This is a genomic window from Nitrospirillum amazonense (assembly GCF_007828035.1).
GTDB lineage: Bacteria > Pseudomonadota > Alphaproteobacteria > Azospirillales > Azospirillaceae > Nitrospirillum > Nitrospirillum amazonense.
On sequence record NZ_VITV01000005.1, the window covers coordinates 339,141 to 394,612 of the forward strand.

53 protein-coding genes (1 of these 53 only partly in view) are annotated in these 55,472 nt (G+C 67.7%); 22 read left to right on the plus strand and 31 right to left on the minus strand.

Annotated elements, in window-relative coordinates; translation table 11 throughout:
* Positions 1–765: the 3' portion of a CCA tRNA nucleotidyltransferase gene (locus FBZ87_RS30075; RefSeq protein WP_145611420.1), read on the plus strand. The gene continues 498 nt to the left of window position 1, outside the view; only the last 765 of its 1,263 coding nucleotides appear in the window; its start codon lies off the left edge, out of view; the stop codon is at positions 763–765.
* Between the two features lie 139 nt (positions 766–904).
* Here the strand turns inward: FBZ87_RS30075 and FBZ87_RS16645 are convergent, their stop codons facing one another.
* From FBZ87_RS16645 to FBZ87_RS16655, 3 genes are all read right to left on the minus strand, one after another.
* Complete coding sequence (locus FBZ87_RS16645; protein ID WP_145611422.1) at positions 905–1,345, minus strand: c-type cytochrome; 441 nt, start codon at positions 1,343–1,345, stop codon at positions 905–907.
* 25 nt (positions 1,346–1,370) lie between these two features.
* Complete coding sequence (locus FBZ87_RS16650) at positions 1,371–2,942, minus strand: NAD(P)/FAD-dependent oxidoreductase (RefSeq protein ID WP_145611424.1); 1,572 nt, start codon at positions 2,940–2,942, stop codon at positions 1,371–1,373.
* 352 nt (positions 2,943–3,294) lie between these two features.
* Entirely contained in the window at positions 3,295–4,281 is a 987-nt protein-coding gene (locus FBZ87_RS16655; protein WP_145611427.1) for a hypothetical protein, read from the minus strand.
* Between the two features lie 249 nt (positions 4,282–4,530).
* Between FBZ87_RS16655 and FBZ87_RS16660 the strand changes: the two genes are divergently transcribed.
* On the plus strand, positions 4,531–5,076 hold the full coding sequence (locus tag FBZ87_RS16660) for a CREC-EF hand family protein (RefSeq protein ID WP_145611428.1): 546 nt from the start codon (positions 4,531–4,533) through the stop codon (positions 5,074–5,076).
* A 342-nt stretch (positions 5,077–5,418) separates the two neighbouring features.
* Here the strand turns inward: FBZ87_RS16660 and hemF are convergent, their stop codons facing one another.
* Together hemF and FBZ87_RS16670 are read right to left on the minus strand one after the other, a co-directional pair.
* Complete coding sequence (gene hemF / locus FBZ87_RS16665) at positions 5,419–6,375, minus strand: oxygen-dependent coproporphyrinogen oxidase (protein WP_145611430.1); 957 nt, start codon at positions 6,373–6,375, stop codon at positions 5,419–5,421.
* A gap of 31 nt (positions 6,376–6,406) precedes the next feature.
* Positions 6,407–6,916 (minus strand): tRNA (cytidine(34)-2'-O)-methyltransferase, encoded by a 510-nt coding sequence (locus FBZ87_RS16670; RefSeq protein WP_145611432.1) that lies wholly within the window; start codon positions 6,914–6,916, stop codon positions 6,407–6,409.
* A gap of 290 nt (positions 6,917–7,206) precedes the next feature.
* On the opposite strand from FBZ87_RS16670, the gene petA reads away from it, so the two are divergent.
* Genes petA through FBZ87_RS16685 form a run of 3 tightly spaced genes read left to right on the plus strand, consistent with a single transcriptional unit; the run spans position 7,207 to position 9,916 of the window.
* Positions 7,207–7,779 carry a ubiquinol-cytochrome c reductase iron-sulfur subunit gene (petA, locus tag FBZ87_RS16675; RefSeq protein ID WP_040843154.1) on the plus strand — a complete coding sequence of 191 codons (573 nt, stop codon included), beginning with the start codon at positions 7,207–7,209 and terminating at the stop codon, positions 7,777–7,779.
* Positions 7,780–7,802: 23 nt separating this feature from the next.
* Positions 7,803–9,134, plus strand: coding sequence for a cytochrome b (locus FBZ87_RS16680; protein WP_145611435.1), 1,332 nt, complete (start codon positions 7,803–7,805; stop codon positions 9,132–9,134).
* Complete coding sequence (locus FBZ87_RS16685; protein WP_186291152.1) at positions 9,134–9,916, plus strand: cytochrome c1; 783 nt, start codon at positions 9,134–9,136, stop codon at positions 9,914–9,916. The genes FBZ87_RS16680 and FBZ87_RS16685 overlap by 1 nt, the downstream gene beginning before the upstream one ends.
* 77 nt (positions 9,917–9,993) lie before the next feature.
* Here the strand turns inward: FBZ87_RS16685 and FBZ87_RS16690 are convergent, their stop codons facing one another.
* Positions 9,994–11,046, minus strand: coding sequence for a M48 family metallopeptidase (locus FBZ87_RS16690; protein WP_145611437.1), 1,053 nt, complete (start codon positions 11,044–11,046; stop codon positions 9,994–9,996).
* Positions 11,043–12,128: a YjgN family protein gene (locus FBZ87_RS16695; RefSeq protein ID WP_186454801.1), complete on the minus strand. Its 1,086-nt coding sequence runs from the start codon at positions 12,126–12,128 to the stop codon at positions 11,043–11,045. The genes FBZ87_RS16690 and FBZ87_RS16695 overlap by 4 nt, the downstream gene beginning before the upstream one ends.
* Before the next feature lie 130 nt (positions 12,129–12,258).
* On the opposite strand from FBZ87_RS16695, the gene FBZ87_RS16700 reads away from it, so the two are divergent.
* Both FBZ87_RS16700 and FBZ87_RS16705 read left to right on the plus strand, forming a co-directional pair.
* Positions 12,259–12,810 (plus strand): DUF924 family protein, encoded by a 552-nt coding sequence (locus FBZ87_RS16700; RefSeq protein WP_246134439.1) that lies wholly within the window; start codon positions 12,259–12,261, stop codon positions 12,808–12,810.
* A gap of 141 nt (positions 12,811–12,951) precedes the next feature.
* The gene (locus FBZ87_RS16705) at positions 12,952–13,848 is read left to right on the plus strand and encodes a tetratricopeptide repeat protein (RefSeq protein ID WP_145611443.1); all 897 of its coding nucleotides are present in this window, start codon (positions 12,952–12,954) and stop codon (positions 13,846–13,848) included.
* A gap of 49 nt (positions 13,849–13,897) precedes the next feature.
* Here the strand turns inward: FBZ87_RS16705 and FBZ87_RS16710 are convergent, their stop codons facing one another.
* Positions 13,898–14,293, minus strand: coding sequence for a VOC family protein (locus FBZ87_RS16710; protein ID WP_145611446.1), 396 nt, complete (start codon positions 14,291–14,293; stop codon positions 13,898–13,900).
* Between the two features lie 119 nt (positions 14,294–14,412).
* On the opposite strand from FBZ87_RS16710, the gene FBZ87_RS16715 reads away from it, so the two are divergent.
* A complete protein-coding gene (locus FBZ87_RS16715; protein WP_145611447.1) occupies positions 14,413–15,174 on the plus strand; it encodes an AraC family transcriptional regulator in 762 nt (253 codons plus the stop codon).
* Here FBZ87_RS16715 and FBZ87_RS16720 read toward each other — a convergent pair.
* Complete coding sequence (locus tag FBZ87_RS16720) at positions 15,147–16,058, minus strand: LysR family transcriptional regulator (protein WP_145611449.1); 912 nt, start codon at positions 16,056–16,058, stop codon at positions 15,147–15,149. The genes FBZ87_RS16715 and FBZ87_RS16720 overlap by 28 nt on opposite strands.
* Before the next feature lie 136 nt (positions 16,059–16,194).
* Between FBZ87_RS16720 and FBZ87_RS16725 the strand changes: the two genes are divergently transcribed.
* Positions 16,195–17,205: an aldo/keto reductase gene (locus FBZ87_RS16725; protein ID WP_145611451.1), complete on the plus strand. Its 1,011-nt coding sequence runs from the start codon at positions 16,195–16,197 to the stop codon at positions 17,203–17,205.
* Between the two features lie 82 nt (positions 17,206–17,287).
* Here FBZ87_RS16725 and ychF read toward each other — a convergent pair whose 3' ends face one another.
* From ychF to gloB, 4 genes are all read right to left on the minus strand, one after another.
* Positions 17,288–18,385 carry a redox-regulated ATPase YchF gene (gene ychF, locus FBZ87_RS16730; protein ID WP_145611452.1) on the minus strand — a complete coding sequence of 366 codons (1,098 nt, stop codon included), beginning with the start codon at positions 18,383–18,385 and terminating at the stop codon, positions 17,288–17,290.
* Between the two features lie 89 nt (positions 18,386–18,474).
* Positions 18,475–18,927, minus strand: coding sequence for a cupin domain-containing protein (locus FBZ87_RS16735; protein WP_211106969.1), 453 nt, complete (start codon positions 18,925–18,927; stop codon positions 18,475–18,477).
* Between the two features lie 3 nt (positions 18,928–18,930).
* Positions 18,931–19,536 (minus strand): glutathione S-transferase N-terminal domain-containing protein, encoded by a 606-nt coding sequence (locus FBZ87_RS16740; RefSeq protein WP_145611454.1) that lies wholly within the window; start codon positions 19,534–19,536, stop codon positions 18,931–18,933.
* A gap of 42 nt (positions 19,537–19,578) precedes the next feature.
* Complete coding sequence (gloB, locus tag FBZ87_RS16745; protein WP_186454802.1) at positions 19,579–20,379, minus strand: hydroxyacylglutathione hydrolase; 801 nt, start codon at positions 20,377–20,379, stop codon at positions 19,579–19,581.
* Between the two features lie 131 nt (positions 20,380–20,510).
* Here gloB and FBZ87_RS16750 point away from each other — a divergent pair, with 131 nt between their 5' ends.
* From FBZ87_RS16750 to FBZ87_RS29260, 6 genes are all read left to right on the plus strand, one after another.
* Positions 20,511–21,146 carry a hypothetical protein gene (locus FBZ87_RS16750; RefSeq protein WP_145611456.1) on the plus strand — a complete coding sequence of 212 codons (636 nt, stop codon included), beginning with the start codon at positions 20,511–20,513 and terminating at the stop codon, positions 21,144–21,146.
* Positions 21,147–21,151: 5 nt separating this feature from the next.
* On the plus strand, positions 21,152–21,688 hold the full coding sequence (locus FBZ87_RS16755; RefSeq protein WP_088871889.1) for a hypothetical protein: 537 nt from the start codon (positions 21,152–21,154) through the stop codon (positions 21,686–21,688).
* A 231-nt stretch (positions 21,689–21,919) separates the two neighbouring features.
* A complete protein-coding gene (locus tag FBZ87_RS16760) occupies positions 21,920–22,426 on the plus strand; it encodes a hypothetical protein (protein WP_145611458.1) in 507 nt (168 codons plus the stop codon).
* Between the two features lie 197 nt (positions 22,427–22,623).
* Positions 22,624–22,998, plus strand: a complete 375-nt coding sequence (locus FBZ87_RS16765; RefSeq protein ID WP_145611460.1) for a c-type cytochrome — start codon at positions 22,624–22,626, stop codon at positions 22,996–22,998.
* 208 nt (positions 22,999–23,206) lie between these two features.
* Entirely contained in the window at positions 23,207–25,066 is a 1,860-nt protein-coding gene (locus tag FBZ87_RS16770; RefSeq protein WP_145611461.1) for an autotransporter domain-containing protein, read from the plus strand.
* Positions 25,067–25,172: 106 nt separating this feature from the next.
* Positions 25,173–25,682: a hypothetical protein gene (locus tag FBZ87_RS29260; RefSeq protein ID WP_186454803.1), complete on the plus strand. Its 510-nt coding sequence runs from the start codon at positions 25,173–25,175 to the stop codon at positions 25,680–25,682.
* A 71-nt stretch (positions 25,683–25,753) separates the two neighbouring features.
* Here the strand turns inward: FBZ87_RS29260 and FBZ87_RS16780 are convergent, their stop codons facing one another.
* The 10 genes from FBZ87_RS16780 to FBZ87_RS16825 form a co-directional block, all read right to left on the minus strand.
* Positions 25,754–28,132 (minus strand): efflux RND transporter permease subunit, encoded by a 2,379-nt coding sequence (locus tag FBZ87_RS16780; protein ID WP_145611463.1) that lies wholly within the window; start codon positions 28,130–28,132, stop codon positions 25,754–25,756.
* Between the two features lie 72 nt (positions 28,133–28,204).
* A complete protein-coding gene (locus tag FBZ87_RS16785; protein ID WP_145611465.1) occupies positions 28,205–29,293 on the minus strand; it encodes a WD40/YVTN/BNR-like repeat-containing protein in 1,089 nt (362 codons plus the stop codon).
* Positions 29,294–29,406: 113 nt separating this feature from the next.
* Entirely contained in the window at positions 29,407–31,656 is a 2,250-nt protein-coding gene (locus tag FBZ87_RS16790) for a DUF1302 domain-containing protein (RefSeq protein ID WP_145611467.1), read from the minus strand.
* A gap of 238 nt (positions 31,657–31,894) precedes the next feature.
* Positions 31,895–34,888, minus strand: a complete 2,994-nt coding sequence (locus tag FBZ87_RS16795) for an EAL domain-containing protein (protein ID WP_145611469.1) — start codon at positions 34,886–34,888, stop codon at positions 31,895–31,897.
* 120 nt (positions 34,889–35,008) lie between these two features.
* A complete protein-coding gene (locus FBZ87_RS16800) occupies positions 35,009–35,410 on the minus strand; it encodes a hypothetical protein (RefSeq protein WP_145611471.1) in 402 nt (133 codons plus the stop codon).
* Positions 35,411–35,479: 69 nt separating this feature from the next.
* Positions 35,480–35,899, minus strand: a complete 420-nt coding sequence (locus FBZ87_RS16805; RefSeq protein WP_145611472.1) for a VOC family protein — start codon at positions 35,897–35,899, stop codon at positions 35,480–35,482.
* A 144-nt stretch (positions 35,900–36,043) separates the two neighbouring features.
* Positions 36,044–36,856, minus strand: a complete 813-nt coding sequence (locus tag FBZ87_RS16810) for a GIN domain-containing protein (RefSeq protein WP_186454804.1) — start codon at positions 36,854–36,856, stop codon at positions 36,044–36,046.
* Positions 36,857–37,081: 225 nt separating this feature from the next.
* Positions 37,082–39,355 carry an NAD-dependent DNA ligase LigA gene (gene ligA / locus FBZ87_RS16815; protein WP_145611475.1) on the minus strand — a complete coding sequence of 758 codons (2,274 nt, stop codon included), beginning with the start codon at positions 39,353–39,355 and terminating at the stop codon, positions 37,082–37,084.
* Positions 39,356–39,395: 40 nt separating this feature from the next.
* Positions 39,396–41,081 carry a DNA repair protein RecN gene (gene recN, locus FBZ87_RS16820; protein WP_145611477.1) on the minus strand — a complete coding sequence of 562 codons (1,686 nt, stop codon included), beginning with the start codon at positions 41,079–41,081 and terminating at the stop codon, positions 39,396–39,398.
* 128 nt (positions 41,082–41,209) lie between these two features.
* Positions 41,210–42,259 carry an outer membrane protein assembly factor BamD gene (locus FBZ87_RS16825; RefSeq protein ID WP_425465732.1) on the minus strand — a complete coding sequence of 350 codons (1,050 nt, stop codon included), beginning with the start codon at positions 42,257–42,259 and terminating at the stop codon, positions 41,210–41,212.
* Between the two features lie 290 nt (positions 42,260–42,549).
* Here FBZ87_RS16825 and FBZ87_RS16830 point away from each other — a divergent pair, with 290 nt between their 5' ends.
* The 5 genes from FBZ87_RS16830 (at position 42,550) to FBZ87_RS29275 (ending at position 44,762) form a co-directional block, all read left to right on the plus strand.
* Complete coding sequence (locus tag FBZ87_RS16830; RefSeq protein ID WP_145611481.1) at positions 42,550–43,473, plus strand: hypothetical protein; 924 nt, start codon at positions 42,550–42,552, stop codon at positions 43,471–43,473.
* Between the two features lie 256 nt (positions 43,474–43,729).
* Positions 43,730–43,867 (plus strand): hypothetical protein, encoded by a 138-nt coding sequence (locus FBZ87_RS29265; RefSeq protein WP_157999494.1) that lies wholly within the window; start codon positions 43,730–43,732, stop codon positions 43,865–43,867.
* Positions 43,868–43,903: 36 nt separating this feature from the next.
* Positions 43,904–44,059 (plus strand): hypothetical protein, encoded by a 156-nt coding sequence (locus FBZ87_RS29270; RefSeq protein ID WP_186454805.1) that lies wholly within the window; start codon positions 43,904–43,906, stop codon positions 44,057–44,059.
* A 183-nt stretch (positions 44,060–44,242) separates the two neighbouring features.
* On the plus strand, positions 44,243–44,554 hold the full coding sequence (locus FBZ87_RS16835) for a hypothetical protein (RefSeq protein WP_145611483.1): 312 nt from the start codon (positions 44,243–44,245) through the stop codon (positions 44,552–44,554).
* A 64-nt stretch (positions 44,555–44,618) separates the two neighbouring features.
* Positions 44,619–44,762: a hypothetical protein gene (locus tag FBZ87_RS29275; protein ID WP_186454806.1), complete on the plus strand. Its 144-nt coding sequence runs from the start codon at positions 44,619–44,621 to the stop codon at positions 44,760–44,762.
* Positions 44,763–44,872: 110 nt separating this feature from the next.
* Here FBZ87_RS29275 and FBZ87_RS16840 read toward each other — a convergent pair whose 3' ends face one another.
* Positions 44,873–45,331 (minus strand): DUF4265 domain-containing protein, encoded by a 459-nt coding sequence (locus FBZ87_RS16840; protein WP_145611485.1) that lies wholly within the window; start codon positions 45,329–45,331, stop codon positions 44,873–44,875.
* 306 nt (positions 45,332–45,637) lie between these two features.
* Here FBZ87_RS16840 and FBZ87_RS29280 point away from each other — a divergent pair, with 306 nt between their 5' ends.
* Both FBZ87_RS29280 and FBZ87_RS30080 read left to right on the plus strand, forming a co-directional pair.
* Positions 45,638–45,775, plus strand: coding sequence for a hypothetical protein (locus tag FBZ87_RS29280; protein ID WP_186291146.1), 138 nt, complete (start codon positions 45,638–45,640; stop codon positions 45,773–45,775).
* A gap of 80 nt (positions 45,776–45,855) precedes the next feature.
* Entirely contained in the window at positions 45,856–45,987 is a 132-nt protein-coding gene (locus FBZ87_RS30080; RefSeq protein WP_276328575.1) for a hypothetical protein, read from the plus strand.
* Positions 45,988–46,174: 187 nt separating this feature from the next.
* Here FBZ87_RS30080 and lpxC read toward each other — a convergent pair whose 3' ends face one another.
* The 7 genes from lpxC to murC form a co-directional block, all read right to left on the minus strand.
* On the minus strand, positions 46,175–47,128 hold the full coding sequence (gene lpxC, locus FBZ87_RS16845) for a UDP-3-O-acyl-N-acetylglucosamine deacetylase (RefSeq protein ID WP_145611487.1): 954 nt from the start codon (positions 47,126–47,128) through the stop codon (positions 46,175–46,177).
* A 497-nt stretch (positions 47,129–47,625) separates the two neighbouring features.
* Positions 47,626–49,404, minus strand: a complete 1,779-nt coding sequence (gene ftsZ / locus FBZ87_RS16850) for a cell division protein FtsZ (RefSeq protein ID WP_145611489.1) — start codon at positions 49,402–49,404, stop codon at positions 47,626–47,628.
* A 130-nt stretch (positions 49,405–49,534) separates the two neighbouring features.
* Entirely contained in the window at positions 49,535–50,812 is a 1,278-nt protein-coding gene (gene ftsA / locus FBZ87_RS16855; RefSeq protein WP_145611491.1) for a cell division protein FtsA, read from the minus strand.
* A gap of 13 nt (positions 50,813–50,825) precedes the next feature.
* A complete protein-coding gene (locus tag FBZ87_RS16860; RefSeq protein ID WP_145611493.1) occupies positions 50,826–51,776 on the minus strand; it encodes a cell division protein FtsQ/DivIB in 951 nt (316 codons plus the stop codon).
* On the minus strand, positions 51,764–52,696 hold the full coding sequence (locus tag FBZ87_RS16865; RefSeq protein WP_145611495.1) for a D-alanine--D-alanine ligase: 933 nt from the start codon (positions 52,694–52,696) through the stop codon (positions 51,764–51,766). The genes FBZ87_RS16860 and FBZ87_RS16865 overlap by 13 nt, the downstream gene beginning before the upstream one ends.
* Positions 52,697–52,966: 270 nt before the next feature.
* Complete coding sequence (murB, locus tag FBZ87_RS16870; RefSeq protein ID WP_342780918.1) at positions 52,967–53,920, minus strand: UDP-N-acetylmuramate dehydrogenase; 954 nt, start codon at positions 53,918–53,920, stop codon at positions 52,967–52,969.
* Position 53,921: 1 nt separating this feature from the next.
* The gene (gene murC / locus FBZ87_RS16875; RefSeq protein WP_145611497.1) at positions 53,922–55,367 is read right to left on the minus strand and encodes a UDP-N-acetylmuramate--L-alanine ligase; all 1,446 of its coding nucleotides are present in this window, start codon (positions 55,365–55,367) and stop codon (positions 53,922–53,924) included.
* Between the last annotated feature and the right edge of the window lie 105 nt (positions 55,368–55,472).

The following is a 55,472-nucleotide window of genomic DNA, read 5'->3' on the forward strand; positions in this document are numbered from 1 at the left end:
GTGCTGCGCCTGCTGCGCTTCTTCCGCTTCTACGCCCGCCTGGGCAAGGGCCCGCCGGACGCGGCGGCGCTGGACGCTTGTACCCGCCTGGCCCCTCTGGTCGGCGGCCTGTCAGGGGAGCGCGTGCGGGAAGAGCTGCTGAAGCTGCTGGCCACGGACCGCGCCGCCGACGTCTGGCGCATCATGGTCGATCAGGGGATCATGGAGCATGTCCTGCCCCAGGCCGTGGCGGTGGACCGCCTGGCGGCGCTGGACCGCCTGGAATGGATGGTGGGGGAGACGGAGCCGCTGGCCCGCCTGGCGGCGCTGCTGCCGGCCGGCCCCCTGGCCCACAGCGCGGCGGAGGCGGTGGCCGACCGGCTGCGCTTCTCCAACTTCCAGCGCGACCGGCTGGCGGCCATCGCCGCCCCGGCGGTGGACGTGCATCCCGATCTGCCGTTCAAGTCGCGGCGCATCGCCCTGCACCGCCTGGGGCCGGAGATTTACCGCGCCGTGCTGCTGCTGTCGGCGGCCGCCATGGGCACGCCGGCCTTCGAGCTGTTCGAGCCCCTGGCCGAGGCGTCGGCCTGGCAGGAAATCCCCTTCCCCTTGCGCGGCCAGGACATCCTGGATAGGGGTCAGGCCCCGGGGCCGGAGGTTGGCCGCCTGATGGGCGAGCTGGAGCGCTGGTGGATCGCCCACGACTTCCAGCCCGACCGCGACGCCTGCCTGGCGGAGCTGGAGCGGCGGCTGTTTCAATCACCATCGTCGCCGAGCGGGAGTTGATGGCAGCGGCATGAGCCTTACCGCTCATGCCGCTGTAGGCCGCGACCGTGGCCGCCGGACCTTTCCGGGGAACGAAGTGGACCGGAAAGGGAGGATAGCCAAGCCAGCGAATGCTGGCGCCTGGCGATTGAGGGGATGCCTATCTGGCCGCCTTCACATCGGCCGCCGTGACCGCGTCGGTGTAGTGGTTGCCGAAGTGGGTACGGACGTAGTTCACCACCGCCGCCACCTGGTCGTCATCCAGGAACTCCCCGATGGGGGGCATGGCCTTCTGGCCGTGCACCACCATGGCGACGGGATAGCCCGCCGCCTCCAGGTTGGGGTTGCCGGCCAGGGCGGGGTAGGTGCCGGCGCCAGTGGCGCCTTTGGCGTCCGGCATGTGGCAGCCCTGGCAGATGGCCTGGTACAGCGCGGCGCCGTCCTTCTGGCCGAAGTGGCGGGGGCTGGCGAAAGCGGCGGAGCTGGCGTCCGACGCCTGGGCATGGGCCGGATGGGGCAGGGCCCCCGCCGCACCATAAAGGCCGGTCAGCAGCGCCGTCAGGCCGGCTGCCTTGATCGTGAAAGACTTGAAGATCGTCATGGATTGTCTCTCGGGATAGGGGGCGTCAAGCCGTCACGACCCGCTGGTGCAGGCGGGTGACGGCGTCGAGGGAGGACAGGACCGCCCCCTCCTGCCAGCCGGTGATGTAGCTGGCATGCTCGCCCGCCAGGGCGATTCGCCCGTCCACCTGGCACAGGTCCTGGTAATGCGCGGCCCGCGTCTCCTCGGTCCATGAGGCGTGGCAGCCCAGGGTCCAGGGCACGCGATGCCAGCCCACGGCCACGCCGGTGTCGAATTCCTTGGTGTATTGCGGATGGATCTGGGCGCCATAGGCAAGGGCGCGCTTGATACGCTCCTCCGGCGGCATGGCGGTGTATTCCATGGCATAGGCGCCGAAGACGTAGGTGCCCAGCAGCACGCCTTTGCCCGGGCTGCCATAGCCGCTGTTGGGGTAGCCGATCATGGCGATGGGCAGGTCGGTGAAGCTGATGCCGCCGTAGATGGCCTCGTCCTGTTCCCAGAAGCGGCGCTTGAACTGCAGGCCCACCTTGGCGGCGGCCTCATAGGGCACGGCGCTGATGGCGTTCGCCATCTTGGGCCCTACGTTCAGCTTGATCTGGCTCAGCACCGACAGGGGGATGGTGCACAGGCACCAGTCGGCCTTGGCCGTCTGCGGCGCGCCGCCCTTCACGGTGTCGGTATAGGTGACGGTGACGCCGTGGTCGTCCTGGTGGATTTGCGTCACCTTGGTGTTGAAGCGGATCAGGTCCTTCACCTGCCGCGCCAGGGCGGCGGGGAACTGGTCCATGCCGCCCACCGGCTGGAAGATGGTGGACTGGAACTCATCCCTCAGGCCCATGCCCAGGAAACGCCACAGGCCGCCCTGCATGACGTCGCTGAGGCTGGCGGGGGTGGAGGGCACCGGCGCGCCGTTCACGCCGCCGCCGGGCGCCTTCTCGTAGCCGCGCACGTTGCTGGAGTCCAGGCTGGCGGCATAGGCGTAATTCTTGTCCAGCCCGCCCCAGGCACGCAGCGATTCCAGCAGCTTTTCCTGGTCTTCCTTGGTGACCGTGCCGTCCAGGGCGTTCTGGTGGGTCAGCTTGGCCAGCAGCTCCGCCACATGGCCGTGATAGTCGGCCTGGATCTCCCGGAAGCGCTGCGGCTTGCCGCCGTAGGCCTTGGCGGAATGGAGATAGGCGTTGTAGTTGACCTGGTTGAACGGCTCCAGCGCGACGCCGTAGCGGTGGCAGTAATCCAGCACGGCGCGGTGGTGGTAGGGGATGCGCCAGGGGCCGGGGTTGATGTACAGCCCCGGGTCGAAGCCCACCGTCTGCTTGAAGCCGCCCAGCTCGGTGTAGGTATCGCCGCCGCGCAGGGACCAGCTGCGGCCGCCGGCCTTCTCCCGGTACTCCAGCACCTGGACCTTGTACCCCGCCTTGCGCAGCTCGATCGCCGCCACCAGGCCGGCCACGCCGGCGCCCAGGATCAGGATGGACGCGCCCTTCGCGTCACCGTCCAGCTTGATGGGGCCCTTGTAGGTGGTTTCCGCCGCCAGGCCCAGGCTGGTGGCCGCCTGATACATCACGGCGCTGCCCGCCACCGTGCCGATCAGGCTCAGCAGGTCGCGCCTTTTCATGTCCCTAAAACCCATGCCCGTTCCGCCTCCATTATTTTTGAAGGGCGGCGAGTCTCCCCGTTTTATCGCTCCGGCGGCCTTGGCGGCGCCGGTTCCCTGGTCTTGCGAAAATTGGCCCGAAAATGATTGGGACACCCGTTCCGTCCCGCGCGCGATGCGCAGGCACACTTCGGATTCCACAGCCAGATGATTGAATTTGTTGACGTAAGTGCCCGTTGTTTGATGCCCCGCCGGTCCGGTGAAACCGTGATCAACCGACGGCCAGTCAGCGTTGCATGGGCCGGCGGGGCTGTCAATCCGATGGGCGCCACTCCCCTGGGCGCCACTCCCTTGGGCGCCACTCAGCCGGGGCTCAGTCCGCCAGCGTGGCCACGTAGCTTTGCACGCCGCCGCTGGCGGGGTGGTAGATGCCGACCAGATTGTTGCGCAGGATGGAGTTGGCGGTGCTGATGCTGGTGCTGGCCGGGTTGGCGGCGGCCAGCCAGCGCGCCGGACCGAAGCCGCCATCGGCCAGGCGGTCGACATGGACGAACGCGCCGCCGGCGTCGGTGGTGGCCGCCAGGGCATAACCGCCGGGTACGCCGCTGATGCCCTCGAAATGGGTGACGACGCCGGGTTTGCCCTCATAGCTCAGCGCGGTGAGGCGGCTGAGTTCGCCGGTGGCGGGGTCGTAGTCTGCCAGCAGGCCGGTGTTCAGGTCGTGTCCCTGCTTATAGCCGCCGGCCAGCGTGTAGGGGGCCGGGTCCTTGGGGCCGTTCTGCCAGATGCCGTACAGGGTGGCCAGGGCACCGATGTACAGCACTTGAAAGGTGCCGGTCACCACGTTGTAGATGAAACCGTTGCCGGAACCGGGCTTGCCCGCCAGGTCGTAATTGCCCACCACCAGGTCGCCCATGGTGCTGTGCGCCAGGGTGTTGGCCACGGTGCCGCCGGCGACGTCGGCGGGCACGTCGATCTGGGTCCAGGTGCCTGACCCGTCCAGCGGCCCCTGGTAGATCATGCCATGGTCGCCCTTGCCGCCTTCCTCGTACTGGTAGCTGCCCACCGCCCGCACGTTGCCCTGACCCAGGCTTGGGTCGAACAGGGCGGTGTTGGGGCCATAGAAGGTCGAGGTGACGATGGTCTGCCCAGGGAAGGCGGGCAAGAACGGGAAGATGCCGTTGCTGTCCGTGGGATATAGCGGCCCGCGATACAGCATCGCCTGCGGCTTGCCGCCGCCGGTCGGCTGGTAATTGCCGGACAGGACGACCGGCTGTCCGTCGCCGCCATCCTGGCGGATGCCGGTCACGAAGGAGTTGGGCGGCAGGATGTCGTTGTAGGTGATGGTTGGGCTTGTCATGGATATCTCCCCCAAAGGTTGCTTTGCTATAGGGTGTATACACGAGCGCTTTGCCCTCAGATTTTCTCTTAAGAATAGCAGGCCGTTTTTGCGGAGGGGCGGCATGACCACCACGGCACCGCAAATTTTCTCCTTGCAAATGAGAATGACTATCATTACTGATAATGCGGACGCCGAGGGACGCGGCGTGGGGGCAGCGTGGGACGCCGACACCCGTTATCGATACCCATTTCCAAGGATTTCCCCATCATGGCCCCCAACCGCCGCGCTTTTGCCCGCAGCCCCGCACGTTTCGCCGCGACCACGCTGGTCGGCGCTGCGCTGCTGGCCACCGGTGTGGCCCCTGTTCGCGTCGCTTGGGCCGCGTCGCACGACATCGCCAGCTTCATCAAGGAGCATGACCGGAACGGCGACGGCGTGGTCACCGCCCAGGAATACCAGGCGGTGCGCGACCGGCAGTTCACGGCGCTGGACACCAACGGCGACGGCTGGGTGAGCGAGGCGGAATACACCGCCGAGTTCGAGGCGCGGCTGAACAAGGAGAACGGGACGCCGGAACGCAAGGCCCAGCAACTGAAGCAAACCCACATCCGCTTCGTCGCCATCGACCTGGATGGGGATCAGAAGATGTCGCGGGAGGAGTTCATGGCGTCCGGCTGGCGCATGTTCGGCTTCCACGACAAGAACGGCGACCAGAAGGTGGACCAGGCCGACGTGGCCCTGGCCGCCGCCTTCAAGCCCTTGCTGGACAAGGCCCAGTCCGACAAGACGGCCGAGGCTGGCAAGGCGCCCTGAGTTTCGAATTCCTATCGGTGCCTGGGGCCTGGGCGATGCGGAGCCCTCGCCCCCGTTCAGACAGGGCACCGTACAGCCGGTCGGCGGCGCGCTAGTCGTGTGGCGCGACGGGTGGAATGGCGGCCTCCTTTCCCCTTCCGCCGACCGGCTCTTTTTATCGGGCCCCGGGGTGATGTCCTCGGGGCCCTTGTTTTTCGCCCTCAGACGGCGGGCGGACGCATCCGCGTCCTTGCCTTGTCCTCGATTTCCAGTCCGCCTTGCTCCCCGGAAATCTTCGGCGCCCGCAGTCGCGGGCTACCAGCGGCCTTGCCGCTGGGGTGGTACGCTCAGGTCAGGTTGCGCTTACGGCCATTTAACTTCCGGCGGCAGGCTCATCAGGATGGCCTCGATGTTGCCGCCGGTTTTCAGGCCGAACAGGGTGCCGCGGTCGTGCAGCAGGTTGAACTCCACATACCGGCCCCGGCGCACCAGCTGGTGGTGGCGCTGCGCATCCGTCCAGGGCATCCCCAGGCGCCGGCGCACGATCAGGGGATAGACATCCAGGAAGGCCTGACCCACGGCCTTGGTGAAGGAGAAGTCGGCCTCCCAGTCGCCGGTGTCGTGCCGGTCGTAGAAGATGCCGCCCACGCCGCGCGGCTCGTTGCGGTGGGGCAGGAAGAAGTAGCGGTCGCACCACTCCTTGAAGCGGGTGTAGTAGTCGGCGCCATGCGCGTCGCAGGCGGCCTTCAGCGCCGCGTGGAAGGTGGCGGCGTCCTCCGCCGTCTCGGCACTGTCCAGAAACATGGGCGTCAGGTCGGCGCCGCCGCCGAACCAGGCCTGCTCCGTCACCAGGTGGCGGGTGTTCATGTGCACGGCGGGCACCAGGGGGCTGCGCATGTGCGCCACCAGACTGATGCCGCTGGCCCAGAAGCGGCCGGTGGTGGCCGCCCCCGGGATCTGGGCGCGGAATTCCTCGGAGAAGGTGCCGTGGACGGTGGAGATGTTGACGCCCACCTTCTCGAACACCCGGCCGCGCATCAGCGACATGACGCCGCCACCGCCGTGGTGCTCGCCCTCGGCATCCGGCCCCGTTTCTGTTGATCTGGCCCAGGCCTTGCGTTCGAACCGGCCCGGTGCGCCATCGCCATAGGCGGGCAGGGCGGCGGCCTCATCCTCGATGGCCTCGAAGGCGGCGCAGATGCGGTCGCGCAGATCCTGGAACCAGGCGGATGCCCGGGCCTTGCGCTCCTCCGCCAGAGGGGCGTCGCCGGCCAGCGCGTCGGCGGGCAGAAGGCTCGAGGACAGGGGAATGTCGGTCATCGATGGGTTCCAGGTAGGCAGGTTCCAGAGGTCAACGGGGCCAGGCGTCCAGCTGGCGGATGGCCTCGCCCACCACCATGGCGGCGGCCATGGCAACGTTGAGCGAGCGCAAGCCCGGGCGCAAGGGGATGGCGAGGCGGGCGTCGGCGGCGGCGTGCACCTCCTCCGGCACACCGGCTGATTCCCGGCCCAGCAGCAGGATGTCGTCCGGCTGGAAGACGAAATCGGTGTAGCACAGGGCTGCGCGGGTGGTCAGTAGCAGCAGACGGGGCACGGACCCGCCCCGCCCGGGGGAGGGCTGCCCTGCGTCGCCCTGGGATTGACCGTTCGCCCGCCGACGCGTCTCGAACGCAGTCCAGGAGGTATGGCGCACCAGATCCACACCCTCCAGGTAGTCCATGCCCGACCGGCGCAGGCGTTTATCGTCCAGAACGAATCCGCACGGCTCGATGATGTCGACGCCCACATTCAGGCAGGCGCCAAGGCGCATCAAGGTTCCGGCGTTCTGGGGGATGTCGGGTTGGTAAAGGGCGATCCGCACGGGAAAGTAGTCCGATAAGTTATTGGAAAGACTAGCTCTTAAGCCGCCAAACCTTTCGCTTGTGCAGCTAAGAATAGCGTTGAGGGCACATTCATACGCTTCCCAAGGCCGTAGGCGGCATGTATATGGATTTACCGCGACCGGACAAGACGCCGGCCGTCAACCTTATTCGCCGTGGGCCTGCGCAAGGCTGGTCCGCTTGGGTAAGGATATAAGAACATTGGGAAACCCTTGTGAGGCGGGCGCCGGGGCGTTTTCAGGTGCCCCCTGACTTCGAGGAGAAGCTTGGTATGGCGGACACGACCCAGACGGCCGGGCACGGGCCGGGGAGCGGCTCTCACAGCGGCGGGGATCCCTCGCGCCGCGATTTCATATACTTGGCTGCCGCCGCGACCGGTGTCGTGGGCGCCGCCGTCACCGTTTGGCCCTTCATCGACAGCCTGAACCCCGCGGCCGACACCCTGGCGCTGGCCAGCACCGACGTGGACCTGGCGCCGGTGCAGGTGGGTCAGTCCATCACCGTGACCTGGCGGGGCAAGCCGGTGTTCATCCGCCACCGGACGCCCGAGGAAATCAAGTCCGCCACGGACGTGAACGTCTCCGAACTGCGCGACCCGCAGAAGGACGCGGACCGCGCCAAGAAGCCCGAATGGCTGGTGGTCGTCGGCATCTGCACCCACCTGGGCTGCATCCCGCTGGGCCAGAAGAATTCCGATCCCCGCGGCGAGTACGGCGGCTGGTTCTGCCCCTGCCATGGTTCGGTCTACGACACATCCGGCCGCATCCGCAAGGGTCCCGCGCCGCGTAACCTGGAAGTGCCCAGCTACGCGTTCAAGACCGACACTTCGATCCGTATCGGCTAAGCCGGACCCCCAGGGAGCGAGAAATGGCTCACGGCCCTTCATCCTCTTTCAAGAATCCGGTGGTCAACTGGCTCGACCAGCGCCTGCCGATCTTCACGATGATCCAGAAGGAATACGGGGTGTTTCCCACCCCGCGCAACTTCAACTACTTCTGGAACTTCGGCGCCATCGCCATGATCATGCTGGTGACGATGATCGTCTCCGGCATCGTGCTGGCGATGCACTACACGCCCAATACCAACCTGGCCTTCAACTCCGTCGAGCGCATCATGCGCGACGTGAACTTCGGCTGGTTGATCCGCTACATCCACATGAACGGCGCGTCGTTCTTCTTCATCGCCGTTTACATCCACATCTTCCGCGGCCTCTACTACGGCTCCTACAAGAAGCCGCGTGAGCTGCTGTGGATGATCGGCGTGGTGATCTTCCTGCTGATGATGGCCACCGCCTTCATGGGCTACGTGCTGCCGTGGGGCCAGATGAGCTTCTGGGGCGCCACCGTCATCACCAACCTGTTCTCGGCCCTGCCGCTGGTGGGCCAGGACATCGTGACCCTGCTGTGGGGCGGCTTCTCCGTCGACAACCCGACGCTGAACCGCTTCTTCGCCCTGCACTACCTGCTGCCCTTCGTCATCGCCGCCGTCGTGTTCCTGCACGTGGCCGCGCTGCATGTCACCGGTTCCAACAACCCGCTGGGCGTCGAGCCCAAGGGCCCGCAGGACACGCTGCCCTTCCACCCCTACTACACGGTGAAGGACAGCTTCGGTACGGTGGTGTACCTGGCCATCTTCGCCGCCTTCGTCTTCTACGCCCCCAACTTCTTCGGTGAGCCGGACAACTACATCCAGGCGAACCCGATGGTGACCCCGCCGCACATCGTGCCGGAGTGGTACTTCCTGCCCTATTACGCGATCCTGCGCTCCATCACCTTCGACATCTCCATCCCCTTCACCGGGCTGAAGCTGATCGAGGCCAAGCTGGGTGGCGTCATCGCCATGTTCGGCTCCATCGCCATCCTGTTCATCCTGCCCTGGCTGGACACCTCGCCGGTGCGCAGCGCCCGCTTCCGTCCCATCTTCAAGAAGGGCATCCTGGCCTTCCTGGTCGCCTTCTTCCTGCTGATGTACGTGGGCGCCCAGACGGCCGACGCCGCCTGGCACCTGGGCGGCCTGGAAATCCCGCTGGTCTATGTCGGCCAGTTCGCCACCCTCGTTTATTTCGGCTTCTTCCTGTCGCTGCCGTTCGTCGGCCTGATCGAGAAGCCCCTGCCGCTGCCGGCCAGCATCGCCAAACCCGTTCTGGGCGGTGGGGCCTCGGCCGCCGGTGCTACCGCCAAGCCGATGGAGAAAGCCTGATGCGTCGTCTTCGGTCCCTGATCCTCGCCGGTCTCGTCGCCGTCGCTGCGGCCGCCCCCGCGGTCGCCAGCGAAGAGATGGAGTACCCGAAGAACGAATGGAGCCACGGCGGTGTAACCCGCGGTTTCAGCAACATCTTCGGCACCTTCGACCGCAAGGCGCTGCAGCGCGGCTTCCAAGTCTATAAGGAAGTCTGCTCCGCCTGCCATTCCATGAACCTGCTGTCGTACCGCAATCTCAGCGCGCTGGGGTACAACGAGGCGGAGATCACCGCCATCGCCGCCGGCTACGACATGACCGACGGGCCCAATGACGAGGGTGAGATGTTCACCCGCAAGGGCGTGCCGGCCGACCACTTCAAGGCCCCGTTCCCCAACGAGAAGGCCGCCGCCGCCGCCAACGGCGGCAAGGCCCCGCCAGACCTGTCGCTGATCGTGAAGGCGCGCAAGGGGGGTGAGGATTACATCGTCGCCCTGATGACGGGCTTCGAACCGGCCCCCGCCGGTTTCACCGTCCCGTCGGGCGGCAACTACAACAAGGCCTTCCCCGGCCATGTCATCGCCATGCCGCCGCCCCTGTCGGACGGTGGCGTGACCTTCGCCGACGGCACCAAGGCCACGGTGGAGCAGCAGGCCAAGGACGTGGCGACCTTCCTGGCCTGGGCGGCCGAGCCCAACCTGGAAGCCCGCCACCAGATGGGCCTTAAGGTCATGATCTTCCTGATCGTGCTGGCCGGCATCCTCTATGCCGCCAAGCGCGCCGTGTGGGCGGACCAGCACTAAGCGGGTCATCCCTTGCGGGATTGAAAAAGGGCGCTCCGGGATGACCGGGGCGCCCTTTCCATTTTGGGTGATGTCGATCAGATCTTGGCGGGGCAGGCGGCGTCGAAGGGGCGCAGCCGTTCCTCCGTCATGGGGTGGGTCGCCAGCCAGCTGGGAAGGTGGCCGGCGATGGCCGCTGCCTGCTTCACCTCCGGGCTGTCGACGATCTTGCGCAGGGCGCGGGCGAAGGCGCAGGGGCTGCGCGACGGATCGCGAGACAGCCACGCCAGGGCGTCAGCGTCGGCCTCCGCCTCGAATTCGCGGGTGAAGCGCAGGTTCAGCAACAGCACGGGCGCCCCCACCAGGAAATGGCCGGCGGTGCTGGCGTCGCCCACGGCCACGGCGGCCAGCACGGACAGGCCGCTGGCGCGTAGCGCCAGGCGCAGGCCGTGGCGGTGGCGCACGTGGCCCACCTCATGCGCCAGCACGGCCGCCACCTCCTCATCGTCCAGAATCTTCAGCAGCTGGTCGGTGACGATGATGTCGCCGCCGGGCAGGGCGAAGGCGTTGGGACCGATCAGGGGGCTGTTCAGGAAATGCAGGCGGTAGGCCTGGCCGTCCTGCGCTCCCACCATGTTGGCCAGGATGCCGGCCAACCGCTTCTGGCGGGCGGGGTCGACGGTCGTCCGCTCCTTCTCATCCCGGAAGATCAGGCTCAGCCCGGCGTCGGTCAGCTTGCGCTCCACCCAGGGCGGTGTGTGTACCGCCGCCAGGTCGGCGGCCCAGGGTACGCCCCAATACCAGGTGGCGGCCCCCAGGCCCAGCAGCGCGGGCACGCTGGCCAGCGCCAGGCGCCACGACCCCTCCAGCCGGGACAGCAGGCCGGGCTTGTGGCCTAGCGCCGCCGCCAGCGGGCCGCCGCCGATGACCTCCAGCGTGTCGCCGTTGGCGAAGTCGAACCGCCAATAGTTTCCGCCGACGGGCGGGACGATGGTCAGGGTGTGTCGGGGGACTGTGCGCGCCTCATCCCCGTCCATGCCGGACAGGACCAGCCCCTGGGGGCCTGCGCGCACGGTGACCGTTTCCGCCCGGGACAGCCCGGCGCGGTACAGTCGGCCCGTCCCGGTGGCGTGTGGGGCGTCGGCCGTCAAAAGCCGATCCCGACGTCGATGTCGAAGAAGGCCGCCGCCTGGTCGCCGAACGCGCCGGTCTCGCTCTGCGCGCCAGCGACGAAGCTGTCCAGGCCCGTCGGGGCGTGGACCGTCAGGTGTTCCAGCACATAGCGGGCAGTGCGGCAGCGGACCCAGGGGTAGGCGAAGCCCAGGGTGAAGACCAGCAGCAGGCCGTTACTGACGTACAGCCACAGCACCGGGCCCAGTTGCCAGCCGGCCGACAGGGTGACGTCCGCCAGGGACAGGCGCTGCACCACTGTCTTGGCCAGCCACAGGGCGACCGTGACCGATACCAGGAAAAGCCCTGCGTAAAGGACGGGAATAAGCAGGAAGGTGGCGTAATGCGCCGATGACAGGTCCCCATCGGTCTTGGCGGCCTGCACGATGGAGAAGAAGATGGCCGCGATGCCACCGCCGAACAGGAGTAAAGCGGCCACCAGTATCAGTGACAACAGATAGAAGCGCCCCACGGCAGGCGCCATGCGCAGCGGCGTGGCGCCGTAGCGGCTGTTGTCCACCATCCAACGGTACTGCTGGTGCAGGACGTAGGGATAGAGCAGGCCCAGGGTTATGCCGCCCAGGATGGGCAGGCCGAGGAAGTTGAGGTAGGCCCCGCTCATGACGCCGGCCTCATGCGAGAAGCTGAAGCGAACGCCCCGGTAAGAGGTGACGCGCAGGCGAAAGCGTAGCGCCTTGACGATGATCCAAGGGCCCGCCACCAGCAGGACGGGGACGTACACCAGTGCATAGGGCGACTGGATCTTGGCCAGGATGGCGTAGGGCACGAACAGGACCAGGACGATGATGCGCCCGATCAGGATGGACAGCGGGCGGGCGTGATAGCCGAATCGGGCACCCGCCAGCTCCGTCGCCTCATGGAAATAGCGCTGGCTGCGGACCTTGGCCCAGGGCGAGTAGATGCCCAGGGTGACGATGGTCAGCAGCAGGTTCACGATCCAGATAGAGAAATACTCGCGACCCGTGCCGTGGAAACGGAAGGCATGCGAACCACCATGCGCCGGGCTGTCCGCGGCGTTGGACACATCGACAGAGTCAGGCATTGTTCCCCCATGCGATAGCGCGGCCTGTTCCCCGGTGGGCCGCGTCATTACTGTAGCTGAAATTTTGGTAAACAACACACGCAATGGATGCGATGTTGCGGATTTGGCAATCCTGTCAAGGGTGGGCGGCATGGGCGTGGTGACGGCGGCGGAGGTTCTGGCCTTCTGGTTCGGGGAACTGACGCCGGACGATTGGTTCAGCGGCGGGGCGGACATCGACGCGCGCATCCGCGACCGGCTGGCCGACAGCTATCACGCCGCGGCCGAAGGGGCGCTGGACGCCTGGGCCGATACCTCGGACGGGGCGCTGGCCCTGCTGATCCTGCTGGACCAGGTGCCGCGCAACCTGTTCCGGGGCGACGCGCTGGCCTTCGCCACCGACGCGCGGGCGCAGGAATTGGCCACCCGGGCGGTGGCCCGCGCACAGGACCTGGAACAGCCGGTGGACCGGCGCCTGTTCTTCTACCTGCCGTTCGAGCACGCGGAGGAGATTGTGCTGCAGGACTGCTGCGTCGCCCTGGTGGCGGAGCGCATCGGCGCCGGCCAACACCTGGACTATGCCGAACGCCACCGCGAGGTCATCCGCCGCTTCGGCCGCTTCCCCCACCGCAACGGCATCCTGGGCCGCGCCTGCACGGCGGCGGAGCGGGACTACCTGGATCAGCCGGGGGCGGGCTTCTAACGGCAGGATTCTGGCGACGGGCTTTTGGCGGCGGGCCTGTCGCCCCGGCCGATGGCCGCACCCCGAAGAGGGTGCTATCGCCGCCGATGGATCGCCGCTACCATATTGAACGGTCTGGATATTCATCGCGGGGAGCGGGACATGACCACACACGCCAAGGCGGCCAATAAGGCTGGTTTACTGCTGGGATTGGCCATGGGGCTCATGCTGGCCGGGGTCACCCCGTCATGGGCAGCCCCGTCGCCGGAACAGGTGAAGAAGGCGGTGGACGCGGGGGACCTGCCGGCCGCCGAGCACATGCTGCGCGAGGTGGTGCGGGAGCATGGCGACAGCGCCCGCGCCCATTACGACCTGGGTGAGGTGCTGGGCCTGGAAGGCCGCCATCAGGACGCGGTGGGCGAGCTGGAGCTGGCGCGCAAGATCGACCCCAGCCTGCACTTCGCCCGCAGCCCGGAGACCTTCCAGCAGCACCTGGCGCGCGAGCAATCCTTCCTGAAGCCGGCCGTCCAGGCGGCCCCGGCCCAGCCCGCGCCGCCAACCCACACCGCCGTGCAGGCCGCACCGCCCCCGCGCGCGGAGGGAGACAGCGGCCTGACCGTCATCCTGGTCGTGGGCGGCCTGCTGTTGGCCGCCCTGGCCATCTACCTGGTCTTTCGGCGCGCCAGTCCCGCTTACGGTGGCGGCTATCGTCCCGCCCCCGCCGGTCCGGTGCCGCCGCCCTATCCGCCGGCCTATGGCCAGCCCGGCTACGCCCCGGTGGTGGTGCAGGAGCCGGGCCTGGGCACCGGCTTCCTTACCGGCGTGCTGGCAGGCGAACTGATGGCCGGTGGTGGCCATCGCGACACCGTGGTGCACGAGACGGTGATCAACAACGTCACCGAGAACCGGGTGTACGAGAACGACCGCCGCCCCGATCCGGACTACGATTCCGGCAACAGCTCATCGTCCAACGACGGCTGGGGCGGCTCATCCGACGGCGGGTCTTCGTCCAGCAGCTTCGACAGCGGCAGCTCCGGCGGCGACAACAGCAGCTGGTGATCTGGCGACCCTAGGCGTCCACAGGCTGCGGCCGTCCGCCGTTTGAGGGCTAAAAGAAAGCCGCCGCATAGGCCGGGTCGTACTGCATGGCGCCGACCCGGTTGCCTTCCGTGTCGTGCAGGTAGATCAGGCGGCCCACCCCGTCGATGGTGTAGGGCTGCATGACGATGGTGCCGCCGTTGGCGGTGACCTTGGCCATGATGGCGGCCAGATCGTCCACGCCCACGGTGCATTCGAAGCCCTTCATGCCCGTGCCGGTCACGGGTTCGTGGCGCTGCTGCAGTGCGCCGCCCACGTGTTTCTCGCCCTCGGTCCCGGTCTGGATCAGGTAGAAGCCCGGCGGCCCCCAGGGGGTGATGCGCCAGTCGAACACCGCCTCGTAGAACGTCTTGGCGCGCTCCACATCCTCGGCATGGATGGCGAAGAAGCGCAGGTGGTTGGCCATGATGACCTCCGTGGTAGGGGCGTGGTGGTGGGGGCGTGGTGGGGAATGGCCGGATGATGCCGTATCGGGCCGTGGCCGTCTTGCGCTAGGATGACGATCTTTGTCGTAAAGGCGTCAAGATGGCCGACCCTTTCCTCATCCGCAGCCTGGCGCTGACCTTCAGCGACGGCCACCGGCTGCACAGTCACAAACACGATTGGGGCCAGCTGCTGTACGCCGCGCGCGGTGTCATGCGGGTGGTGGCGGATGGGGTCGCCTGGTTGGTGCCGCCCGCCCAGGCGGTATGGCTGCCGCCGGGCGCGGCGCACACGGTGGAGATGCGGGGCGGGGTCGCCATGCGCACCCTCTACATCGCGCCGGCCCTTGCCGCCGCAACGGGCGCCATGCCCGCCGGTTGCCAGGTGCTCGGCGTGGCGCCACTGCTGCGCGAGCTGATCCTGCATGTCGTGGCGGTGGGCATGCTGCGGGCCGATAAGGTGGACCAGGCGCGGCTGGCCGGTGTGCTGATGGACCGCCTGGCCGCGGCGGAGCGGCTGCCCCTGTCGCTTCTCTGGCCGCGCGACCGCCGGGCCCTGGCCTTGGCTGAGCGCCTGCGCCAGGACCCGGCGGACGAATCGGATCTGGAGGCGTTGGGCGCCGCCGTGGGCGCCAGCGCCCGCACCCTGCAGCGCCTGTTCAAGGAGGAGACGGGCCTGCGCTTCGGTGAATGGCGCCAGCAACTGCGCCTGCTGCACGCGGCCAGCCTGCTGGGCACCGGCCTGTCGGTGACGCAAGCCGGGCTGGAGGCCGGCTACAGCAGCACCAGCGCCTTCGTCAGCGCCTTCCGCCGCCGCCTGGGCGTGACGCCGGCGCGCTACCGGGCGCCCATCTCCGCCTCATAGTGGGCCCTCATGAAGTCGATGAAGGCGCGCAAGGGCGCCGGCACGTGACGGCGGCTGGGATAGTAGAGATAGGGGCCGGGGAAGGGGGGCAGCCACTCTTGCAGGGCCGGCACCAGCCGCCCGGCGGCCAGCGAGGGGGCCAGGAAACCCTCGAAGGTGCAGAACCAGCCCAGGCCCGCCTCCGCCGCGCTGATGGCGACGTGCACGCTGTTCCCCACCAGGCGGCCGTCGGGCTGGATGCGCACCACCTCATTCCCCCGCTCGAACTCCCAGGGCTGGACGGCGCTGTCGGCGAAGCGGTGGCGCAGGCAGGGGCGGCCGATCAGGTCGCGTGGATGGCCGGGCATGCCCTCGCGCGCGATCAGCTCCGGCGATGCCGCCAGCACGTAGCGCTGCGGCGGGCTGATGGGCACGGCCACCACGTCCTGGGCCAGGGCCTCGCCATAGCGGATGCCGGCGTCGAAGCCCTGGGCGAAGACGTCGACGAAGGCGTTGTTCTCAATGATCTCCAACGTGATGCCCGGGTAGGCCGCCAGGAAGCGCGGCACCAGCGGCGCCAGGATCAGCCAGGACACGACGATGGGAACGTTCAGGCGCAGCAGGCCGGTGGGCGTGTCGCGAAAGCTGTTCACCTCGTCCAGCGATTCCGCCACCTCGCTGAACACCGGCGCCAGCCGGGCCACCAGGCGCTGCCCCGCTTCCGTCGGTGTCACGCTGCGGGTGGTGCGGTTCAGCAGGCGCACGCCCAGATCCTCCTCCAGCCGTTTCAGGGCCAGGCTGAGGGTGCTGGGCGCCACGCCGCGTTCCTTGGCGGCGCGGCGGAAACTGCGGTGGCGGGCAACGGCCAGGAAAAGGTCGAGGTCGGCGAGATTGGGGGCGGGCATGAGGCACCATTGTTCGAAATATCGAACAGCGCATTGATGATTGCCCAGATTATCACGCGGTGCCTTCGGCGGCATAGTCCACCTCACCAACGGCCTGACGCCGTTACCAAGCCTCCCGCCACTTGAGGAAAAAACGATGCTGCAGCGTATGTTAGGCGCCAAAGGTCCCGCCACCTCCGCCCTGGGCCTGGGCTGCATGGGCATGTCCGACATGTACGGCCCCAGCGACCGGGCCGAGAGCATCGCCACCTTGCACGCGGCGGTGGATGCCGGCGTGGTCCTGCTGGACACCGGCGACTTCTACGGCATGGGCCATAACGAAATGCTGATCGGCGACGCGCTGGCCGACGCGGGGTTCACCCGAGCCCACAAACGGGACGATGTGCAGATCAGCGTGAAGTTCGGGGCCCAGCGCGACCCGGCCGGCAACTGGATCGGCTTTGACGCCCGGCCGTCGGCGGTGAAGACCGCGCTGTCCTACACCCTGCGGCGCCTGCGGGTGGACCATATCGACATCTACCGTCCGGCCCGCCTGGACCCCAACGTGCCCATCGAGGACACGGTGGGCGCCATCGCCGACATGGTGAAGGCCGGCTATGTCCGCCACATCGGCCTGTCCGAGGTGGGGTCCGACACCCTGCGCCGGGCGGCGGCCGTGCACCCCATCGTCGACCTGCAGATCGAATACTCGCTGATCTCGCGCGGGCTGGAGCGGGACATCCTGCCCACATGCCGCGAGCTGGGCATCGGCATCACCGCCTATGGCGTGCTGTCGCGCGGCTTGATCAGCGGGCATTGGACAAAGGACAAGGGCAAGGGCGCTGACTTCCGCGCCCACAGCCCCCGCTTCCAGGGCGAAAACCTGGACCACAACCTGGCGCTGGTGGAGGAGCTGCGGCGGGTGGCGGCGGAAAAGGGCGCCACGGTCGCCCAGATCGCCATCGCCTGGGTGCTGGCCCAGGGCCAGGACATCGTTCCCCTGATCGGCGCCCGCCGCCGCGACCGGCTGGCGGAATCTCTGGGCGCCCTGGACGTGATCCTGACGGCCGACGACCTCGCCGCCATCGAACGGGCGGTGCCCAAGGACAGCGCCGCCGGTGACCGCTACAACGCGCATGCCATGGCCTCGCTGGACAGCGAGCGCTGACAAAGCAAAAGGCGGCCGGGTTACCCTGGCCGCCTTTTCATTTCGGTCACGTAACCATGCCCCTTAGCAGGGGCCTCGGCGATCAAACATTAAACCGGAAATGGAAGATGTCGCCGTCATGGACGACGTATTCCTTGCCTTCGATGCGCAGCCTGCCGGCATCCTTGGCGCCGGCCTCACCGCCCAGGGCGACGTAGCTGTCGAAGTCCACCGTCTCGGCCTTGATGAAGCCGCGTTCGAAGTCGGTGTGGATGACGCCGGCGGCCTCGGGTGCCTTGGCGCCGCGGCGCACGGTCCAGGCGCGGGCTTCCTTCGGGCCGACGGTGAAGAAGGTCAGCAGGTTCAGCAGGCCGTACCCCGCGCGGATCAGGCGGTTCAGGCCCGGCTCCTCCAGCCCCAGGGAGGACAGGTACTCGGTCTTGTCCTCATCGCTCAGCTGGGCCAGTTCCGATTCGATGGCGGCGGAGATGACGACGGACACGGCACCCTGGGCCTTGGCCATCTCGGCCACCTGGGCCGACAGGCTGTTGCCGGTGGCGGCCGAGGCCTCCTCCACGTTGCAGACGTACAGCACCGGCTTGGCGGTCAGCAGCTGCAGCTGGCGCCAGTAGGGACGGTCCTCATCCGACACCTGGACCACGCGGGCCGGCTTGCCGTCGCGCAGCACGGCCAGTGCCTGCTCGATCAGGTCGGCGAAAATCTTGGATTCCTTGTCGCCGCCCTTGGCCTTCTTCTGCAGGGCGGGCAGGCGCTTTTCCAAGCTGTCCATGTCGGCCAGCATCAGCTCGGTCTCCACCGTTTCCGCGTCGCGGGTGGGGTGGATGGAGCCTTCCACGTGGGTGATGTCGCCGTCCTCGAAGCAGCGCAGCACGTGGACGATGGCGTCCACCTCGCGGATGTTGGCCAGGAACTGGTTGCCCAGGCCTTCACCTTTGGAGGCGCCGCGCACCAGCCCGGCGATGTCCACGAATTCCAGCTGGGTGGGGACGGTCTTCTGCGACTTGGCGATGGCCGCCAGCTTGTCCAGGCGCGGGTCGGGCACGCCGACGCGGCCCACATTGGGCTCGATGGTGCAGAAGGGGTAGTTGGCCGCTTCCGCCGCCGCCGTGCTGGTCAGCGCGTTGAACAGGGTCGACTTGCCGACGTTGGGCAGGCCGACGATGCCGCAATTGAATCCCATGGGAATACTCTAGGTCTAAGGGGCCGCTTTGGCCGCGTTTATCGGGCAAAGACGGCCGGATTGCAAACCGCCGTTACGCAGGTCCGCCATCAGGCCGGATGACCCACCCCTGGCACCCAGTCCGACGGCGCCATCTCGAAGGCGTGGAACTCGAAGGCCGGGGCCACGGTGCAGCCCACCAGGGTCCAGTCGCCCAGGGACTCCGCCGCCTGCCACTGGCCGGCCGGCACCACGCCTTGAGGCCGCTGCCCGGCGGCGAGATCCGCACCCAGGGTCAGATGGGTGGCGGTGACGCCGTCGGCGGACAGGGACAGGCGCAAGGGCGCGCCGGCATGCCAGTGCCACACCTCGTCCGCGTCGCGCACCCGGTGCCAGTGCGACCGTTCCCCCGCCTTCAGCAGGAAGTAGATGGCGGTTGAGGCACCCCTGCCACCGTCCGCCGGGGCATGGCGGTAGGTTTCCACATAGTGGCCGCCCTCAGGGTGTGGGTGCAGTCCCAGCAGGCGGATGATCCCCTCGGCGTCCAGGGAAGCGGCGTCCATTCCTTACCCCCGTGGTGGCACGGTCAGGCGGAAGCTGTCCCGGTCGCTGGCCTGGGCGAACCAGGCGGCCAGCTTGGGTGCCCGCTGGCGCCAGTGATCGCACTCCCACCGCAGGTCCAGGTAGGCCAGCGCGATCATGACCGAGATCGTCCCGATGGTCAGGCCCTGCAGCTGGTCGGCCTCCGCCTCCAGCAGCTCGACGGCGCGGGTCATGGCCTGGCGCTGGCGGTCCGTCCAGTTGGCGGAGCGCAGGTTCTCCGGCCGCAGGCCCTCCATGCGGCGTAGGATGGCGGCGTCGCAGATGCCGTCAGCGATGGCCTGCTGGCGCAGGGCCTGCCAGCGCTCCGCCCCGGCGGCGGGAAACAGGGGCTGGCCCTGGGTGCCCTGGCTGTCCAGGTACTCGGCGATGACCGGGCTGTCGAACAGGGCCATGCCGTCGTCGGTCACCAGGGTGGGGATCTTGCCCAGGGGGTTCAGGGTCGGCACCACCGTGTCCGGCGACCAGACGTCGGTGGGCGACAGCTCGATCCGGGAAACCAGGCCCCGCTCATGGGCGACCATCAGCGCCTTGCGCACGAAGGGGGAGGTCTGGCTGTAGAAAAGCTTCATGGGACGGTCAGGCTTTCTAGAGGGGCTGGATCATAGGGTCTTTTACCCCCGGAAATTGTCTTTCCGGCGGCGAATTTCGGCGAAGACGGCCACCGGATCCTGACCGTCCAGGCCTACGGCGGCGGCCAGCGCCGGCAGGTCGGCCCGCAGGAAGGGGTTGGTGGCGCGCTCCATGCCGATGGTGGTCGGCAGGGTGGGGCGGTCCTGGGCGCGCAGGGCCGTGACCTCCGCCATGCGGGCCGCCAGACGGGCGTTGTCCGGTTCCAGGGTCAGGGCGAAGCGGCCGTTGCCGGCGGTGTACTCGTGCCCGCAATAGACGGCTGTCTCATCCGGCAGGGCGCGCAGGCGGGTCAGGGAATTCCACATCTGGTCCGGCGTGCCCTCGAACAGGCGGCCGCAGCCTATGGAGAACAAGGTGTCGCCGGAGAACAGCACGGCGTCCTCGGCCCCGTGGAAGGCGATGTGGCCGCGCGTGTGGCCGGGCACGTCGATGCCGGTGAGGGGGCAGGCGCCCAAGGTGACGCTTTCCCCGTCCGCGACGGCGCGATCGATGCCGGGAATGCGGTCGCGGTCGGCGGCGGGGCCGACGATGGCGGCGCCGTAACGGGCCTTCAGTTCCAGATTGCCACCGACATGGTCGCCATGGTGGTGGGTGTTGATGATCAGGTCCAGCCCCCAGCCCTGCTGCTCCAGCGCGGCCACCACCGGGGCGGCCTCCGCCGGGTCCACAACAGCGACCTTGGCCGTGGCGGCGCAGCGCAGCAGGTGGATGTAATTGTCGCTGAGCGCCGGGACCAGGGTCACGTCGAGGCGCCGGGGGGCGGTGGGGGCGGGCGGAGTCATGGCGGCAAACCTATCGCAGCGGCGGGGGTAATGCTAATGGTTGGATCCACCATCGCTTGACAGTGCCCGATCTCCGGGATTGCCTTGCGGGTGGGGGAGTTCACCAACCATATCCGGCTAAAAAGCGGCTTATGAGCGATCTGCTGACGGCGGTGGCGATCTTTATGATGGTGGCGGGGCTGTCCTACCTCGCCGCCCTGGCCATTTCGCATCTGGTGGAACGTCATCTGCACATGAGCGAAGGCGTGGACCGGGTGGATGAGCGCTTCCAGGAGGCCAACATCCTGTTCCGCAAGTTCGAGGACCGGGGCGGCAAGATCATGCCGCGTGTGGCCCGCCTGGACAATGCGCTGAAATCCGCCCGGCGGCAGAACTATATGTCGACGCGCCGCGTGGCCGACCTGGAGGCCAAGCGCGACCAGCTGATCCGCGTGCTGGGGGAGGAGGACGCCTTTACCCGCCCCGGCCGGCCCGCCCGCCATTTCGTGGCGGCCGTGATCAACCGCCATGTGCAGCGCGCGGTGATGGAGCAGAAAGAGGTCATGGGCCTGTCGCGCAGTTGGGCGCGCACCCAGAACGTCCATGCCTGGGCGCCCAATGTTGGTGACGCCAAGACCCTGGTGGAGAGCTACTACCCCCACTCCATGGGTTTCCACATCATCGAGATTCGCGAGCCCTCGCAAGACGGCCCGGGGGACCATGGCCCGGGCATGGATGACGGCGATATCCATTTGGCGGAGGCCGACACCTCCGCCCCGCGGGGCTGAGCGCCATGGCCATCAGCTTTTCCCTGCTGTTCGGCATCGCCGCCGGCCTCACCGCCGCGGGGCAGGTCGCCAGCTCCACCGCCCGCCGCATCCGCCGCATGCGCCGCGATACCCGCGCCCGCCGCCGCCAGGTGGATGAGCTGTTCCAGGCGGTGCGGGACAAGGCCAAGCTGACGCTGGATCTGAAGCGCGAGGAGCGCAAGATGACGGCGGAGCTGGAGGAACTGCGCAGCAGCGTCACCGAGCATGACCGCCTGGCCGAGGCGCGCCGCGCGGACGAGGCGCTGCTGTATGTCTATGACGAGCGCCGCATGCCCAACGACAGCGCCTTCACCGTCACCATCACCCATTCCAGTTTCCAGACGGTGTCGCGCGGCGCGCCGGAGCCGGTGGTGTCGTCGTGGCGCATGGGCCGGCGCTATCTGGTGTGGGCCTCCAGCACCAAGCTGGCCGTGTCCAAGACCCTGCAGCGCTTTCCCCCTGAACGCGGCTACGTGGTCAAGGGCGGCGATCCTTACCCCTCCGATCCTGAGGAATTGTGAGCCGGGATGGCCGTCCCATGGGCGGCCTGGGCGCTTGTCCAAGAGCCCGCCGCCACATGGTGACGCGTGGCGTTTGGCGGCAATCGCCCCGTCATGGTCCCAGCGTTGCCCGGCTTCCGCCGCAATCCCGGTGTTCAATAGCACCATCGCCGGACGCCTTCCCCCGATGGTGACTGCCAAGGGGGGTAAAGTACCGGACGGATGTTCCTCCTTCGGGATCAGCGTGTCGCCATGTTGCTCAAGACTGTCCTCCTCCCCCTGACGGCCGCCGGCTTTGGCGCCGCCGCCGGCTTGTGGGACCTGACGTCCGCCAGTCTGGACGGCACCCTGGTGATGCTGGCCATCGCCGGTTTCCTGCTGTCGGTCGCGGCCCCCCGCCAGTGGGGTGTTTGGGTCCTGGTCATTGGCGTGGGCGTGCTGCTGGCCCATGTGGTCACACCTGCCCGGCCCGGGATGCTGTTCGACCTGACCGTGGTGTCCGGGCTGGTGGCCGCGGCCGTCTCCCTGCTGCCGGCGGCCGTGGGCGCCGTCGCGGCCCTGGCGGTGCTGTGGGTGCTGCGGCCCAACCGCCCCATGCGGGTCCATGCGGCGCCCCTGGCTCAGCCCGCCAAGGCCACCCTGGTACAGCGGGGCGCCCAGGCGGCTCAGCGCGCCGCCGATCATATGGGCCGCCTCAACGGGGGGCGCTTCAACGGCGGCGCTCTGCGCGGTCAACCCACCCTGGATGTCGGCGACTGAAGCCTGAGGTGGAGGACGGTGCGCCGCCATCCTCCCCTGGCTGTGCTATCCCTCTAATCTGGCCCGCCTTTTTACGGATCGGGACAGTCCGTCCGATTGACAGCGTCATCGGCCGCCCCCTACCGTCGCGCCACTTCAGCCCAGGCCCCGCATGGCCCGGGAAATATGGTCACACGAAGAACAACAGGGGTCGTTCCATGAAGATTGTCGCCGCCCTCACCGTCCTGGCCATCGCCGTCGCCGGCACCGCCGCCGCTCAGACGGCCGGCGACCCTGTGAAGGGGGAAAAGGTGTTCCAGCGCTGCAAGGCCTGCCACAGCGCCGAGAAGGACGGCGCCGACAAGCTGGGCCCCAATCTCTGGGGCGTGGTCGGCCGCAAGTCGGCCAGCGAGGAGGGCTTCAACTACTCTCCCGCCATGAAGGCCGCCAACAAGACCTGGGACGCCGCCACGCTGGACGTCTATCTCACCAAGCCGGCGGCGCTCGTGCCCGGCACCCGCATGGCGTTCCCGGGCATCCCCTCCGCTCAGGACCGCGCCGACGTCATCGCCTACCTGTCCGGCTTGAAATAAGAGCGTCCAGTTCCGGCCCCGCCACCACCCAGCGCGGCCGGATCGTTGCGATTCCCCAACTGCTGCCGTCACGACACAACCGGTGATATTCGCCGCCTTGTGACTTTTGGGCCCTTGACTGCGGGGGATGCTTTCGTGGGACTCTGCCCTCGCGTCAAGAACGAGCGGGCCGCCTGAACGGCCCGCCGTGAAGGGATAGAGGGAGCCCATGACCAGCCGGATGTTACGCACGACCACCGCCATGGCGGTGGCGCTGATGGCGTCTTTCGTCGGTTTCACCGCGCACGCGCAGCAATATTCCGCCGGTATCGTCTTCGGTGACAGCCTCAGCGATCCGGGCAATCTGGTGCCCCTGGGTCTGGCACCACCGCCGCCCTATTACAATGGCCGCTTCTCCAATGGCCCGTTGTGGGATGAGAAGGTGGGCGCGCTGATCGGTGGCGTGCCGTTCAAGAGCTACGCCTATGGCGGCGCCCGCTCCACGGCGGAACGGCCCATCGACTTCCTGAACCAGATCAACGCGTTCTTGGCGGCCAAGCCCACCATCACCAGCAGCCAGCTGTATTCCTTGTGGATCGGCGCCAACGACTACTTCCAGTACGCCACCAGCGGTTCATCGGTGGACGCGGCGACGGAGGCGGCCACCGTCGTGGGCAACATCGGTACCGGCGCCAGCAAGCTGATCGCCGCCGGCGCCCGCAATTTCCTGATCTTCAACCTGCCCAACCTGGGCAACACCCCGTCGATCTCGGCGGAAGGGGCGGATGCCTCGCTGCAGGCCAACCAGCTGACGGCCATCCACAATGCCGATGTGCTGGCCCTGACCAAAAGCCTCAACGGCACCAGCGGCGCCCGGGTCATCCTGGTGGACGTGAACACCATCTTCAGCATGATCCAGGCCAACCCGTCGGCCTACGGCATCACCGATGCCACCCACTCCTGCCTGCTGGGCGGCAAGGCCACGGGCTATTGCACCCCCGCCAACATCAACACCATGCTGTTCTGGGACGACGTGCATCCCACCACCACCGGTCATACCCTGGTGGCGGAATATGTGGCGGGCACCCTGACCACCGTGCTTCAGGCGCCGCAGGCGGCAGTGGCGGCCACGCAGCTGAACTTCATCGCCGATGACGGCATGACGGGGTCCGTGCGCGCCCGTCTGAACGGCATCCGCTCGGGCACGGCTGTCGCCGGCGTGGGCGGCGGCATGGGGACCGGCACCTCGACGGGGCGCGACGGCCGCGTCGGCATCTTCCTCTATGGCAACTACGGCACCGGCGACCGCGACGCCATTGCCGGCCAGATGGGCTACACCTACGACAGCTACACCGGCGCTCTGGGTGTGGACTATCGGGTATCCGACTATGTCACCACCGGTGTCGCCCTGGGCTATGGCGACAACCGCATGCATTTCCGGGGTGGCTTCGGCAAGGACGAGCTGCACGCCTACAACCTGATGGCCTATGCCACGGCCAACATGGGCGCCTTCTATGCCGACGGCATGATCAGCTACGGCTATGACGAGTTCACCCAGATGCAGCGCCAGACCGGCTTCGCGCCGCAGCCTTGGGGCAACGCCACGCCCAACGGCAGCACCTATGGCGCCAGCCTGTCCGGCGGCTACAATGTGACGCTGGGCAATGTGGCCCTGGGTCCCACAGCGGGCCTGCGCTACACCCGCGCCAGCATCCACAGCTACACGGAAAAGGACGCGGGCGCCCTGGCGCTGAGCGTGCCGGACTTCGACGCCGAAAGCTTCCGCGCCCAGGCGGGCGGCCAGCTGGCCATCCCCTTCGTCATGGGCGATGTGGTGGTGGCGCCGCAGATCCAGGCCGGCGTGCAGCATGAGTTCCTGAACTCCGGCCGCATCTTCCAGGCCACCCTGCCGGGCGGCCAGGTGGCGGAGACCGACGCCGGTGCCGGCAAGCGCACCTCCTACTATGGCGGGGGCGGCATCGCCATCCAGGCCAACGGCGTCAACGTCGCCGTCTCCTACCAGGGGACGTTCGATAATGGTGACCGCACGGACCATGCCGTCATGGGCCATATCCGCGTCGGCTTCTGAGGCTATAAGCAACAGTGCAAGGTTGACTGGGCGCGCGGGATATTCCCGCGCCCTTTTTATTGCTACCCTGGCGGCCAAGAACAATGACGCGAGGGAGAACAAGATCATGTCCCGTTTGCGGTTCCCCTTGGGCCTGGCCGCTTGCGTCCTGGCGGCACCCTTGCTGATCGGGGCCGGCCCACTGCCCAGCCCCGGCAACCCCACCGCCGCCAACCCTGCTCAGGCCATCCTGGACACCGACCGCGCCTTCGCCGCCAAGGCGCGGGAGATGGGCGTGGGGGCCGCCTTCCAGGCCTTTGCCGCAGATGAGGTCACCCTGCTGAACCGTCCGCAGGCCAAGGTGGACCGGGCGGCGCTGGCCACCCTGTTCCCGGCGGGGCTGGAGCTGGAATGGGCTCCGGAGGATGCCTCGGTCTCGGCCGACGGCACGCTGGGCTACAGCTGGGGCAAGGCCCGCTCCCGCCTCAAAAAACCCGACGGCACGGTGGTGGAGCGTCCGCCTGTCCGTTACGTCACCATCTGGCGCCGCGCCACCAAGGACGCCCCCTGGCGCTTCATTTTCGACGGTGGCACCGTGGACCCGGAATGGGAAGCCGCGCAGCCCAAGGGGCAGTAGTAGTCCGCCCTCAAAGAAAAACCCCCGCCGGACGGACCGGACGGGGGCTTGTTTCGCCTGAGGCAAACGATCTAGTGCGCCGCGAAGGTCCGCTTCTGCGCCCGCTTGACCTCGCTCTCGAACAGGCGGGGGAACAGGCGGTAGAGCGTGGCGGCGATGGCGGGCAGCAGGATGATGGCGCCCAACATGTTGGCGATGAAGACGAAGGTCAGCAGCTCGCCCATGTTGGCCTGGAACTTCAGGGCGGAGAAGGACCAGGTGGCCACGCCCACCGCCAGGGTCAGCGCGGTGAACAGGATGGAGCTGCCGGTTTCCTGCAGGGTCTTGTAGTAGGCTTCGGCGAAGCCCAGGCCGTGCTTCAGGTAGGACTGCAGGCGGTTGAAGATGTAGAGGCCGTAGTCCACGCCGATGCCTACGCCCAGGGCGGTGACCGGTAGGGTGCTGGTCTTCAGGCCGATCTTCAGCTCGGCCATCAGGGCGTCGCACAGCACCGAGACCACGACCAGGGGCAGGACGGTGGCGATGGTGCCGACGACGGAACGGAAGGTAAGGGCGCAAAACACCAGCACGGTGCCGTAGACCCACAGCAGCATGGGTGTCTCGGCCGCCGTCACGGCCTGATTGGTGGCGGCCATGACACCAACATTGCCGGTCGCCAGGCGGAAGTGGATGGGCCCCTTATCCTTGGCGTCGGTGCCATGGGCCTTGTTGTAGGTCTCCACCGCTTTGACCACGCGGTCGATGGTCTCTGCCCTATGGTCCTTGGTGAAGATCATGATGGGCATGACGGAGCAGTCGGCGTTCAACAGGCCAGTGGAAGTCTCGACGGGTGAGACGGCGCGCACCAGCACCTGGCTGTTACGGGGCAGGACGCGCCAGTTCAGGTTGCCTTCGTTCCAGCCCATGTTGACGGTTTTCATCACCTGGGGCAGCGACAGCGTGGACTGCACGCCGTCCACATTGCGGATCTGCCAGGCGAAGTCGTCCACCTGGGACGCGACAGTGTAATCGATGCAGCCGTTGGCCGGCGCCTCGGCGATGACCTGGATGATGTCCACGCCGATGGCGAAATGGGCGGCGATGAAATCCGCATCCCTGTTGTAGGGGCTGTCCGGCCACAGTTCCGGCACGCCGGCCTCGGCGTCGCCGATGACACGGCGGCCCGATTCATGGTGCGCCCAGGCGAAGACGGCGAGGCCGATCATCAGGGCCGGAATGGCGCCCTTGGGCCGCGCGAAAACGGTGAAGACCTTCCACACCGCATCGAAGCGGTCCACCTGGCCGGAAACGCGGCGGCGGTAGCTATCGCCCAGCGGCAGGAAGGACAGGGCCACCGGCAGGATCATCAGGTGGGTGACGACGATGATGACCATGCCGACCGAGGCCGACAGCGCCAGTTCCTGGATCATCTGGATCTTGACGATGCGGATGGTCAGGAAGGCGATGGCGTCGGCCACCAGGGCGCTGGCGCCCGGCACCAGCAGGCGCTGGAAGCTGATGCGGGCGGCGGAGAAGGCGTCGGCCCCCTTGCCGATCTCCTGCGTGATGGTGCCCACGTTCTGCACGCCATGGCTGATGGCGATGGCGAACACCAGGAAGGGCACCAGAATGGACATGGGGTCCATGGCCAGGCCCATCAGCACCAGCAGCCCCAGCTGCCAGATGACGGTGACGACCGACAGGGCCAGCAGCACGGCGGTCATGCGGAACGACCGGCCGTAGACATAGACCAGGATGGCGGTGATGACGAAGGCGACGCCGAAGAAGCCGATGACGCCCACCGTGCCGTCGGCCACGTCGCCCATGGCCTTGGCGAAGCCGATGATGTGGATGTCCACCGCGTCATCGGCGTACTTGCCCCGGATGGCCTCCAGCTTCTTGGCCACGTCCATGTAGTTCAGCTTGGCGCCGGTGCTGGGGTCGCGGTCCAGCAGCTGGATGCTGACCAAGGCTGCGGTGAAGTCCTCCGCCACCAGGCGGCCCACCTGACCGGACTTCAGCACGTTGCCGCGCACCACGTTCAGCCAGTCCGGCGTGGCCTTGAACTCCGCCGGGATGACGTTGCCGCCGCTGAACCCGTCCTCAACGATCTCGATGAAGCGGACGTTGGGGGTGAACAGGGAGGTGACGCTGGCCCGGTCCACGCCCGGGATGAAGAACACCTCGTCCGTCACCTGCTTCAGTTTGGTAAAGAATTCCGGCGTGTAGATGTCGCCCTTCTTGACGCTCAGCGCCACCATGACCCGGTTGGCCCCGCCGAATTCCTTCTGATACTTCAGGAAGGTTTTCATATAGGGGTGTTCCTGCGGCAGCTGCTTCTCATAGGCCGTGTCCACCGCCAGGTGGCTGGCCTGCCAGGCGAAGAAGGCCGTGGCCAGCGCGAACAGCACCAGCACCACCTGCCGGTGGCGGAAGATCAGGGCGTCGAGGAAGCGGGGCAGGGACGTCATCGGGCACTCTGGGGAAACGGGGGAACCGGGAATAGGCGGTCTAGGGCGCGCCGTTCGGGGCAGCGCTGGCGGTCAGGGCAGCGCGCCCATCAGCTTGGGGCCCTCATCGCCCAACAGGATCAAGGTGCCGTCGGCGCCGCGGACCGCATCGGCCAGGGCCAGACGGTCGGGGCGGTAGGTCAGCTTGAAGCTGGCGCCGCCATCACTGCTGCTCAGCACCGTGCCCAACGCGCCCACCAGGACGACATGGCCATCGGGGGTGGCGACGCCGCCCATCAGGCCGGCCTTGGTGCCGGTGTCGATGGTCTGCCAGGTCTGGCCCCCGTCGGTGGAGCGGAAGGCGTGGCCCTGCAGGCCGAAGACCACCACGGTCCTGTCGTCCACCGCCACGCCGCTGAACAGCGAGCCCTCATAGGGCAGGGGACGCTTGGTCCAGGTGTGGCCCTTGTCCGGGCTGGTGTAGACGCCGCCGGCCTCCCCTACCACCATGCGGGTGTCGCCGCCGGTGGTGAAGATGGCGTTCAGGTGCAGGTCGTCATCGGTGATGCGGCGCTTGGTCCAGGTCTTGCCGCCGTCGGCGGTTTCCAGGAACAGGCCGTAGGCGCCCACCGCGATACCGTGGTCGGCATCATCGAACAGCACATCCATCAGGGGCTGTTCCCACTCGGGCGCGAAGTTCTGCAGGGTCCAGCTTTCACCGCCATCGGCGGTGTGCAGGATGGTGGCGTCATGGCCCACGGCCCAGCCCTGCTTGGCGTCGATGAAGCGCACGCCGGTCAGGGTGGCGTTGGCCGGGGCGGGCACTTGGCGCCAGCTGTGGCCATTGTCGTCGGACAGCAGGATATGCCCGCGTTCCCCCACCGCCACCAGCCGCGTGCCCGCCAGCGTGCCGGCCAGGATCAGGGAGCGCGGGGCGAGGGGGGCCAGCAGCGCCGGGATGGGCGCATTGGCGGCCGGGGTCTTCCCGGCGATGGGTGCTGTGACCTTGACGTCGGATGATGGCGGGACGTCGGATGATGGCGGGACGTCGGATGATGAGGGGCTGTCGCCGGCCGCCATCTCCCTCGCTCTTAGGTTGTCCCCGGGGGCGAGGCTGGAGGCCAGGACCAGGGACAGGGCGCCGGCGGCAAGCCGGGCGGCGAGGGGGCGGCATTTCATCATTCAAGTCGCGGACCGCCTCTCGGTGGCCGGCGCCCATAAAACCGGGAAAGGGATGCTGACCCTGTCACGGGCCGCCGGTGGAAATCCAGCGGTCCCGTGACGGGGCGGCAGGATTAGAAGGAGTACTTCAGGCTGAAGCTGATGAAGTCACGATCGTTGATGAGGTTGAAGTCACCACCGCCGAAGAAGTTGGTGTAGTTCACGTCGGCCGACCATTTGTCCAGGAAGGTGGCGGTCAGGCCCACCGACACGGCCTTGCGGCCGTCGATGAAGGTACCCACCGGCAGCGGCGTGGTGCCGTGCACGTCATGTTCCCAGACGACGCGGGGCATCAGGTTGATGCCACCGATGGCATTCAGGTAGTCGAAGCGGGCGACCAGGCGATAGCCCCACGAGAACTCAGTGCCGAAGCCGTTGGTGGCCACGCTTTCCATGCCGCCCAGGCCCAGGAAGTTGGCGTTGCCGCCGACGTTGGTGCCTGTGCCGCTGAAGTGCACGCCATCCGGCATGTTGTGCACGATGTCGGCACCCACCTCGCCCACCAGGATGACCTGATTGGCGCCCATCATGGGCGGCAGGTCCTTGGTGAAGGTCATCTGGACCTGGCTGATGTCGTAGCGGCCATAGCCCTGGATGGTGGTGCCGAACAGGCGCGACGCGCTCTGCTCGATCTGGGCCGTGGTGGTGCCCTGGATGCCACCCAGGCGCTGGATCAGCGCATTGGTGTTGAAGATATGGGCGGCCGCCGTGGCGGCCTGCTGCGCGCCGGCGGTGGCGCCAGCGGTGGCACCGGCCTTGGCGCCGGCGGCGGCACCCTGGGCCTGGCCCGCGGCCTGGGCCGCGGCCAGCGAGGCCGGGCCGCCGCGGGCGGCGATGGCGGCCTGGACGGTGGCCTGGACCGGAGCCGGCAGTGCTGTGAAGTTGGTGCCGACCAGCGCCGGGGCGGCGACCGACAGCACCTGGTTCACGGCCGTCTGGTAGGCGGCGGTGGCGGCGGCCAGGCCCTGCGCGGCACCGGCGGCGGCACCCTGCTGGGCACCCAGGGCCGCGCCCTGCTGGCTGCCAGTCTGGATGAAGCCGAAGACCGAGGGGGCGGCCAGCATGGCCTGCAGGACATCCACGGCGTCATACTGCAGGGGCTGGCCCTGACGGTACGAGTACTCACCCTGGATGGCGACGCCTTCAACACTGGTGCTGAAGCTGACGCCGTACATCTTGATGTCGTTGACGTAGTCGGCGAAGTAGCCGCTGTGGTTGCTGAACGTTTCCGGATTGGACGCGAAGTCGCCGAAGCTGCCCACCTTGACCGACAGGTCCGGCACCCGGTTGTTGTACTTCAGGAAGAAGATGCCGAAGTCGGTATCATCCAGTTCCGGCACGGAATAATGGACGCCGAAGCCGAACTGGCCGTCGTCGCGGGCGTTGTGATCGTTCAGGCGCGGCACGTTGGTGCCGAAGGGCGCGATGGGCGTGACCTGGCCCAGGATGGGGTTCTTGACCGTGCCGTTGGTCTCGATGGCGCCCTGGCTGGCGATGTCGTGGGCCAGCGGGTTGCCGAAGGGCAGAGACAGATAGCGGGCGCCCGGCGACAGCGCGTCGTCGCTGCTGAAGTAGGTGCCGGCCGGATCCAGCAGCGTCTTCTCCCACTTGAACTGGTAGAAGGCTTCCACGCTGAGGTTGTTGGTCAGGCCCAGGTTGGCGCTGATCATCGGCACCGGCAGGAAGACTTCCTTCAGTTCCGTGCCCGGCTGGTGCAGGGCGGAGACGTCCACCGGGTTGATGGCGTTGATGCCGTTGGGGATGAAGGTGCTTTCGCCCCAGCTCAGCACCTGGTTGCCGACGCGCATGCTCAGTGACGTGCCGCCACCCAGGTCGAAGTTGCCGTAGGCATAGGCGTCCAGCAACCGGGCGTAGGCTGCCGACTGGTCGCGGGCGGTGGAACTCAGCGTGAAGGCGCCGGTGCGGGCGGCCGAGGTGCTGTTGGCGTCGTTGTTGATCGGGTCGTAGAAGAAGGTCGCGCGGCCGAAGAAGCCGATGTTATCGTAGTCCAGCTTCAGTTCGTTGGTCATGCGGCCGGTCGTCGACACCAGGCCGGTGCCATAGTTCAGGTCGCCGTTGTCCTGGTTGATGGAGGAGGCGTTGCCGCCGTTGGCCTTGCCCACCAGGTTCTTGTCACGCTCCTGAACGCGGATCAGGCCGCCGAAGGTCAAGGTGGTGTTGAAGCTGCCTTGAAGATCGCCGCTGTTGAAGTCCAGGGCGCGCGCCGGCGATGAGGTGAACAGCGATGTGCCCAGCGCCGCGACGCTCACACCCGCCAGAATACGAGATTTCAGGCACGACTTCCCAAAGACGTTCGCCACCATGCGTCTTTCCTCCCTGTACGTTTTTTTTAAGACACGACCGTCCCTGGCATTCTTGCCTGGGACTCGCGTCCAGCCTCTGTCGCCAAGCCTCGGTTTTCCGGGCGTTGCCGTCAAGCATTGATGAACAGGATCAAGGGATTCCGCGCCGAATAGGGCAAATCTGCAACGCCGTTCAACTCGGATTCGGGGGCGTTTCGAGGGGGTGTTTGCCGGGTTGCCAGTAGGCGTCAAGCCGGGTTCAGGAGGCTACCGCGTGCATCTTTGTCGGCTTCAAAAAAGTTTTGCAGAAGTCGTCCGCCGGGCGGGGTTTTGAGAAGAAGAAGCCTTGAAGCTGATCGCACTGGTGGCGGCGCAGGAAGTCCAGCTGCTCTTCGGTCTCGATTCCCTCCGCCACCACGGTCAGGCCCAGTTGCCGGCCCATGGCGATGATGGTGGCGGCGATGGCGGCCGTGTCGGTGTTGGAGGTCGCCTCCGACACGAAGGAGCGATCGATCTTCAGCGTGGTGATGGGCAGGCGCCGCAGGTAGGACAGCGAGGAATAGCCCGTGCCGAAGTCGTCGATGGCGATGGAGATGCCCTGGGAGCGCAGTTCCGCCAGCGTGTCGGCGATATAGGCCAGGTTGGACATCATCGCCGTCTCGGTGATCTCCAGCTCCAGGAATTCGGGCCCCACGTCGTATTCCTGCAACAGCTGGCGCACCCGCTCCGCGAACTGGCCGGAGGAGACCTGGCGGACGGAGACGTTGACGGCCACGGGCAGGGGCTGCAGCCCCTGTTCCTGCCAGGCGCGGATCTGGGCCAGGGCGGTGCGCATGACCCATTCGCCGATGGGGACGATCAGACCGTTCTCTTCCGCCATGGGAATGAAGCGGGCGGGGGAGACGGAGCCCATCTCCGGATGGTGCCAACGGATCAGCGCCTCGGTCCCCACCGGCTGCAGCGTCTCCAGGTCGATCTTGGGCTGGTAGTGCAGCGTGAACTGGTTCAGGTCCAGGGCCTCGCGCAGCGCGTGCTCCATGGACAGCCGCGCCACCGCCTCCTCGTTCATGCGGGGGGTGAAGAACTGGTAGCTGTTACCGCCCGCCGCCTTGGCGTTGTCCATGGCGGTGGCGGCGTCGCGCAGCAGGGCGTCGGTGTCCGACGCGTCGCCCGGGAACAGGCTGATGCCGATGGAGGTGGTGATGAACAGCTGCTGGCCGTCGATGGCGAAGGGCCGGGTCAGTCCCACCAGGATGGCCTCGGCGATGCGGGCGGCCACCTGCGGCTCCGGCAGATCCTCGGCGATCACCATGAACTCGTCGGCGCCCATGCGGCCCACGGTGTCGGCGGCGCGCACGCAGGACACCAGGCGCTGCCCCAGGGCGCGCAGCAGCTTGTCGCCCACCTGGCTGCCCAGGCTGTCGTTCACCAGCTTGAACCGGTCCAGATCCATGACCAGCACGGCGACGGAGGTGCCCTTGCGGGCGCCATGGGCGATGGCGTGCTGCAGACGGTCCTGCAGCAGGGTGCGGTTGGCCAGGCCGGTCAGCGGATCGTGGGTGCTGACGTACAGCAGCTGCTCCTCGAAGCGCTTGCGGTCGGTCACGTCGGTCATGGTGCCGGTGAAGCGCAGGGGACGGCCCCGTTCATCCCGGATGGCCAAGCCGCGCGCTTCGATCCACAGCCAGCTGCCGTCGTTCTTGCGCAGGCGGAAGACGCTGAGGTAGTCGCCGCTCTCGCCCGACAGGTAACGCTCGATGGTGCCCATGGTGGCGGGCGCATCGTCTGGGTGCAGCAGGGCCTCCAGCGGCTTGTCATGCCAGGGGCTAGCGCCGCCGGGATAGCCCAGCATCTCCAGGAACTCGGGGCTCCACCACGTCAGGCCGGTGGCGAAGTCGGCGTCGAACACGCCGGACCGGGTGGCGCTGACGGCCTGTTTCAGCCGCTCCTCGCTTTCGCGCACGGCGCGTTCCGACCGCTTGCGCTGGGTGATGTCCTGGATGACGCAGATGGCGGTGCGGCGGGTGCCCAGGCGCATCTGGCTGACGCCGAAGGCCATGGCGAAGACGGTGCCGTCGCGCCGGCGGCCCTGCACCTCCGACCGCTGCTCCCCGCCATGGCTGCCGCCCTGGCGCCGCAGGCTGGTCATCAGCTCCATCGACACCCGCGGCCAGTCCTCGTCGGCGATGAAGCTGACGAAGGGCTGCCCCGCCGCCTGGCCTGGCTCATACCCGAACAGCTGGTGGGCGGCGCGGTTCATGGTGGCGACGCGCAGGTCCTCGTCCAGGGTGATGATGCCATCGGCCACGTTGTCCATGATGCCGGACAGGTGGGTCTCGCGCTCGCGCAGCCGGGCCTCCACCCGCTCGCGCTCCACCAGGGCGCGGTCGAATTCCAGCAGCAATTCGTTGGTGGTGCTGGCCAGCAGGCCCAGTTCGTCATCCGCGTGCTGCGGCGGCACGGTCAGCAGCAGGTCGGCCGGCCGGCGGGCGTCCACGGCGGCGATGCCGCGCGTGAGGCGCAGGAAGGGCTTGGACAGCGAGATGTAGAAGACCACGACCAGGATCAGGGCCAGCGCCACCGTCCACACCAAGCCCACGCCCAGGACGATGGCCGACCGGCGGAAGAAATCCAGCGCGATCAGGTAGCGGTCGACGCTGACCTTCAGCACGCCCACGTTCTGGTGGTGGCGTTCGATGACCAGCTGGATGGAGAAGGTTTTTTCCTGGGGCAGCAGGATTTCCGCCAGCCACTTCAGGCCCCCCTCTGCTTCCGGCCGGTCCTTGGCGGCCAGCTGGTTGCCGAAATCCTCATAGATGACGGCATGGTACAGGGGGCGGTACTCGAACAGGCCGGTCAGCACCCGTTCCGCCAGCGCCTGGTCGAAGGCGTAGGCCGCCTCCGCCGCCGGCTGGCGCGCCGTGCTCAGCACCTGCTGCACCAGCTGGTCGGTCTGCTGCTCGACGTTGAACAGGTCGTAGGTGATCTGGGCGGTGTTCAGGATGATGCCCAGCGCCAGGGTCAGCAGGGCGGTGTTGCGCGCCTGCTTGTAGGACAAGCGCTTGCGCAGCGGCAGCCGCACCTTCTTGCGCGCGGCCGCCTTGCCATCCTCCGGCCCCATGCCCGGCGCCTGGGCGCCGCCTCCTTGGCCGTTCCCATCGCGGGGCGTTCCGCCGGTGACGGACGATGCGTTCCCGAACTGTGCCAGGGTACGGGACGACGACGATGCCTCGGAGGACGGTGGGGGCGTCATGCCAACCTTTAGGTCGCGGGGCGTTCAAAACAGCGGGCGGTACAACCACCTCATCATGACCTTAAGACGTATGGGGTCCCAGAGTCTCGCACTTCCGTACGGGCCGCGCTGTGGGATAGGTCAACGCTCCTCGACGATGTTGCGGAAAATCTTCAGCCATTCGTCGGCGGTGGCGCGCTTGCGGAAACTGACGACCAGGGGCTGCGGGAAGCGGCGCGTCTTCAGCGTCATTTCGAAATGCTGGTCCTTGGCCTGGTAGCGCCAGGCCGTCAGGTCCTTGGCGGCCAGCAGCACGGGCGGGCGCTTGTCCAGGCCCTTGCCGATCACGGCCACGCGGCCGCGCGCCTCGTCGGCGGCGATGCCGGTGCCCTCATGGGCGTGGCGTTCGGTGATGGTGAACCCTTCCAGCGCGTCGAAGCGGCGGAAGATTTCGGCTTCGGACGGGCCACGCGTAGCCAGCCAGGCGACCAGCGCCAGGGCCAGGCCCACCCCCATCACAGCCAGGACGATCAGCAGCAGCATGGGGTAGGGATAGAATGAACGGGCCGGCCCCGCAACCGTGCGCTGCGGGGCGGGCCGCGGTGACGTGATTTACCAGGTGCCGGTGTTGGACATGGAGACCCAGGGCTCCTGCGGGGGCAGGGCGTCGCCGGCCTGCAGCAGCTCGATGGAGATCTGGTCGGGGGAGCGGACGAAGGCCATGTGACCGTCACGCGGTGGGCGGTTGATGGTGACGCCCGCGTCCATCAGCCGCTGGCAGGTGGCATAGATGTCGTCCACGGCGAAGGCCAGGTGGCCGAAGTTGCGGCCGCCGGTGTAGACCTCAGGATCCCAGTTCCAGGTCAGCTCCACCTCCGACTCCGGCGAGCCCGGGGCCGCCAGGTAGACCAGGGTGAAGCGGCCCTTCTCGTAGTCGCGGCGGCGCACCAGTTCCAGCCCCAGCTTGTTGACGTAGAAGTCCAGCGAGGCGTCCAGGTCGGTGACGCGGACCATGGTGTGCAGGTATTTCATCGGCGGGGTTCCCGGGTGGCCATGTATGCGGAAGCCGACCTTAGGCCCTTGGCGCCAAAGACGAAAGCCCGCCGGTTTCCCGGCGGGCTTCCTGATGGGGTGGGGGCTGCCCCGCGCAGCGCAACCCCGGGGATGGGACGAGGCTCAGTGCCCGGCGTTGCGGATGCGCACCTGGCCGGAGCCGTGCTGGCTGATGGACTGGTTGGTGGCGACGCCGTCCATGGTGAAGTCGCCCGAGCCGGCGATATCCACCGACAGCGGGTCGGCCTTGCCGGCATGGATGGTGACGTTGCCGCTGCCGTGGATTTCGGCCGACACCGCGCCGTTGACCGAGGCCATGTCGACATTGCCGGAGCCGCTGATCTCCAGCGACACCTCGCCATTGGTCTTGCCGGTGCGCACCTTGCCGGAGCCCTTGATCTCCACCGAGACGGCCTTGGCGATGTCGCCCACGGTGATGTTGCCGCTGCCGGTCACGTCCAGGGCGGCGGACTGCACCCGCCCGACCGTCACGGAACCGGAATGAAGGTCTTCGATTGCCAGGTCGGCGTTCAGGTCGCCCGCGGTCAGGTCACCGACGAAATCGTCGATCGCCAGGCTGGTGCCGGCGGGCATGGTGACGCTGACCTTCATGAAGTCGCGGTCGCTGTAATGCTCGTGGTGGCGGTGCTCCTGCTCCACCTTGGCCTTGTCGCCCTCGCTGTGGAAGGACAGGCGGTTGACCTGGTCGTCGTCGCCGGTGGCGGTGACGGTGATCTCCTTCGCGGAGGACGACACCGTGATCTCGACATTGGCCACCAGGCCTTCCAGCTCCAGCGTGCGGCCGTGCAGGGTCTGCGGGCCGATGGTGCCGGCGTAGGCCGGGGCCGAGGTGAAGGCGATGAGTGCCGCGGCCAAGGGGGCGGCAGCCAGCGGCGCAAGGGACAGGGTGGCCAAGCGGTGGGGGGTGCGGAACATGAGGCGGGGTCTCCCTGACGATAAGGCGGGAAGCGTCAGCCCCGGTGGTGTCAGGGGCGGAGCTTCCGGATCGGTCCGGCCCATCGTGCCGAGCCGGTTACGGCCTTCATCGCAAGGGATGTGCCAATTGCAAAATCCGCAGGAATCCTGAGGCGTCCCCGGGAGTATCCAACGTGAACGGCGATTTAATCGTCCTTCACGCCAGGTGGGTGGTGGATTCCGCCACTATTCCGGGGCGCCGGTCTTGCCGCTGATCAGGTCCACCCACTCCTGTTCCGTCAGGATGGTCAGGCCCAGCTCGCGGGCCTTGGTGGCCTTGGAGCCGGCGTCGGCGCCGACGACGACATAGTCGGTCTTGGCGCTGACGGAGCCGGCGACCTTGGCGCCCAGGCCCTCGGCTTTGGCCTTGGCCTCGCTGCGGCCCATGGTCTCCAGCGTGCCGGTGAAGACCACGGTCTTGCCCACGACCGGCGACCCGGTGGTGGTGGGCCGCTGGTAGGTTTCCACGGTGATCTGGGCCAGCAGGCGGTCCAGCAGGGCGCGGTTATGCTCCTCCCGGAAGAAAGCCATCATGTCGTCGGCCACGCCCACGCCGATCTGTTCGATGGCGCACAGCTCGGCATAGGCCTCACCCACCAGCTCAGGCTTGCGCTCGGTGGGTTGGGCGGCCCGCTCCTCCGCCGCCTTGATCATGGCGGCGCGCCAGTGATCCACCGTCAGGTAGTGACGGGCCAGCAGCTTGGCCGTGGCCTCGCCCACCTGGCGGATGCCCAGGGCGTAGATCAGGCGGTCCAGGCCGATGGTCCGGCGGGCCTCGATGGCGGCGAACAGCTTCTCCACCGACTTCTTGCCGAAGCCGGTCATGGTGACGATGCGGTCCAGCCGTTCGCTTTCGCGCTTTTCCAGGGTGAAGATGTCGGCCGGCTCGCGGATGCGCTCCTGGCTGTGGAACAGGCGCATGCGCTCGATGCCCAGGCCCTCGATGTCGAAGGCCAGGCGGCTGGTGAAGTGGATCAGGCGCTCCACCGCCTGGGCGGGGCAGATCAGGCCGCCGGTGCAGCGCCGCACCACGCCGTCCGGCTCGGCCACCGTTTCCTCGGGGGCGGACGCTTCCGCACCCTCAACGGCGGCACCATCATCCGGGGTGCCGCTTTCCACCGCCACCACTTCCGCCGCCGCGTCCGCCTTCTCGGCGGCGGAGCGCACGGCCAGGCTGCCGCAGGCGGGGCAGTGGGTGGGGAATTCGAAAGGATGGCTGTCGGCAGGGCGCAGGTTGGGCACGACGCCGACGATTTGGGGGATCACGTCGCCGGCGCGCTGGACGATGACGGTGTCGCCCACCCGCACGTCCTTGCGGCGGATTTCATCCTCGTTATGCAGGGTGGCGCGCGAGACGACGACGCCGCCCACGGTGATGGGCTCCAGCTCCGCCACCGGGGTCAGGGCACCGGTGCGTCCCACCTGGATGCTGATGGCCTTCAGCAGGGTTTGCGCCTTCTCCGCCGGATATTTGTGGGCGGTGGCCCAGCGCGGCGTGCGGGTGCGGAAACCCAGGCGTTCCTGCAGATCCAGCCGGTCCACCTTGTAGACCACGCCGTCGATGTCGAAGGGCAGGGTGGCGCGCTGGCCGCCGATCCAGCGGTAATAGTCCAGCAGCTCGTCGGCCGTGCGGCACAGGCGCGACGGCTCGCTGATGGTGAAGCCCAGGTCAGCCAGGCGCTGGCGGCTTTCCGACTGGGTGGCGCCCAGCGGCTCCGACAGCTCACCCCAGGTATAGGCGAAGAAGCGCAGGGGCCGGCCCGCCGTGATGCTGGCGTCCAGCTGGCGAAGGCTGCCGGCGGCGGCGTTGCGCGGGTTGGCGAAGACCTTCTCACCCTTCTCCGCCTGGGTCTTGTTCAGCGCCAGAAAGTCTTCGCGCCGCATATAGACCTCGCCCCGCACTTCCAGGACGGCCGGGACCCCTTTTCCGGAAACTGGCCCCGTCAGCGTGTTGGGGATGTCGTCGATGGTGCGGACGTTGGCGGTGACGTCCTCGCCCTCCGCCCCGTCGCCACGCGTGGCGGCCTGCACCAGCTGGCCGTCCTCATAGCGGATGGACAGGGACAGGCCGTCGATCTTGGGCTCGGCCACGAAATCCAGCGAGGCGGCTTCGTCCAGCACCAGAAAGCGGCGGATGCTGGCCACGAAGTCGGCGACGTCCTCATCCTCGAAGGCGTTGCCCAGCGATAGCATGGGCACCTTGTGCTTCACCTTGCCGAAGCCGGCGGCCGGGGCGGCCCCCACCGTGGCCGTGGGGCTGTGGGCGCCGGCCAGTTCGGGGAAGCGCTGCTCGATGGCCGCCAGTCGCCGTTCCAGGGTGTCGTAGTCGGCGTCGGAAATTTCCGGCGCGTCCTTCTGGTAATAGAGGGCGCGGTGGTGGCCGATCTCCGCCACCAGCTGGGCGTGTTCTGCCCGGGCATCCTCTGGGGTCAGGGCGTCGATGGCTTGCTTGGCGGCCATGGCAGTACTCGGGATGAAGGCGGAAGGGAACGGCGCCGGCTCAGCCGGCGGCCATCAGCTCGGACGCGGCGGCGCGGGCGGCGGCGGTGATCTCGGCACCCGACAGCATGCGGGCGATCTCTTCCCGCCGCTCCTCCGGTGACAGGATGACCACGTCGGTGGTGGTTTTGCCGGCGGCCACGCGCTTGCGCACGTTCAGGTGCTGCTGGCCGCGCGCCGCCACCTGCGGGCTGTGCGTCACCACCAGAACCTGCAGGCCGGCACCCAAACGGGCCAGGCGTTCACCCACGGCATTGGCCACGGCACCACCGATGCCGGTATCGACCTCGTCGAACACCAGGGTGGGTACGGTGCCCACCTGGGCCAGGATCACCTTCAGCGCCAACATGAAGCGGGCGAGTTCGCCGCCCGACGCGATCTTGGCCAGCGGGCCCGGGGGGGCGCCGGGGTTGGTGGCGACGGTGAAGGCCACGCGGTCGCTGCCGCCGGGGCCCCACTCGGCCTCTCCCACCGGCTCCACCGCGGTGACGAAGCGTGCCTTCTCCAACTTCAGGGGGGCCAGCTCTGCCATCACGGCCCGGTCCAGCTTGCCGGCCACCCGGCGCCGCTCCTCCGTCAGGGACGACGCGGCGGTGGCGTAGGCCTGCTTCGCCTCGGCGGCGTCCTTGGCCAGGCGGGTCAGCAGGTCGCCCTGGTCCTCGATCAGCGACAGGCGGCGGGCGAAGTCGGCGCGCAGGGTGGCAAGGCCGCTCACGCCGATGCCGTGCTTGCGGGCACAGGCGCGCAGGGCGAACAGCCGCTCTTCCAGCTTTTCCAGGCTGGCGCCGTCATGGTCCATGTCGCCGGCCATGACCTGAAGGGTGCGCGCGGCCTCCCCGATCTCGGCCGCCGCCTGGTCCAGGACCGCGATCAGCGGGTCCAGCTGGCCGGCGGCCTTGTCGGCCACGCGGGTCAGGTGGCGCAGGGCGTTGGCGATGGCGCGCTCGGCCCCGCGCTCGCCGGAGATGTCGCCGGCCGCACCCGTCAGCGCCTCAACCAGCTTTTCCCGATGCATCATGACGGCGCGCTTTTCCGCCAGCGCCTCTTCCTCGTTGTCCTTGGGATCCAGCGCATCCAGTTCGGACAGCGCGTGGCGGACGTATTCCTCTTCCTCGCGCGCGCGGGCGGCCTCGCGGTCCGCATCGGCGCGGGCCGCCTCCGCTGCCTGCCAGGCGCGGTAAAGGCCGGACACCTGCGCGCGCTTGGGCGCCAGACCGGCGTAGTCGTCCAGCAGGTCGCGGTGGGTCAGGGGGTTGAGCAGGCCATGGGTGTCGAACTGGCCGTGCACCTCCACCAGCGTCTCACCCACGCGGCGCAGCAGGGCCACGCCCACAGGCTGGTCATTGATGAAGGCGCGGGAGCGGCCATCGGCGGTGACGGTGCGGCGGAGGACCAGGGTGGTGTCGGCATCGAGGTCCTGCTCGCGCAGCAGGGCCAGGGCGGGATGGTCCGATCCTCCATTGGCTCCACGCGCGGCCAGATCGAACTCGGCCACCACCGTCGCCTGGTCGGCACCGTGGCGCACCAGGCCGCTGTCGCCCCGGCCGCCCAGGGTCAGGCCCAGCGCATCCAGCAGGATGGACTTGCCGGCGCCGGTCTCACCGGTCAGCACGCACAAGCCTTGGCCGAACGACAGGTTCAGCCGTTCGATCAGGACCACGTCACGGATCGAGAGGGACGCCAGCATGGCAACTCACCCGGTTTTGCGAGCCTTGGGGACGATACTTCCAGACGGCACTCTTTAGACGACAAGGGCCCCGGACTGGTCTGTCGCCGATCCGGAGCCCCGCTGTCGGGATATGATTTTTCTAGGACTTAATCGCCGAAAAGCCAACCCAAGAAGCCACGGTCCTTGCTTTCCTGGCGGGGCTTCTCGCCCTTGTCGTCGGCCTTCTGGTCGGTCGTCTTCTGGTCTGGCGCCTTCAGATCGGCCGGCTTGGCATCCGGCTTGTCCACAGCCGGTGCCGTCTGGCCCTCGGGGGCCGCGACCGGTGCGCCGGCGCGGGGGCCGGCCGCTGGGGTGGCCGCCGGCATGTCGGCGGGCTGGGCCGTCAGGTTGACCGGGATGACGCGCGGCTTGGGCAGGTCCTTCACCAGGTCGTAGGTGTTCTGGTACCAGTCGCTGCCCGGGTAGTTGTAGCCCAGCACGGCGGCGGCCTTGCGCGCCTCATCCAGCATGCCCAGCGACAGGTAGACCTCCACCAGGCGGTGCAGGGCCTCCGGCACATGGCTGGTGCTCTGGTACTGATCCACCACCTGGCGGAAGCGCTTCATGGCGGCCAGGTTCAGGCCCACGCTCTGGTAATAGCGGCCGATGTCCATCTCCTTACCCGCCAGATGGTCACGGGTCAGGTCAATCTTCAGCTTGGCGTCGCGGGCATAGGGGCTGGTGGGGAAGCGGCGGATGACCTCTTCCAGGGCCTTCAGCGACTGCACGGTCGGCGTCTGGTCGCGCCGCACGTCGGAGATCTGCTCATAATAGCAGAGGCCCTTCAGGTAATAGGCGTAGGCGACGTTGGGGTTGCCGGGGTGCAGGCTGATGAAGCGGTCCAGCGAGCCGATGGCCTCTTCATACTTGTTGGCCTGGTAATAGGCGTAGGCGGCCATCAGCTCGGCGCGCATGGCCCAGGTGGAATAGGGGTGCTGCTGTTCCACGGCGCCGAACAGCAGGGCCGCCTTCTGGTATTCGCCGCGATCGATGGCGTTGCCCGCCTCGGAGTAGATCTGCTCCACCGGGCGTTCGATGTAGGGGGCCTCCTTCTCATCGCTGGAGCAAGCCGCAACCGCGAGCAGCGCCAGGGGGGCGGCGAGCGGGACCAGGCGGCGGAGGCGACGGGGCGACAAGGCAATGCGAGGGAAGGACAAGGGCATCTTCTCGGAGCGGAATAGGCGGCGGGATGCGCGACGGCGTGTTATAGCACGGGTCAACCGCCCGTCGCCAAGCGGCACATTGTCGGCCTGACAGCGAAATTTCTCAAAAACCGGGCCCGCCGGGAACCTCGGCCACCAGCGCGCTCATCCTACGCGGGTGTATAGGATGGAGGCCGGCAGGGCATTTTTGCATCGACACGCGACCGCGTTCGGGGGTGGATGTACGGCAGGGCAACCGCTAGATACTTTATTAAGTCGCCTTTCCAGGACACTCTTCCACCGCCATGCCCGACAAGACGGCCAAGCCCAGCATCACGGAATTCAACTTCGCGCATCCGGCGTTGTGCCTGCCCAATTCCTTTTTCACGCTCAGCCATGGCGAGCCGGTGCTGCAGATCGACCTGGGCGACGCCCGGGGCGCCATTCCCCTGCGGCAGGTGGCGCAGATGTTCTCCATCTCTCCGGAAAGCGGCGACGGCCAGCTCCTAGGCATGGTCGCGCAGAGCCTGCGTTTCGTGCGCATCATCCATAACGGGGACCGCATCCCATCGGAAATCGTGGACGGAACGGCCTCCTGGACCATCGAGTCCCGCCACCGCGACCTGGCTTTCATCAAGATCGGCGGGTCGCTGCTGAAGGCCATCGCCGGCGCCCGCGCCGATGCCACGGCCGCCCTGGATGAGAGCGAGGAGGCCAAGCGCCGCATGCGCGAGCAGGCGGCCGAGATCGCCGCTCTGGTCGGCGTGGCCGTCGAACGCAAGCAGGAGGTGGTGGACAGGGTGGAGGTGCTGGCCAACGAGTTGGCCTTCCTGGAGGCGCTGCGGGAGTATTTCAAACCGGTGTTCGACATCGGCCGCAAGCTGCGCGAGATGCAGAAGCTGGCGCGCGGCGATCGCGAGCTGGACCACCAGCTGCGCCGCATCCAGTCGTTGTTGAAGGTGCCGGTGGAAAAGTATCGCGCCTGGTTCGATGAGGTGGAGGCCGGCACGGGCGAGGCCGTGGCGGCGCTGAAGCAGTTCGAGGGCACGGTCGCCATGCTGCGCCGGCATAGGGACAACCTGCACTTCGAAACCCTGGCCTGGGAAGACCTTCCCCAGCGCTGGAAGGCCCTGGACCCAGCGAAGGACGAGGCGATGCTTGAGATCGGCCGCCTCTACCGCTTCCTAGCGTCCCGCTACCTCGACACCAAGGTGTGGTTCGGCGGCTGACGGGGCTGTCGATAGTGGTCCGCTGTCCGGCGATGGACGGTTCCATCTGTCCGCAAACGGACAGTGGGCGATTTCGGACGCTGAAATGGTAGTCATATTCGCCAAATGTGGCGAATGCGGCCAATTAGTGGCGCCGTCTGGTCAACGACCCATAAACCCTTAACCAAGAACGACGGAATCCCGCGGCTTTCGGCGGTTGGCACACCCCTTGCTGATAAGGCAGGCATTAACCCACCACGCTCCGATGGAGATCAAGATGTCGTCCTTCAATGCCGCGCCCCGCACCGCTTCCTTCCGTTTCTTCAAGTATCTGCCCAGCACCGAGATGGTCGAGACCGTCGCCATGCTGGCCGTGGCGCTGGTGATCAGCGTCAGCGTGAACACGATGCTTTGATCCAGACACATTGAACGAAGATAGGGATACGCAATCATGAGCACCCGGACCGTCAGCGCCCCGAACAGCAACGTCACCAGCTTCGCCGACCGCCTGAGCGCCGTCTTGCCGCGCGCTGCCGCCGTGGTCGAAACCGCTGGCATGCTGGCCGTCGCCGCCGTCATCGCGCTGTGCATCAACGCCATGCTGTAAACGTCCCCAGGGATATCCGCGCCGCTCCTGTGCGTCATAAAGGGAGCGGCGCTGGCCGGATCGCCGGCACAACCGAAAAGGCCTTCTTCCCGGATGGGGAAGAGGGCCTTTCGCTTTTGGGGTCGCGGGTGGGGAGGGTCGGAATGAGTGTCCGGAAATGGACAGTGTTCGGAGGCGCACAGGGTGGCGTCGCGTATTTTGGCAATAAATTGCAAATGCGGCTACTTAATGGCGGCGCCACTGTTAATGGTGGATGAGTTTCAGTTTAAATTATTGAAATATATGGATTCATATGTGTTGGCACGCCCTTTGCTCTTATGGGGACATCGCCAAACGCCGATCCTGATGGAGATGACAATGACCGCCTACGCCACCGCCAGCCGCACCGCTTCTTTCCGCTTTTTCAAGGGCTTGCCCAGCATTGATGCTATCGAGACCGTCGCCATGACGGCTGTGGCCCTGCTGATCGCCGCCAGCATCAACGCCATGCTCTAAGCTGGCACCATCCAAACGCCGCCGCCTGACCAGCGGCCGTCCATAAGAGAAGGGGATAGCAATCATGACCACCGTTACCGCCAGCCGGCCCGCCACTCGCCGCACCGCCACCGCCGGCCTGATGACCCGCCTGACCAGCCTGGTCGAGGCCGCCGGCATGCTGGCCGTCGCCGGTGCCATGGCCCTGTGCATCAACGCCATGCTATGACATCGCTGATCGGAGCGCGCCCCGTCGTGGTGGGCGCGCCGGCCGGGGGTCCGGCGCAATCGAAAAGGCCTTCTTTCCATACGGGAAGAGGGCCTTTCGCTTTTGGGACATTACCTATCCGGGCCGCCGTAGTGAGCTTCTTCAAAAATCCAGATGCCCCGGTCCTCGCTCTCCATCATCAGGGCGTAGGCGGCATGCGCATCTGTGGCTGGGGGAATATCGACGATGTATCCGCGCCCACCGAACTCGCCTTCAAAGGTGCAGCCCAGCGCCTGGATGGCTTGCCAATGACGCAGGAAGTCCTGAATCGTCGTCTCCTTGGCCAGGCGAATGCGATAGGTGGAATGGCCCTGGCGGGCATGGACGCGCCGGAATAGCAGCAGGCCATCCTCCGGGTGAGCGACGACGATGTCCTGATAGCTCAGGCCATAGGCGCTGCCCGGTGAGTTCTCTAGGACGTAGAGATCGCCACCCAAAGGCGTGGCCCAGACATGCTCCATGGCACCGCCGTGCCAGTCGGTCGGGTCGGTGGGAATGGTGAGCTTGATCATGGAGCGCTTGGTATTCATCACGGCGGTTCCCGCGCGGCCTTCGGATCAGACAGCTTACCCGTGACAGCGCTCGGCACCCCCGCCTTAAACCGTACGTCAGTGGACAGGTGGATGATGTACGCAAACGGACAGTGTTCACCGTCGCACAGTATAGAATGGCTCATTTCAACACTAAATCGTCATTGCGGCCAAATTCTGGCGGTGTGATGGCGAAGCGGTGGTGCGTGAAGGCCCGCACCCCAGGATTTCCGCCATTTTGATGAGTTGGCACGGCCCTTGCTCTTATAGGGACATCACCGACCAACGATCCTGATGGAGAGAGAAATGACCGCCTTCGCCGCTTCCAGCCGCACCGCTTCCTTCCGCTTTTTCAAGGTGTTGCCCGACACCGCCGCCGTCGAGGGCGTGGCCATGATGGCTGTGGCCCTGCTGATCGCCGCCAGCATCAACGCCATGCTGTAAACCGAACCCAAACCTCACGCGCTTCTCATCAAACGACCATCGCCCGACCAGCGATCATCATTCAGAAGGGGATTAAGATCATGACCACCGTCACCGCCACCGAGACCGCCGTCACCACCGGTTTTGCCGCCCGCCTGTCCGCCTTCGTCGAGGCCGCCGGCATGCTGTCCGTCGCCGCCGTCATGGCCCTGTGCATCAACGCCATGCTGTGAGGCGCCAATACTGTCCAGACCCGACGGCCGGGATTCCCGGCCGGAAACGGAAAAGGCCTTCTTCCCGGATGGGGAAGAAGGCCTTTTCGTTTGAGGCTCAGTGATTGGTGTTTGTTTGGTTTTTGGTGCTTGTTGGCCGGACGGACGGCGGCGTGATTCGTCTATTCGAGTATCAGGTATTCAAGTATCAGGCGGTGGCCAGCAGCGGCTGCTCCCAAGCCGGGACGAAGGCGGCGTCCATTTCCTCGACAATCTCGTAGGCGGAGGCGTCGGCGAACAGAGCGCGCAGCAGCTTGTTGTTCAGGGCGTGGCCGGACCGGATGCCGGAATAATGGCCGACGATGGCGTAGCCCGCCATGTACAGGTCGCCCACGGCGTCCAGGATCTTGTGGCGTACGAATTCGTCATCGAAGCGCAGGCCGCCCTCGTTCAGGACGCGGTCACCGTCGATGACGATGGCGTTGTCCATGGAGCCGCCCCGGGCCAGGCCGGCGCGGCGCAGCATGTCCACCTCCTGCAGGAAGCCGAACGTGCGGGCCTCGGCCACCTCATCCTTGAAGCTGTCGGCTTCCAGGCGGACGAAGCCTTCCTGACGGCGGACGGCGGCGCTGGCAAAGTCGATCTCGAACGCGAAGCTGGAGCCCGAGGCCGGGGTCAGAGTGGCGACCTTCTCGCCCTCCACCACCGACACGGGGCGCAGCACGCGGATGATGCGGCGCGCGGCCTCCTGCTGGATGATGCCGGCGCACTCGATGAGGAAGACGAAGGGGGCGGCGCTGCCGTCCATGATGGGAACCTCGGCCCCGTCCAGGTCGATGAACAGGTTGTCGATGCCGCAGCCGCGCAGGGCCGACATGACATGCTCAACCGTGCCCACCGTGGCGCCGGTGGCGTTGGCGACCACCGTGCACAGGCGGGTGTCCACCACCGCGTCCCAACGGGCCGGCACGGCCGCCTGGGCTTCGGTGGCACCACCGCGCAACAGATCCACCCGACGGAAGACGATGCCGGTGTTCACCGGCGCCGGGCGCATCGTCATGGCAACGGGCAGGCCGGAATGCAGACCGACACCGGTGCAGTTGATGGGGGCCTTCAGCGTCTGCTGGCGGGCGGCGGTGGTGGGTTCACGATCGGCGTACACGGTTCCAACTTCCTTATTCGGCCGTGATACGGTCGGGCTGGGGCCTTTCCTGCATCACGTGCGCCCCAGGGTTATATCCACCGGGGACTTTGCGTTCGGACGGGGGCGGCGGGCGGGGCGGTCCAACCGTGACCACCTCAATCGCGATGTGCGGGTCCTGCCATCCACGTCCGGCGACCGGTCCGGCTATCGGTCGATTAATCGACCCTGCCGCCTTGCCGCCTTGGGCTGTGGCGCTGGTTCCGGGTGTTTAACCGCGTGTTGCGGTGCATCCAAAGCCGAACGTCACGCTGCCTAAGTAACAACGTGGGCGCCAGGCTTCAAATCACTCTTTGTTACCGAATGTTACGTGAGGCTATGCGTATCTATTTGAGCACAAATGCAATTTTGCCTTCTTTTCGCCGCAAATGAAAAGGGCCGCCTTCCTGCGGAAAGCGGCCCTTCACATGATGCAATGCAGTGACGTCAGTCACACGCGTGCCGGCAATTCGACACCGTCAGTTGGCCTGCCGGCGCAGGAACGCCGGGATGTCCAGCGAGCTGTCCTCGCCCGGCGCGCGGCCCAGGCCGGGCTCCTGATGCACGGCCGGTTGCTGGCGGGGGGCCGCCTGCGGGGCCGGGGCGTGCTGCTGCGCCGGTTGCGGGTGCTGGACTTGCGGCGCGTGCTGCTGCGGGGCGTAGTGCGCGGCGGGGGCGGGCTGACGCGGCGCCGGCTGCGGGTGCTGGACCTGCGGGGCCGGGGCCGGCTCATCACCGCCGAAACCGAACATGCGCTGGAAGATACCCTTCTTGCGCGGCTCCGCCTGCGGCGGGGTGTAGCGCTCGGGGTTGGGCGCGCCCAGGCGCGGACCGGCGTCGGCGGGACGCGGCGGGATGAAGCCGCCACCGCTGCGCTCGCCGCGCAGGGCGCCCGGAGCGGGGGCGCGCATCGGCACCTCAGTCCGGGGGGTCGGCTGCTCGGCCACAGGCTCCGGCGCCACCTCGACGGCCGGGGCCGCCGCTACGGGGGCGGGGGCCGGCTCGGCCGCCGGGGTGAAGGGCGCCGGGGCGGGAACGGCCATCTGCGGCGCGGGCTGCGCCGCCGCCGGGGCCGCAAGCGGGGCGGTCATGGCGGCCGAAACCGCCGGAGCGGCGGCCGTCGGCGCCACCGGCGCCGGGGTCAGGGCGGCGTGGTAGCTGGCGCCGGCCGGGCGGACGGGCGTGCTGACCGAGGGCGTGGCCGCCGGGGCCGGCGCACGGCGCACGGCGCTGGTGCTGACAACCGACAACTGCGGGGCAGCCGGCTGCTGGCGCGGCTGCTGGCCGGCCAGGGTCTCGATGCCGGTCGCCACCACGGAGACGCGCATCTTACCGTCCAGCTGGGCGTCGAAGGTGGAGCCGAAGATGATGTTGGCGTCGGGGTCGACCTCGTCGCGGATGCGGTTGGCCGCTTCGTCCACCTCGAACAGGGTCATGTCATAGCCGCCGGTGATGTTGATCAGGACACCGCGGGCGCCCTTCATCGACACGTCGTCCAGCAGCGGGTTGCTGATGGCGGCCTCGGCGGCCTCCACGGCCCGGCGCTCGCCGGTGGCCTCGCCCGTGCCCATCATGGCCTTGCCCATCTCCGTCATCACGGTGCGGATGTCGGCGAAGTCCAGGTTGATCAGGCCAGGCATGACCATCAGGTCGGTCACGCCGCGCACGCCGGAGTGCAGCACGTCGTCGGCCATTTTGAAGGCGTCGGCGAACGTGGTCTTCTCATTCGCCACCCGGAACAGGTTCTGGTTGGGAATGATGATCAGCGTATCGACATAGCCGGCCAGCTCGTTGATGCCCTGCTCCGCGATGCGCATGCGGTGCGCACCTTCGAAATGGAAGGGCTTGGTCACCACGCCCACCGTCAGGATGCCCTGTTCCCGCGCGGCGCGCGCGATCACCGGGGCGGCACCCGTGCCCGTGCCACCGCCCATGCCGGCGGTGATGAAGCACATGTTGGTGCCTTCCAGGTAGGAGAGGATCTCCTCCAGCTGTTCCTCGGCGGCGGCACGGCCCACGTCGGGGCGCGAACCGGCGCCCAGACCGCGGGTGATGGTGCTGCCCAGCTGAAGGCGCTTGGTGGCCTCGCTGCCGGTCAACGCCTGCGCGTCGGTGTTGGCGACCACGAACTCCACCCCTTCCAGGTTGGAGCGGATCATGTTGTTGACGGCGTTGCCGCCGGCGCCGCCGACACCGAACACGGTGATGCGCGGGCGGGTCAGCACTTCCACCGGCGGAATGGTGACTTTGATGGTCATGGCGTTGTCCCCTCTGCGGAGCGTCCGGAATACGGTGCGGTTAGGTCTTGGGTCGGGTTCGTCGGTCTTCGGCCGGGACATCGCGTTCGCAATGGCGGTGGCCTGAATCTCTTGAGGGCGGTTGCCGGGGTCATAAATTGTCCCTCAGCCAGTTGCCCATGCGGCCCAGCCAGCCGCCGCCGCTGGGCTCCATCAAGGGCGCCAGGGCCGGGGCCTCGGCATGTTGCTGGACGGCGTAGGCCAGCAGGCCCGCGGCGGCGGAGAAGGCGGGACCGCCCACGGATTCCGCCAGACCGCCGATGCGCAAGGGGCGGCCGAGGCGCACCTGCTTGTCCAGCACCTGCTGGGCCAGCTCGCGCATGCCGGGCAGCTGGCTGGCGCCACCGGTCAAGACGACGCGACGGCCGGCCAGCTTGGCGAAGCCCGAGGCGTCCAGGCGCCCGCGCACGAACTCGAACACCTCTTCCAGCCGGGGCTGGATGATGCCGACCAGCAGGGACTTCGGCACGTGGTGGGCCTGGGCCCGGTCCTCCTCCCCGATCTGCGGCACGTCGATGATCTCACGCTCGTCCGATGGGGCGGGCAGGGCGCTGCCGTACAGGGTCTTCAACCGCTCGGCATGGGCCAGCGGCGTGGTCAGGCCGCGGGCGATGTCGCTGGTGACGTGGCTGCCGCCGATGGGCACGCTGTCGGTCCACACCATCTTGCCGTCGAAGAAGACGGAGATGCTGGTGGTGCCACCGCCCATGTCGATCAGGGTGACGCCCAGGTCCATCTCATCCTCGACCAGGCAGGACAGGCCCGCGGCGAAGGGGGACATGACGAAGCCTTCCACGCCCAGGTGGCAGCGGCCGACGCAGGAATTCAGGTTGCGCACCGGGCCGGCGGCGGCCGTCACCACATGCAGGCGCACGCCCAGCCGCTCCCCCACCATGCCGCGCGGGTCGCGGATGCCGCTGGACCCGTCCACCGTGTAGCCCACGGGGATGGAATGGATCAGCTCCGCATCCGCCGAGACGTTCAGGTTGCGGGCATGGGCCAGGGCGCGGCGCAGGTCGTGGTCGGTGATCTCGGAACCGGAGATGCCCGTTTCCACCGTTAGGGTCTGGCTTTCCGGCTGCCCGCCGGACAGGCCCACCAGCACCTCGCGAATCTGTTCGCCGGCCATGGTCTCGGCCGCGTGCACGGCTGTGCCGATGGCGGTCTCCGCCGCCTCCATGTCCACGATGGCGCCGGCGCGCACGCCGCGCGACACCTGGTGGCCGATGCCGACCACGCGGATGGAACCGGGCTCCTCCACCCGGGCGATGAAGCACACGACCTTGCTGCTGCCCACGTCGAGGGCGGCGATGGTGCCCCCGCGCGCCACGCGCTTGGGCTTGGACCGGCCGGTTACGGTGAATGCCATGGTCTGGTCCGCCTCAGTTCTTTTTCGCCGCCGCCTGGCGCTTCTTGTCCGCGGCCTTCGCCGCCGCTTTGGCCGCGATCGCGGCGGGCGAGGATTGGACAACAAGCCGGTCCGGCACGCGCAGGTCGATGGCGACCACGTCGCGCTCCAAAATCTTGTCTGATGCCTCAAGCGCGGCCAGCTGGTGCAGGGCCGCCTCGTAGTTCACTTCCGGCAGACGCACTTCCAGGCCGCCCTTCAGGTGCAGATCCCAGCGGCGGGCGCCCACCAGCACGGCGGCGTCGACGCGGGACTGGATGGTGGGCTCGGACGCCAGCGCCGCCAGCAGGGCGCGACCCTGCTTGGGGGCACCCTCGCCCACTAGGATGGGCAGGTTAGGAAAGTGGTCCAGGTTATGGTCGGTCAGCACCGTGCCCTCGGCATCCACCAGGGCCAGCTTCTGCTCGTGCTGCCAGATGGCCATGGGCTGGCGTTCCGTCAGCACGACGAACAGGGTGTCGGGCAGGCGCCGCTCGATGCGGGCGCTGGCGATCCAGGGGATCTGCTCCAGCTGCTTGCGCGCCGCGTGCGGGTCGAAGCCCAGGATGGGCGATCCGCGCTCCACCCCAAGGGCGGCCAGCACCTGGGCGCCGTCGGTCTCCTTGCGGCCCTTGACCAGCACCTCCTGCACGCGCAGCCCGCCGCGCGCGGTCACGTCCAGGAAGGCGGCGTCCACCGCGTTGCCGGCCGCGGCCAGCTTGCCGCTGGCCCATCCCCAAAGCACAAGGCCGCCGACCAGGGCCAGCGGCACGATGACGGTGGCCCGGCGGCCCAGGAACTGCTGCCAGCGCGGTACGGCGCGGCGGCGGTTGGCGGCCTGGGCGGCCTTCTGCGTCGTCCGCCGCGTCTCGTATGCGATGCGGCTGCGCGGGCTGTCGCCCTCGGGGAACAAGCCGGGGCTGGAGGGATGCGTCACCCGTGGCATGCCGCGTGCTCCACAATCCAGCCGCACAGGTCGGCGTAGCTGAGGCCAACGTAGGCCGCCTGTTCCGGCAGCAGCGACAGGGGCGTGAAGCCCGGCTGGGTGTTGGTCTCCAGGAAGCACAGCCCGGTGACGCCGGGCTTGCTGTCGTTCCAGCGGAAGTCGCTGCGGCTGACGCCGCTGCAGCCCAGGGTCTGGTGGGCCAGAAGGGCCAGGCGCTTGGCTTCTTCCGCCACCTCTGCCGGGATCTGGGCCGGGCAGACGTGGACGGCGTGGCCCTCGGTGTATTTGGCCGTGTAATCGAAGAACTCGGTGCTGGCCACGATCTCGGTCACGGTCAAGGCGCGGTCGCCCACCACGCCCACGGTCAGCTCGCGGCCGGGGATGAACTTCTCCACCATCACGGTGTCGCCATAGACCCAGTGCTCCGCCTCGATGGCGGGGCCGTTGTGGCCCGCGCGCACGATGCGCACGCCGACGCTGGAGCCTTCATCCACCGGCTTGATGACGTAGGGCGGTTCCATGACATGGCCGGCCAGGACATCCTCGCGGGTGGCGATCACGTCCTGGGCGAGGGGCATGCCCACCGTGCCCAGCACGCGCTTGGTCATGGCCTTGTCCATGGCAACGGCGGAGGCCATGACGCCGGAATGGGTGTAGGGCACGCCCAGATATTCCAGCACGCCCTGGATCATCCCGTCCTCGCCGCCCCGGCCGTGCAGGGCGTTGAAAATGACGTCGGGCTTGGGCGTCAGCGCGGCCAGCAGGCTGGCCAGGTCGCGCTGCACATCCACGGCGCGCACGATATAACCCTTGGATTCCAAGGCGGTGACGATGGACGCGCCGCTGACAAGCGACACCTCGCGCTCGGCAGACCACCCGCCCATCAGGACGGTGACATGCTTAGGCTGGTGACCACTCATCAAACGGCTCCCTATCGGCTGAGGCGGTTCAGCCAGGCGACACAATCCCTAGAGGATAGCCCACCTTTGCAGAACCGCTGGGAAACGCAACATTTTGTGAGTTTCTTGGCGCCTCTTTTTGAAAACCGCTAGCTATAGCGTTGAAATGTCCAGGCCGGTGCAACCGGGGTATAACTACCCGTAGTCCTTCCCTATGTCCTCCGGACGGGTCGAAAATCGACTCGGCCTTCGGCGATTACCGCACCCGCTCAGGACTGATTCGCGGGCGCCTCAACCCTTGTCCAAAGGCACCCCGATGCGGCGTATTTCCCAGCGCAGGGTGATGCCCGACGTCTCCAGAACGCGGCGGCGCACTTCCTCGCCCAGGGCCTCGATATCGGCCGCGGTGGCGTCGCCCAGGTTCAGCATGAAATTGGCGTGCTTTTCCGACATCTGGGCGCCGCCGACCACCAGGCCGCGGCACCCGGCCTTGTCCACCAGGGCCCAGGCCTTCTCGCCGGCTGGGTTGGCGAAGGTGGAGCCGCCGGTGCGGGCGCGCACGGGCTGGCTGGCGGCCCGGGCGGCCGCGATCTCGTCCATGCGGGCCTGGATGGCGGCCCTGTCGCCGGCCGTCCCGCGCAGGGCGGCGGCGGTGAAGATCACGTCCTCGGGCACGCCGCAGTGACGGTAGGTCAGGTGCAGGTCGTCGCGGCTGTAGACGTGGCGGTGACCCTGGCGGTCGATGCCCACCGCCGTCTCGATCACGTCCACCGTCTCCCCGCCATAGGCGCCGCCGTTCATGCGGATGGCGCCGCCGATGGTGCCCGGGATGCCGGACAGGAACTCCAGCCCCGCCAGGCCGGCGGCCTGCGCCGTCTGCGCCACGGTCAGGTCCAGGGCGCCAGCGCCGGCGTGGACCAGATCACCCTCGACGGAGACCTGGGCGAAGCTGCCGCCCAGGCGGATGACCACGCCGCGCACGCCGCCGTCGCGGACCAGCAGGTTGCTGGCGACACCGATGACGGTGACCGGCACGTCGGCCGGGCAGGCGGCCAGGAATTGGGCCAGGTCGTCCTCGTCCGCCGGGCGGAACAGCACGTCGGCCGGGCCGCCCACGCGGAACCAGGTCAAGGGGCCCAGCGGGGCGTCGGGCGTCAGGCGGCCACGCACGGACGGCAGGCGGCGCAGCAGGGCGGTGCCCCGGCTGAGCTCTCCTTCATCCATGGTGCGCCGTTCCGTCATCATGTCAGTCCTGGCTCCCCCCGTTGCGCGAACCGGGGATGGCGGTGCCGAACAGGCGGTCCAACTCCGCCGGCAGGGCGTTGGCCCAGGTGGTGATGCTGCCGGCGCCCAGGCAGACCACCAGGTCGCCCGGCCGCGCCATGTCGCGGATCATGGACGGCAGCGCCTCGGGCGAGGGCAGGGGCAGGGCGTGGCGGTGGCCGTGGGTGCGCAGGCCGTCGACCAGCGCCTCCTTGGCGACGCCGGGGATGGGCGTCTCACCGGCGGCATAGACGTCGGCGACGATGACGGCGTCGGCGTCGTTGAAGCAGGTGCAGAATTCCTCGAACAGGCTCTGCAGCCGGGTATAGCGGTGCGGCTGGACCACCGCGATGGTGCGGCCGTTGCCGGCGGTGCGGGCGGCACTCAGCACCGCCGCGATCTCCACCGGGTGATGGCCGTAATCGTCGATGACGACGATGCCGTTGCTCTCGCCCGTCTTGGTGAAGCGGCGCTTCACGCCGCTGAATTTGGCCAGGCTCTGGCGGATGCTGTCGTCGTTGATGCCCATGTTCAGGGCGACGGCGATGGCGGCCAGCGAGTTTTGCACGTTATGCAGCCCGTACATGGGCAGGTGCAGGCCGGTGATGGTCCGCTCCTCCCCCGCTACGCGGTCGGAGACGACGACGTCATAGAAGGCGCCCTGCACGGTGGTCTGCAGGTTGGTGGCGCGCAGGTCGGCCTGGGGGTTGAAGCCATAGGTGACGATGCGGCGATCCACCCGGCTGATCAGGGCCTGTACCTCGGGATGGTCGATGCACAGTGCCGCGAAGCCGTAGAACGGGATGTTCTGCACGAACTGGTCGAAGGCCTCACGCGCCTTGTCGAAGGTGCCGTAGAAATCCAGATGCTCGGGATCGATGTTGGTGACGACGGCGATGGTGGAGGGCAGCTTGGTGAAGGTGCCGTCGCTCTCATCCGCCTCGACCACCATCCAGTCGCCGGAGCCCAGCTTGGCGTTGGTGCCGAGCGCGTTGATGATGCCGCCGTTGATGATGGTGGGATCGAAGCCGGCGCCGTCCAGCAGGGCCGACACCAGCGAGGTGGTGGTGGTCTTCCCGTGCGTGCCGGCGATGGCCACCGACCATTTCAGGCGCATCAGTTCCGCCAGCATCTCGGCGCGCCGCACCACGGGGATCAAGGCCGCGCGGGCGGCCATGACCTCGGGGTTGTCGCGCTTCACGGCGGAGGAGATGCAGACGACGGCGGCGTCGCCCAAATTCTCCGCCCGCTGGCCGATGGATACGGGAATGCCCAGGTCGCGCAGGCGCTTGACGTTGTAGTTATCGGCCAGGTCGCTGCCCTGGACGGAATAGCCCAGGTTATGCAGCACCTCGGCGATGCCGGACATGCCGATGCCGCCGATGCCCACGAAATGAATGGTGCCGATGGACAGGGGCATCGCCCTCATTGGCCGTCTCCGCTGCGATAGGGGGAATGCGCGCGGGTCCAGCCCGCGGCGGCGGGACCATAGGCGAAGGGCGGCACCCTGGGGAAGCCTGTCATATGAGGGGTG

Coding starts and splice junctions, on each gene's coding strand:
- FBZ87_RS16645 (WP_145611422.1), bottom strand. CDS start 1,345: ATGACGATCTTCAAGTCTTTCACGATCAAGGCAGCCGGCCTGACGGCG.
- FBZ87_RS16650 (WP_145611424.1), bottom strand. CDS start 2,942: ATGAAAAGGCGCGACCTGCTGAGCCTGATCGGCACGGTGGCGGGCAGC.
- FBZ87_RS16655 (WP_145611427.1), bottom strand. CDS start 4,281: ATGACAAGCCCAACCATCACCTACAACGACATCCTGCCGCCCAACTCC.
- FBZ87_RS16660 (WP_145611428.1), top strand. CDS start 4,531: ATGGCCCCCAACCGCCGCGCTTTTGCCCGCAGCCCCGCACGTTTCGCC.
- hemF (WP_145611430.1), bottom strand. CDS start 6,375: ATGACCGACATTCCCCTGTCCTCGAGCCTTCTGCCCGCCGACGCGCTG.
- petA (WP_040843154.1), top strand. CDS start 7,207: ATGGCGGACACGACCCAGACGGCCGGGCACGGGCCGGGGAGCGGCTCT.
- FBZ87_RS16680 (WP_145611435.1), top strand. CDS start 7,803: ATGGCTCACGGCCCTTCATCCTCTTTCAAGAATCCGGTGGTCAACTGG.
- FBZ87_RS16685 (WP_186291152.1), top strand. CDS start 9,134: ATGCGTCGTCTTCGGTCCCTGATCCTCGCCGGTCTCGTCGCCGTCGCT.
- FBZ87_RS16695 (WP_186454801.1), bottom strand. CDS start 12,128: ATGCCTGACTCTGTCGATGTGTCCAACGCCGCGGACAGCCCGGCGCAT.
- FBZ87_RS16700 (WP_246134439.1), top strand. CDS start 12,259: ATGGGCGTGGTGACGGCGGCGGAGGTTCTGGCCTTCTGGTTCGGGGAA.
- FBZ87_RS16705 (WP_145611443.1), top strand. CDS start 12,952: ATGACCACACACGCCAAGGCGGCCAATAAGGCTGGTTTACTGCTGGGA.
- FBZ87_RS16710 (WP_145611446.1), bottom strand. CDS start 14,293: ATGGCCAACCACCTGCGCTTCTTCGCCATCCATGCCGAGGATGTGGAG.
- FBZ87_RS16715 (WP_145611447.1), top strand. CDS start 14,413: ATGGCCGACCCTTTCCTCATCCGCAGCCTGGCGCTGACCTTCAGCGAC.
- FBZ87_RS16720 (WP_145611449.1), bottom strand. CDS start 16,058: ATGCCCGCCCCCAATCTCGCCGACCTCGACCTTTTCCTGGCCGTTGCC.
- FBZ87_RS16725 (WP_145611451.1), top strand. CDS start 16,195: ATGCTGCAGCGTATGTTAGGCGCCAAAGGTCCCGCCACCTCCGCCCTG.
- ychF (WP_145611452.1), bottom strand. CDS start 18,385: ATGGGATTCAATTGCGGCATCGTCGGCCTGCCCAACGTCGGCAAGTCG.
- FBZ87_RS16735 (WP_211106969.1), bottom strand. CDS start 18,927: ATGGACGCCGCTTCCCTGGACGCCGAGGGGATCATCCGCCTGCTGGGA.
- FBZ87_RS16740 (WP_145611454.1), bottom strand. CDS start 19,536: ATGAAGCTTTTCTACAGCCAGACCTCCCCCTTCGTGCGCAAGGCGCTG.
- gloB (WP_186454802.1), bottom strand. CDS start 20,379: ATGACTCCGCCCGCCCCCACCGCCCCCCGGCGCCTCGACGTGACCCTG.
- FBZ87_RS16750 (WP_145611456.1), top strand. CDS start 20,511: ATGAGCGATCTGCTGACGGCGGTGGCGATCTTTATGATGGTGGCGGGG.
- FBZ87_RS16755 (WP_088871889.1), top strand. CDS start 21,152: ATGGCCATCAGCTTTTCCCTGCTGTTCGGCATCGCCGCCGGCCTCACC.
- FBZ87_RS16760 (WP_145611458.1), top strand. CDS start 21,920: ATGTTGCTCAAGACTGTCCTCCTCCCCCTGACGGCCGCCGGCTTTGGC.
- FBZ87_RS16765 (WP_145611460.1), top strand. CDS start 22,624: ATGAAGATTGTCGCCGCCCTCACCGTCCTGGCCATCGCCGTCGCCGGC.
- FBZ87_RS16770 (WP_145611461.1), top strand. CDS start 23,207: ATGACCAGCCGGATGTTACGCACGACCACCGCCATGGCGGTGGCGCTG.
- FBZ87_RS29260 (WP_186454803.1), top strand. CDS start 25,173: ATGTCCCGTTTGCGGTTCCCCTTGGGCCTGGCCGCTTGCGTCCTGGCG.
- FBZ87_RS16780 (WP_145611463.1), bottom strand. CDS start 28,132: ATGACGTCCCTGCCCCGCTTCCTCGACGCCCTGATCTTCCGCCACCGG.
- FBZ87_RS16785 (WP_145611465.1), bottom strand. CDS start 29,293: ATGATGAAATGCCGCCCCCTCGCCGCCCGGCTTGCCGCCGGCGCCCTG.
- FBZ87_RS16790 (WP_145611467.1), bottom strand. CDS start 31,656: ATGGTGGCGAACGTCTTTGGGAAGTCGTGCCTGAAATCTCGTATTCTG.
- FBZ87_RS16795 (WP_145611469.1), bottom strand. CDS start 34,888: ATGACGCCCCCACCGTCCTCCGAGGCATCGTCGTCGTCCCGTACCCTG.
- FBZ87_RS16800 (WP_145611471.1), bottom strand. CDS start 35,410: ATGCTGCTGCTGATCGTCCTGGCTGTGATGGGGGTGGGCCTGGCCCTG.
- FBZ87_RS16805 (WP_145611472.1), bottom strand. CDS start 35,899: ATGAAATACCTGCACACCATGGTCCGCGTCACCGACCTGGACGCCTCG.
- FBZ87_RS16810 (WP_186454804.1), bottom strand. CDS start 36,856: ATGTTCCGCACCCCCCACCGCTTGGCCACCCTGTCCCTTGCGCCGCTG.
- ligA (WP_145611475.1), bottom strand. CDS start 39,355: ATGGCCGCCAAGCAAGCCATCGACGCCCTGACCCCAGAGGATGCCCGG.
- recN (WP_145611477.1), bottom strand. CDS start 41,081: ATGCTGGCGTCCCTCTCGATCCGTGACGTGGTCCTGATCGAACGGCTG.
- FBZ87_RS16830 (WP_145611481.1), top strand. CDS start 42,550: ATGCCCGACAAGACGGCCAAGCCCAGCATCACGGAATTCAACTTCGCG.
- FBZ87_RS29265 (WP_157999494.1), top strand. CDS start 43,730: ATGTCGTCCTTCAATGCCGCGCCCCGCACCGCTTCCTTCCGTTTCTTC.
- FBZ87_RS29270 (WP_186454805.1), top strand. CDS start 43,904: ATGAGCACCCGGACCGTCAGCGCCCCGAACAGCAACGTCACCAGCTTC.
- FBZ87_RS29275 (WP_186454806.1), top strand. CDS start 44,619: ATGACCACCGTTACCGCCAGCCGGCCCGCCACTCGCCGCACCGCCACC.
- FBZ87_RS16840 (WP_145611485.1), bottom strand. CDS start 45,331: ATGAATACCAAGCGCTCCATGATCAAGCTCACCATTCCCACCGACCCG.
- FBZ87_RS29280 (WP_186291146.1), top strand. CDS start 45,638: ATGACCGCCTTCGCCGCTTCCAGCCGCACCGCTTCCTTCCGCTTTTTC.
- FBZ87_RS30080 (WP_276328575.1), top strand. CDS start 45,856: ATGACCACCGTCACCGCCACCGAGACCGCCGTCACCACCGGTTTTGCC.
- ftsZ (WP_145611489.1), bottom strand. CDS start 49,404: ATGACCATCAAAGTCACCATTCCGCCGGTGGAAGTGCTGACCCGCCCG.
- ftsA (WP_145611491.1), bottom strand. CDS start 50,812: ATGGCATTCACCGTAACCGGCCGGTCCAAGCCCAAGCGCGTGGCGCGC.
- FBZ87_RS16860 (WP_145611493.1), bottom strand. CDS start 51,776: ATGCCACGGGTGACGCATCCCTCCAGCCCCGGCTTGTTCCCCGAGGGC.
- FBZ87_RS16865 (WP_145611495.1), bottom strand. CDS start 52,696: ATGAGTGGTCACCAGCCTAAGCATGTCACCGTCCTGATGGGCGGGTGG.
- murB (WP_342780918.1), bottom strand. CDS start 53,920: ATGATGACGGAACGGCGCACCATGGATGAAGGAGAGCTCAGCCGGGGC.
- murC (WP_145611497.1), bottom strand. CDS start 55,367: ATGAGGGCGATGCCCCTGTCCATCGGCACCATTCATTTCGTGGGCATC.